Origin of the sequence: Paraburkholderia sediminicola (genome assembly GCF_046027825.1) — a bacterium.
GTDB lineage: Bacteria > Pseudomonadota > Gammaproteobacteria > Burkholderiales > Burkholderiaceae > Paraburkholderia > Paraburkholderia sediminicola_D.
Genome location: NZ_JAQQDU010000078.1, coordinates 1 through 41,973, shown reverse-complemented (window position 1 = coordinate 41,973; position 41,973 = coordinate 1). Strand labels below are relative to the sequence as shown.

Genomic DNA, 41,973 nt, shown 5'->3' with positions numbered 1-41,973 from the left:
CTCGTTCATGGCTCTTTATCCGTCCACCCACCGGCGCTACGCACAAGGTCCTCTGTGCGTGCGTCTCATACAACATGGCGTTCCTGGTACCGCAAAACCTGCCTATGCAAGGGCTCTGCGGCGAACGACGGATGGAGCGTAGCATCGCGCATTTATTGAATAAAAATAGTTTTCCTACCTTATGGATAGTTTTTTAAGATGCAAAAACGGCTCACTCCTTCGCGCCTATTAGTACCCGATTCACAATCGCTTCCGGGATTCAAGCAACGAAACCGTGAAAGAGATCAGAAAGAAATGCAACTCTGAAAATGGATAGGAAAAACAGATGCAATGAAGAGCAAATTTGTTCTTTCCCGTCCCTTTTTGTTAATCGACAGTAGGGCGCTAGAGCAGCAGCCATCTCGATCATCGATACACGAGATGGGCGGGTAGGCCTGCCCATCGCCAGACCGGAGTTATTCCTTGAGTCATTCTTCAGCTGATATCCACACCCATGCGGACTGGCGGCGACTGGCCGCAGAAGTTCTCCCGCGCGCGCAGGCCCACATTGACGGTCGCTTCACGGACGCGCAAGACGGCAAGACCTTCCAGGCGATCAATCCGGCGACCGAGACGGTGATTGCCAACGTTGCATCCTGTGGCACGGCCGAGGTTAACGAGGCTGTTCGCGCGGCCCGTGCTTCATTCGATGCGGGGCACTGGTCGCGTTGTCCGCCGGCGGAACGCAAGCGTGTCTTGTGCCGGTTAGGTGCATTGATTGCGTCCCACGGTGCGGAACTCGCCCTGCTCGATTCGCTCAACATGGGCAAACGCGTGGCCGACGCCTTCGATATCGACGTGCCGGCCGCAAGCAGCCTGTTCTGCTGGTATGGCGAGGCGATCGATAAAGTGAACGGCGAGGTCGCGTCGACCGATCCCGGCAATCTCGCCGTTGTCACACGCGAACCGCTAGGCGTGGTCGGCGCGGTCGTGCCGTGGAATTTCCCGCTCGATATGGTGGCCTGGAAAATTGCCCCAGCGCTGGCGGCAGGCAATAGCGTCGTGCTGAAACCCGCGGAGCAATCGCCGCTGTCCGCCCTGCGTCTTGCTGAACTCGCGCTCGAAGCTGGACTGCCGCCGGGCGTGCTGAACGTCGTACCCGGCTTCGGCGAGACCGCAGGACGCGCGCTCGGATTGCATCCGGACGTTGACGTCCTGGCGTTTACGGGATCGACGGCCGTCGGCAAGAAGTTTCTCGAATACGCCGCGCAATCGAATATGAAGCAGGTCTGGCTCGAATGCGGCGGCAAGAGTCCGAATCTGGTCTTCGAAGACGCGGACGATCTCGATCTTGCGGCGCGCAAAGCATGCTTCGGCATCTTCTTCAATCAAGGCGAAGTGTGCTCGGCGAATTCACGATTGCTGGTGCATCGCTCGATCCATGATGAATTTGTCGATCGCCTGATCGCCCATTCGCGCGACTTCATGCCGGGCGACCCGCTTGATCCTGCTAGCGGCATGGGCGCAATCGTCGACCGTACGCAGTTTGAGCGGGTAAAAGAATGGATCGCGCGAGGGCGCACCACTTCGACCCTGGCGACCGGCGGCGGAACACGGCTTGTCGACGGCAAAGGGTATTTCATCGAGCCGACCATCTTCGTCGATGTGAACGCAAGCGATCCGATTGCGCGAGAGGAAATTTTTGGGCCTGTGCTGTCGGTTCTCACATTCGACACCGAGGACGAGGCAATCGCGCTCGCCAATGATTCGATTTATGGACTCGCCGCATCGGTCTGGACGGGCGGCCTGGCACGCGCGCATCGCGTGGCGTCACGCTTGCGTGCCGGCACGGTTTCCGTCAACACCGTCGACGCACTTAGCGCGCAAACCCCGTTTGGCGGTTTCCGTCAATCGGGGTTCGGCCGCGATCTGTCGTTACACGCACTCGACAAATACACGGGTCTAAAGACGACGTGGATCAGCTACTGATCCGGCGATCCAACGCCTGAAATCAATCTGCAATGAGCCTGAGAGTACAGCCTGGGTGCGTGCGACTCGCCGCACCGGGACGTGAAAGGCCAAATCCGTCCGTTACACAACTGGAACCTTGAACATGAATGCTCCTAACTTCCCGCACCGCGCCACCCGCGACTACCAACAAAGCGATGCAGCCCATCACCTGCATGCCTTCGTCGATCAGAAAGCCCTGAACAACGAAGGGCCGCGCGTGATGGTGCGAGGCGAAGGTGTCTATCTCTGGGATAACGACGGCAACCGTTATATCGACGGCATGTCTGGCCTCTGGTGCACCAACGTCGGTTATGGCCGCCAGGAACTGATCGACGCAGCGTCACGGCAAATGAAGGAACTGTCGTACTACAACATGTTCTTTCACACCACGCATCCCGCCGTGATCGAATTGTCGGAACGACTGTTCTCGCTACTGGGCGATCGCTTTAGTCACGTCGTGTACACGAACTCGGGCTCTGAGGCGAATGAAGTGCTCATTCGTACGGTCAGGCGTTACTGGGACATCATGGGTAAGCCCGGCAAGAAGGTATTGATCGGGCGAATCAATGGTTATCACGGGTCGACCGTCGGCAGCGCGTCGCTGGGCGGCATGGCGTTCATGCATGAGATGGGCGACCTTCCGATTCCGAATGTGACGCACGTTGACGAACCCTACTGGTACGCGAACGGCGGCGATCTGAGCCCCGAAGCATTCGGCAAGCAGGCCGCGTTGTCGCTCGAAAAGAAGATTCTCGAACTGGGCGCGGACCGGGTCGGCGCCTTTGTCGCCGAGCCATTCCAGGGGGCAGGCGGCATGATCTTCCCGCCGGACGGCTACTGGCAGGAGATCCAGCGCATTTGCCGTCAGTACGACGTGCTGTTATGCGCGGACGAAGTGATTGGCGGTTTCGGGCGAACCGGAGAGTGGTTCGCGCATCGGCATTTCGGCTTCGAGCCCGATCTGATCTGTATTGCGAAGGGTTTGACGTCGGGCTACGTGCCGATGGGCGGTCTGGTGATGAGCCGGCAGATAGGCGAGGCACTGGTCGAGCAAGGCGGTGTCTACGCGCACGGACTGACCTACTCAGGTCACCCGGTCGCGGCGGCGGTCGCGCTGGCCAACCTCGATGTGCTCCAAAAAGAGCGTCTTGTCGAGCGCACGAAGAACGATACCGGTCCGTATCTGCAGAGGGCATTGCGCGACGCCTTCGCCGATCACCCGTTGATCGGCGAGATCCAGGGCGTGGGCGCCGTGGCCGCGATACAGTTCGCGAAGAATAAGGCCACGCGCGAGCGCTTTAGCGACGAAGCCGAGTTGACCTGGCATAGCCGGACGGTCGGCTTCGAGCTGGGCGCCATCGTGCGCTCGACGAACGGCCGGCTGATCGTCGCCCCGCCGCTTGTGATCGACCACGCGCAGATCGACGAACTGGTCGACAAGATGCGGCAGGCCGTCGATGCGACCGCACAGAAGGTACTCGGCAATACGCGTTGATCCTGCTTTGACGATTGTGCCGCTTCAGCCCGGCGCCGGTGGCGGCGGCTGAACGGCACGCGCCTCATATCAAAGCGGACACACGCTTCCCGCCCACCCGCTTCTCCCGATCACCTTCGAATTGCACACGGCAATATGTATCCGCCGTTACGTTTTGTCACCAGAGCACCGTCAACTGCTGTCCTCCGACCAACGTTAAACCGGCAGCGCTGAAACATTTCAGCCGCGACACAAGAAACAACCGGTTTAACCTGGAGTTACATCATGAAGACGCTTTTCGCTGCTCTCGCTTCCGCTCTCGTCGTGTCGACCGCATTTGCACAAACCGCAGCGCCGTCCGTCGCGCAACCCGCGCAAACGCAGGCCGCCGGCCAAGCCAATCTGAAGGCAAGCACCGCCGTGCAGACCGGCGCCACGGACGAAGGCGCCGCCACGACGAAAGCGCCGACCAAGGCCGCGACGAAGAAGGCGCATGTGAAAAAGGCTTCCGCCGCTCACACGGCGAAGATCCATAAGGCCACCAAGAAGACCGCTGTCGAAGCAAGCGCAGGCAAGACCAAGACGGAGAGCGCGAAAGAGGCCAGCAATGCCCCGGCAAAAGCCGACGGCGCAAAGACCGACACGACGAAAACGCAATAACACGTGATCGGTTTTCGGCACACACCGGCCACGCATGCGTAGTTAATCGAAGCCGAACGCTGCCGTTCAGGGAGGGCGAGTCTCACGACTCGCCTTTTTTATGGGCGCGTCGCATGATCCTGGTTGAAGCTCACGCAAAGATTATTTGCGAGCGCGCCGGCTGATTCAATTCGAGCGACTCGTCGAACCCGCATCATTTTTTCAGTGGATACCTCAATTTTTGCACTGCGTTTACCCGTAGACGTCTAATCTCGAACTGTCTTGATCAACCATGGCGTCAACGAACGCCGCATTAAATGGCACTCACGCAATCAATCGACAGCTTCGAAATGCAGCCGCTCAGCGCGCCGCCGGTCCCGCTCCAACGCAACAATGTCATTCCCTTCCGCGCGGCCCGCGCCCGCTTGCAGGTGACCCTGCCCCACCCTCCGCACGATCTTCCTGGCACCCAACTGCGCACACTGCTTCCTTCCCCACTTGGCGTGTATGTCGTCAGCACGGAGGCCGTACGCGAAGAAGTCCGCGTGCAACTCGACATTGCGCTCGACGACCTCGATTTCACCTTGCATACGCTCATCTCGACACTCCCCGCCGCACTGATCGGACCACTGCAGCGCCGCCATGCCGTCGCAAAGGCGCACTAATCATGTTTTCAGGTATCTGGTTGCCCATCGTCACCCCGCTGCGTCATGGTGAAGTCGACGTCGACGCGTTGCAGCGCCTCGCTGACTACTACCTGAGCACGGAGATCAGCGGTTTTGTCGCCTTGAGCACAACGGGCGAAGCCGCTTTGTTACAGGAATCCGAGCGCCTCACTGTGTTGCAGGCGCTGACCGACGTGATCGGCTCCCGTCTGCCGATGCTGATCGGCGTCGGCGGCGCCAATACACGCGACGTCCTGCACGACATTCAGCGCTATGAGCGCTGGGACTGCGCGGGTTATCTGGTGTCGCCACCATCGTACGTCTGTCCGGATCAAGCCGGCGTGCAGTGGCATTTCGAACAAGCCGCACTCGCCACCGAGCGGCCGATCGTTTTGTACAACGTGCCACATCGAACCGGCGTGACGATCGCGCCGGAGACGGTCGCGCGCCTGGTCGAGTGCGGCAACATCGTCGCGATCAAGGAATGCGTGAAGGAACACTTCAGCACGCTGCGCGACCTGCCGATCAACGTGCTATGTGGCACCGATGAAGCCTTGGACGACTGTCTGAACAACGGTGGCACAGGGGGCATTCTGGCCAGCGCACATGTTTGCGCGGACCTTCTGGTTGCGGTACAGGAATTGATCCGGAGCGATCGCGACCACGACGCGCGCAATCTGTTCGCCAGCTTGTTGCCGGTGTTGCGTCTGCTGTTCGCCGCGCCCAATCCGTCCGCGATCAAGGCGATGCTGTCATTCGATCATCCCATGACCGACGAAACGCGTATGCCGATCACGCGTGCCTCGGCACAACTCGTCGAACGCCTGAGTACCGCACGCGACAGGTTGCAGGACCTGCGCGCCGAGTTTGCCGGCGCGATGAGCTAACGAGTAAGAGGTTGCATTTCGATGTGGAGGTCAATGTGCACTTCGATACGCCCATTGACCTCCACCATAACGTACACATCAACGCGCCGCGAATCGGTTCATCATTCGTGGCGCAAACTTGCGTCCAGGTGCTGCATCCGCAGCACGACCCGCTGCGCATAGCCGCGGCCGCCGCCGCTGTAGCGAACGAGTGCGGCGTCGAGATCGCCGCCGCTCTCATCGAGGTAGCCGCGCAAAATGGTCGAGCCGATCCGCACGTTGATTGCCGGATCGGATAAGTCGGTTGTGCCCGCAATCAATTGCGGATGCGCAGCCGGCAAGACCTGCATCAGCCCTCGCGCGCCTGCGATGCTGACCGCGTGGCGATCGAAACTCGACTCGACCGACATCACGGCAAGCAGCAATACCGGCGAGATGGCTTGACGCTCGGCTTCGATCAATACCGCGCGTGCGATCTTCATCGATTCCGATGGTGCAACGCGAAACTGCGCGCGCAACATGGCGGTGATATCGCTGAGCGCCGGCAAGCCGGGCTCAGGTGTTGCGTCGCTCGTGGCAATGGGAGCGGTCAACGCCGACTGCGCGTCAGCGGCCTGCGATGCCGCGGCAAGCGAGAAGACGATCGCCGCGAGCATGACTTTCAGGCTGAATTTCGGGTGAGGTTCTCTTCGTGTTTGCACACCATCCAGAGCGCTATTTCCATGCATATTTTCGCTTCCTGACCGGGGTGCCTCGACCTTACCGGGGTTGGTGTAGCGAATCGCCTAAGAAATAGGGCTGTGCCGTAAAATGCATATAAAAATGCCGCATCGCGCGGCACGTGAGTGAGGCGTATATGCATCTTTTGCGCTTGTTGACGCGTTATTAAGGTGTTCGATATGTCAGGAATGGCAGACTTTAGTGACCGATCAACGAGACGTCACCATGTCCAGCCTGAACATCCGTCAGTACGCCGTCACATCCCCGGACGACCGCGGCGACACATCGCATCGCGCCACCCTTACCGGCCGGCAAGCCGTTCGGCGACGCACGCTTGCCTTGACGGTCGTGAGCGCCGCGGTTGCGGCCATCGCCATTGCGGCGGGATTGCCTTCGATGGGTATCGCAGTCTACCTGGCCGCCACATTGCCCTTTGCGTTCTTTTCGTAGGTGAGCGGGAGGCCGCGCCGCGCTTTGCGGGTAGATTTACGGGTAGATCGAGGCTATCAATCCGCTGCCGGATTCAGCTCGGCTAGCGCGCTGAGCTTTTGTACATCGGCAATTTCGATTTCCGCATAGCCCAGCTTCAATGCGCCCTGCGCTTCGAACTGCTTGAGCACCTGATTGATTGTCTGCCGCGACAAAGCCAGCATCATCGCCAGGTCCTCCTGCGGCACCTTGAGTACGCGCCGCAATGCACCCGGTTCGCCGTAACCGCCAGCCATTAGCAACAAGCGGCGCGCCACGCGCGGCGCGGCGGGAAGCAACGCGGCTTCTTCAATGGCATCGAAAGCGAGGCGCAGCTTCTGTGTCAACAGCAAACCGAAGGCATGCCAGTACGCAGGCGTGCGTTCGAGCAACGCGGCAAGCGCGGCGCGCGGCACATGAAACAGTTCGGAATCGCGTTCGGCATACGCGTCATGGGTTCGCGGGCGGTTATCGAACAGCGCGATCTCGCCGAACCAGTTGGCCGGTTCGATGATCGCGAGCAACGCTTCCTTGCCGCCCGAGCTCGCCGCACCGATTCGCACTAGACCGTCGAGCACACAATAGAGGCCATCGTCAGAATCGCCGCGCGTGAAGAGCCGCTCACCGGCCGCCAGGCGCTCGACGCGCCCCGCTTCGATCAGTTTCGCCTGCATGGCAGCAGGCGCCGAGCGAAACCACGCGCTGCGCTCCAGCAGCGTGGCAAGCTCATTTGATGAAAAACTCGCTGTCATAAGACGGCATCCGTGCCCGATTGTCGGCTACCCGATGGTTTCAAATTCCGCTGCCCGCGATTATGCTGACTTTGATCGAGGAGCGGCATCCATGAGAACGCTGACGCAACAGCTTACGCAATATGCGGCCTACCACCGTGACCGGCGCAATATCGCCACCCATTTCATCGGCATTCCGATGATCGTGCTGGCGCTGGCGGTATTGTTGAGCCGGCCCGTTTTCAGCGTCGGCGCGCTGCCCTTTGCGTTGCCGCTTACCGTATCGCCCGCGTGGCTGTTGTTCGCCGCGGCGACCGTCTATTACCTCGTGCTCGACGTACCGCTCGGTGTGATGATGGCCGTGGTATCGGTGTTGTGCGTCGCATGCGGGCAGTGGCTCGCCGCGCAAGCCACGCTCACCTGGCTCGCCTCGGGTATTGGACTCTTCGTCGTCGGCTGGGTGTTTCAGTTCATCGGCCACGTGGCATACGAACATCGCAAGCCGGCGTTTGTCGACGATGTGATCGGTCTGCTGATCGGGCCGCTATTCGTGCTCGCTGAAGCGTTGTTCGGTTTCGGCTGGCGGCCCGCACTGCGCGAAGCCATCGCGGCGCAGGTCGGCGCGACGCGTATCAATGCGGATCGCGCGGCGGCGCATCGCTGAACCGCGCCACCTGATTCAGCGGCCTAAGCGCAATGCTGCGCACTGTCCCAACTCAATCACCCGCCGCGACTCAACCAACGCGGCTCAGCGCGTCGCAAAGCGAACCAGTCGCACGCTATGCAATGCTGTCAGCGCAACCGCAATCCAGATCGGAATATACGTGGCTAACTGCGCGGCGCTCAGCACCTCGCCGAGCAACGTGATCGAGACAAACACCAGCAACACCGGCTCGACGTAGCCGAGGATGCCAAACAACGCGACTGGCAACAATCGGCTTGCCTTCAGGTACGACGCCAGCGCAATGGTGCTGAGCGCGCCGAGCCCTGGCAACAGCAAACACCACATGTCGATACGGCCGCCGATCATCGCCAGCGAACCGCCGATGACGATGAACACGGCTGCCGCCGGCAGCAGCAACGCCATTTCCACCGTGAACATGGCCAGCGAATCCTGATTGATCTTGCGGCGCAGCACGAAATACGGCGGATAGCCGAGCGCGACCAGCAAGGTCGGCCACGAAAAGGCGCCGGTCATCCACAGTTCATGCCCAACGCCCAAAGCGGCACAGATAACCGCTAGCCACTGCAATGCGTCGAGGCGTTCGTGATAGTAGAAGCGCCCCACCAGCACCATCACGAGCGGCAACAGAAAATAGCCGAGTGAGACTTCAAGCATGCGTCCATGCAGCGGCGCCCATAGAAACACCCACAGTTGCGCGCCCAACAAAGCTGCACTCACAACCATCGCCACGCCGAGCTTCGGCTGCATCACCATGCGGTAAAGAAGTTGCCGGAGAATCGGCAGGCGTTTGCGCAACACAATCAACAGTAGCGCCCCGGGCACGGTCCACACGACACGCCACGCGAAAATGTCGAGACCGCTCAGCGGCGCAAGCAGCTTGGCGTAAGCGGACAGTAAAGCGAACATCGCCGACGCGCCGACCGACAACGCGATTCCGCGCTTTGGGTCATACTGGTTCATCGCGCGCCCCGTAGCGCAATTGCCTTGGCATGCAGTGCAGGTTTGCGAGCGGGTGCGGAGTCAAGTATGTGCGGCGCAGCATACGGCCGCGCGCCTCGAGTTGTTGTCATTGGAAGTGAAGTCTCACAAGCGGGCAGCGCGGCTGACGGTGCGTATCAAGCGCTGCATCTTTATCTTCGATATGCGATACAAGCGGGCATTCTAGACGGGTTCCCCGCCAGCGTGCCCGCTGTTCCTTGCAGTAAGTAGCAATTTTTCCCGTGCGCATCGCGCGACGATGCACTAGAACATAACTTCACGCGCGACCAAGCGGATCCGCAACTGCAACGCCGGCAACGTCCCCTGCTTTGCTCAAGCGCGAATCTTGCTACGAAATCTGGCGACACCGTTTGCAACGTCATCTGAGACATCCTGGATATCCGTCGCAACGGCCAAGCGTCATTTGAAACCGTCATCTGCAGCATCAATGAGCCGGGTCGGCACAGGCAGTCCACGCGGACCGAGCCAGCCCTACTTTCCCACGGCATGCATCAACTGCGTTTCACCGCGCATGCCGCCGCCCGGCCAGCAATCCCTCTCATCGAATGTGACTGAATGTGACTACTGGAGCCAGCATGACCCAGCCAGCCCTATCGCACGACGCATCGCCCGATCTATTCCGCGCCACCTTCGCCGCCGACGTACGCGCCGGACTCATGCACACGCCGCAGAAGGAGCTGCCGTCGAAGTATCTGTATGACGAAGTCGGTTCCGCGCTGTTCGAAGTGATCACCGTCCTGCCCGAATACGGCGTGACACGCGCCGAGGAACGCCTGCTCACGAAGCACGCGGCGGACATCGTCGCGCATCTGCCGCACGACGTGACCGTCGCCGAACTGGGCAGCGGCAGCGGCCGCAAAACGCGGCGCATTCTGGAAGCACTGTGTAAAAAGCGCCCCACTTCTTACTTCCCGATTGAAATTTCGCGCAGCGCGCTGCAGTTGTGCAGGCGTGAACTCGGCGATATCGAGCGGATCTCGATCGTCGGTTACGAACGCGATTACCTGGCCGGACTGGCCGAAGTGAGCAAGGACCGCGCGGCGGACGAACGGCTACTCGTTCTGTTTCTTGGCAGTACGATCGGTAATTTCGCCAGACTCGCGGCGACGCGTTTTCTGCGCGATATCCGCAACATGCTGGCGCCCGGCGACGCGTTGCTGCTCGGGACGGATCTGATTAAGCCGACACCGGTGCTCGTGGCCGCCTACGACGATTCGGTCGGCGTGACCGCATCGTTCAATCTGAATCTGCTGGCGCGCGTCAATCGAGAACTCGATGGCGATTTTCCGCTCGATGCATTCGAGCACGTCGCGCGCTTCAATCCGGACGCGCGCAGCATCGAGATGCATCTGCGTGCGAAGCGCGATGTCACCGCGCACGTGGGCGCCGCGCAACTGACGGTCTCGCTCAAAGCAGGCGAAACGATCTGGACCGAGAGCAGCCACAAGTATCGCGCGGACGAGATGCCCGCGATCGCCGACGACGCGGGCTTCGTGTGCAGCCATCAGTGGATCGAAGATGGCTGGGGGTTCGCGGAGAGCTTGCTGGTGGCGCGCTAAGCGCTATCGAGCCGCGAGCCCGACAAGGCCACACACAAACGACAAGGCGGCGCGCGATCGATCCGATGGCGCGCCGCCTTGGTTTTGCGCGAAGCTCACACGCTCAGTGCTGCTCAAACCGCTCGTAGCGCTTTTCCGTCACGCGCTCTTCGCCGGTCACTTCGATCACGCGCGCCGCCGGCGGCCCGTGACGCAGCCACGACAGCATCCGGTCGACCTGGTTGGCCGAGCCCTGCAACATGGCTTCGACGGAGCCGTCGTCGAGATTCGCCACCCATCCCTTGATACCGAGCGCGTGCGCCTGCCGCACGGTGGCGTGGCGAAAGCCCACGCCCTGCACGGTGCCGCGCACTCTCACGTAATACGTTTCGATCCGCTGATCCAGATCCGGGGCCATGCCGTCCTCTCCATACATTCTTTCAAGCCGGCATTCTAGTCGCGTCGCGGCGAGATTGCTCGGCCGCGTCTCAGTTCATCTGGGCGCCTGGCCCGCCTGGCGCGACACGCGGCACGCGCGACACGTACAATCCGTCGACTGTCACGCAGGGAATGAAAGAGAATGACCGAACAGAATCGCGATCTCGTGCTCGTGACCGGCGCATCCGGCTTCGTCGGCTCGTCGGTGGCGCGCATCGCGCAACAGAAGGGTTTCAAGGTGCGCGTGCTGGTGCGCGCCACCAGTCCGCGCAAAAACGTCGAGGCGCTGGATGCGGAAATCGTCGTCGGCGATATGCGCGACGAAGCGTCAATGCGCAACGCGCTGCGCGGCGTGCGCTATCTGCTGCACGTGGCGGCAGACTATCGCCTGTGGGCGCCGGACCCGAGCGAAATCGAGCGCTCGAATCTCGAAGGCACCGAGGCGACCATGCGCGCGGCGTTGAAGGAAGGCGTCGAACGCATCGTCTACACAAGCAGCGTGGCGACGCTGAAAGTCACCAGTTCCGGCCAGTCCGCCGATGAAACCTCGCCGCTCAAAGCCGACCAGGCGATCGGCGTGTACAAGCGCAGTAAAGTGCTGGCCGAACGCGCCGTGGAGCGCATGATCGCCGAAGATGGCCTGCCGGCCGTGATCGTCAATCCGTCCACGCCGATCGGTCCGCGCGACGTCAAGCCGACGCCGACCGGCCGCATCATCCTCGAAGCGGCGCTCGGCAAGATTCCCGCGTTCGTCGAGACGGGGCTGAACCTCGTGCACGTGGATGACGTGGCCGCCGGCCATTTTCTCGCGCTCGAACGCGGCAAAATCGGTGAGCGCTATATTCTCGGCGGCGAAAATCTGCCGCTGCAACAGATGCTCGCGGATATCGCCGCGCTGACCGGCCGCAAGGCGCCGACGCTGAGTTTGCCGCGCTGGCCGCTCTATCCGCTCGCCATGGGCGCCGAAGCGGTCGCCAAGATCACGAAGCGTGAACCGTTCCTCACCGTCGACGGTCTGAAGATGTCGAAGAACAAGATGTACTTCACGTCGGCGAAGGCGGAACGCGAGCTCGGCTATCGCGCGCGGCCCTATCGCGAGGGCTTAAGCGATGCGCTCGAATGGTTCCGCCAAGCCGGGTATTTGAAGCCCTGATTGAAGCCCTGATAGCGCGCAGACGCGAGCAGGCCAGTCAGCGCCGGGCCGCGTAGGCAGCATCATTCAGGTCGTGCAGGCCGCGCCGGGCGATCCGGCTTGGCCTACACGCACTTTGTTACAACGTCACTGTGTTTGCGACAGGTAAAAGCCTACGCGCAGCAGGTAAAATCGTGGGTCTTACCAGAGAAACCTCGCATGAATCTTCATGAACAGCTCGGCGCGCTGGAAATGGGCGTCGATCAGCTCATCCAGGCTGTCGTGGCCCCGCGGGCCGAAAACATCCCCGAGACAACCGCAGTAACCGCCGCGCAGGAAGCGCCGGTGGCGAATCACGTCCCGTCCGAATCGAAAGCGGACGACGTCGCGCCTGAAGCAGCGGCGGTAGTGGTAGACGAGGCGGAGGAGGAGGCACCTGCGTCCGGTGAAGAGCCGGCCGTCCAGTTGCAGCCCACGCTCGAAATCAACCGCCCTGCACAGAACGAGATCACGATGACGATCGGCGGCCAGACCGTCGCGCTACGTGCTGAGCAGATCGGGCAACTGATCGAGGAATTGTCGAACGCGCGCGCCTCGATGACGCCGGAACCGCCGCCGGGCATTCCGCCGGGTTGGCGCTTCGTATCGACGAAAAACCCGGTCATGGCGGTACAGAAACAGTCGAATGGCGACCGCCTGCTGGTCATGCGCCACACCGGTCACGGCTGGGTGCCGTTCACGTTTTCGCCCGACATGGTGATCCAGATGTACATGATGCTCACCAAGGGCTGATGCAAAGCACGATGTAAAAAAGCGGCGCCTGAGAGCGCCGCTTTTTTCGTCTGATGAATATCTGGGCAGACGCGTCTCAGCGCTCCTGCACCGGCGCCTGCACCCGCGCCTTCCATTGACCACCCTTGCCGCGCCAGTAGCGCACCGCCGACGTGAACGTCGCGCCGACATAGAACAACGCGATCAGCGGCAGAAACGGCGCCCACAGCGGCGAGCGGCGGTAATAGCTGAGCATCGGCGCATACGCGCAGCACATGAGCGCCCAGGCAAGCCACGCGGGCCAGCCCAGGGGGCCGAGCACCAGCGCCGCCACCGGCGGCATCAGGTAGATGATCGTCATGCCCAACAGCGTGCCCGCCAGCAGCAGCGGCGAGTAACGCAACTGGGTAAAGGCCGTGCGCGCGATCATGTTCCAGATCTCACGCCAGCTATCGTAAGGACGCAGCGACACGCTGCGTGCCGCCACATCCAGGCGGATCGGATGACGCCCCTTGCCGCGATGCTTGATCCGCGCGGCGAGGCTGCAATCGTCGATCAGCTCGGCGCGAATCGACTCGATGCCGCCCGCTTCTTCAAGCGCGCTGCGCCGGACCAGCATGCAGCCGCCCGCCGCCGCGGCCGTGCGGTTGCGCGGGTTGTTGACCCACGAGAATGGGTACAGCTTGGCGAAGAAGAACACGAAGGCTGGAATCAGCGCCTTCTCCCAGAACGAATCGCAGCGCAGACGGACCATCAGCGAGACGAGGTCGCGCTTTTCCGCATCCGCGCGGGCGACGAGTTGCGCGACAGCGTCGGCGGGATGGCCGATGTCGGCATCGGTCAGCAGCAGGAAATCGGCCGGCCGGCCGAGCGTGCGCACCGCCTCGATCCCTTGCGACTGCGCCCACACCTTGCCGGACCAGCCCGGCGGCAGCGGCTTCGCGCTCAGCACCGTCAGGCGATCCGGGCATTGCAGTTGCAAGGCGGCCGCGCGGGCGGCGTCGGCGGTGCCGTCGGTGCTGTGGTCGTCGACCACGATGACGTGAAATTCGCCCGGATAGTCCTGCTCGAGCAAGGTGGTCACCGCTTGAGCGATCACATCGACTTCATTGCGTGCCGGCACCACGGCGGCGACCGCCGGCCAGGTTTCACGCGGCTCGAGGGTGAGCGGCGTGGCGGGACGCGCCCGCCAGAAACCGCCGCGCGCGAACAGCAACACACACCAGATCAGCAGGGACAGGCACGACAGGAGAAACAGAACCACCACCATTAAGCATTACCCTCAAGTGAACCCGCTTGCACGCCGACGCGCCGCGACAGGCGCATCACCACAGTGCGTACCGCGACGACGCACCAGTCAAAAGTGTTGAGTACCGGCCGCTCGCGAAACACGTCGTAGCCGGCCTTTTCGATCCGCTCGAGGATGCGCAGGCCGCCGTGGATGGCGCCGCACAGCTCGATCCCCAAGCGCCCGGGGATACGCAACGCGAGCGGCGCGCCGCGCACCAGCGTGGCCCGGACAAACGAAACCTCGTAGGCCATCAGCTTCGCCCAGGCATCGTCGACAACGCCCTTGGCGATGTGCGCCTCGGTCACGTTGAAGCGCCGCAGATCCGCGAGCGGCAGATACACGCGGTTTTTGTTCCAGTCGGCGGCGACGTCCTGCCAGAAGCTGATCAGTTGCGAGGCCGTGCAGATCGCATCGGCATCGACGAGATTCTCCGGCGTGGCGGCGCCCACCAGATGCAGCATCAGATGCCCGATCGGGCTGGCCGAGTGGCGGCAGTAGTCGAGTAGCGCAGCCCGGTCTGCGTAACGGCTGGTGTCGATCTCCTGACCGCACGCGTGGAGCAGATCGTAGAACGGCGCGAGCGGCAGTTTATACTGCGCGACCACACCGGCCAGCTTGCCGAACAGGAGCGGGTGCACCGGCGCCGCGCGCCGCTGTGCTACTGCGTCGAGGCCGGCGCGGAAGTCGGCGAGGCGGGCATGCCGCTCGGCCGGGCTCCAGTCGCCTTCATCGGCGATGTCGGCGGCGGTACGGACAACCTGATAGATAATGCCGATCGGCGCGCGCAGCGCCTTTGGCAGCAGCACGCTCGCGACCGGAAAATTTTCGTATAGATCGACGTCCATCCAAGCGAGCCTCGAAACCTTTTTGTAATGTGGCGACAAACGTGCGCCGCAGGACCACGTAGTTTAAGGGTTCCGCCAAACCGGTGCAGCGCGTAATCCTTGCCATCAGCGCATCGCCGCCTGCACCAGAGATGCGGCGCCGGGCAGCGAACCCGCGGCGCGGTGGCGGCCCAACACCTTGGCGGGCCGCCAGAGCAAAGCCGGCCTGATAGCGTTAGAATGCGCGTTTGGTTTTGCTGTACCGGCTGCGCGCCGGGGCTCAAGACGTCAACTAAATAGATGATCGCGGCGATAAAGTCATTTTTACCGACTTCTTCGAAACCCGCGTCAGTCGGAGTTCGCCAATTTATGCGAGTCATCCTTGCTCAACCCCGCGGCTTTTGTGCGGGTGTTGTACGTGCAATTGAGATCGTCGATCGCGCGTTACAACAACACGGCGCGCCCGTGTATGTCCGCCATGAGATTGTTCACAATCGGCACGTGGTGGACAATTTGCGCCAGAAAGGCGCGCGCTTTGTCGAAGAACTCGATGAGGTGCCGCAAGGTGCCGTGGCGATTTTCAGCGCGCATGGTGTCGCGCAGACCGTCGAGCGCGACGCGGAACAGCGTGGCCTTGACGTGCTGGACGCGACCTGCCCGCTCGTGACCAAGGTTCACGTGCAGGGGCGCCAGTATGTGGCTGCGGGCCGTACCCTGATTCTGATCGGCCATGCGGGCCATCCGGAAGTGGAAGGCACGATCGGCCAGATCCCCGGCAAGGTGCTGCTGGTGCAGAGCGAGGCCGAAGTTGCGCATCTGGACCTGCCGCTCGATACGCCGCTCGCGTACGTCACGCAGACCACGCTGTCGGTCGACGACACCCGTGGCATTATCGACGCCTTGCTGCGCCGTTTCACCGACATCGTCGGTCCTGACACGCGCGACATCTGCTACGCCACGCAAAACCGCCAGGCGGCGGTGCGCGAACTGAGCAAAGAAATCGACGTGCTGCTGGTGGTAGGCGCAACCAACAGTTCGAACTCGAACCGGCTGCGCGAGATTGGCAGCGAAAGCGGCGTGGCGAGTTATCTCGTCGCCGACGGTTCGGAAGTGAAGCCGGAGTGGTTTGCGAACGTGCAGACTGTCGGCATCACGGCCGGTGCTTCGGCACCGGAAGAGATGGTGAAAAACGTAATCGATGCGCTGCGCGCATTGGGGCCTGTCGATGTCACGACGATGGCGGGCCGTGAAGAGAAAGTCGAATTCAAGTTGCCATCGAAATTGATGCAACCACTCGCTGCACGCGAAGTTTAAGGAGGACGTCTTGTCTATTCCGCTGCTACAGAAAGTCCGGGTCGGCGCTTACATCATGCGTCAGCACCTCTCTGGTAACAAACGCTACCCGCTCGCATTAATGCTGGAGCCGCTGTTCCGCTGCAATCTTGCCTGCAATGGCTGCGGCAAGATCGACTATCCGGATCCCATCCTGAATCAGCGTCTGTCGCTCGAAGAATGCCTTGGCGCAGTCGACGAATGCGGCGCACCGGTGGTTTCGATTGCAGGCGGCGAGCCGCTCCTGCACAAGGAAATGCCGCAGATCGTGAAGGGCATCATCGCGCGCAAGAAGTTCGTGTACCTGTGCACGAATGCGTTGCTGATGGAAAAGAAGATGGACGACTACGAGCCGAATCCGTACTTCGTCTGGTCGGTTCACCTGGACGGCGACCAGCAGGCGCACGATCACTCGGTGTCGCAGGAAGGCGTGTACGACAAGGCTGTCGCCGCGATCAAGGAAGCGAAGCGCCGCGGTTTCCGCGTGAACATCAACTGCACGTTGTTCAACGACGCCGTGCCGGAACGCGTCGCTGCGTTCTTCGACACGCTGGGCCCGATGGGCGTGGACGGCATCACCGTCTCGCCGGGTTATGCGTATGAACGCGCGCCGGATCAGCAGCACTTCCTGAACCGCGACAAGACCAAGCACCTGTTCCGCGAGATTTTCAAGCGTGGCAACAACGGCAAGAACTGGTCGTTCAGCCAGTCGGGCATGTTCCTCGACTTCCTGGCCGGCAATCAGACGTACGAGTGCACGCCCTGGGGCAACCCGGCGCGTACGGTGTTCGGCTGGCAGAAGCCGTGCTACCTGGTCGGCGAGGGCTACGTGAAGACCTTCAAGGAATTGATGGAGACCACGGAGTGGGAAAAGTACGGTACGGGCAACTATGAGAAGTGCGCGGATTGCATGGTGCACTGCGGCTTTGAAGCGACTGCCGTGATGGATACGGTGGCGCACCCGCTGAAGGCGTTGAAGGTTAGCCTGCGCGGCCCGAAGACGAGCGGTGCCTTCGTCAAGGACATTGCGTTGGATAAGCAGCGTCCGGCCGAGTACGTGTTCTCGCGCCACGTCGAGATCAAGCTCGAAGAAATTGGGCGTGCTGGAAAGGGTAAGAAGGTGCAGACAGCGACTTCCGCTTCTGCACACTAAGCTGTGCCTGGGGCGGCTTAGGGCGGCTTAGTGCCGTTTTGTCCGCCTCATGATGGGCATGGGTAGAAAAAAAAGTGCGGTGGCCTGATGGCCACCGCGCTTTTTCTTTTTGCGCGATGCGTTGCTTCAGCCTGCGCTGCGTGCGTTATGGGCAGTCAGGAACTTGATCAGCCCATCAATGCCGCCCTTGGAAATCTGATCGGCAAACTGCGTCTGATAAACCTGAATCAGCCAGGCACCCATCATGTTGATGTCGTAAATCCGCCAGCCCGACGCGTCTTTCGTCATCCGGTAGTCAATCGCATCGTCGCCGCCATTGCTGATCACGTGCGACTGCACGACCGCATCCTTGGCGCCGGCCGGCACGTTGACCGGTAGAAATTTGAATTTCACATCCTGATCCCGCAACTGCGACAGCGAGGCGGCGTACGTGCGCACCAGCAGCAGCGTAAACTGCTCGTAGAGTTGCTTCTGCTGCTCGGGCGTCGCCGTACTCCATGCCTTCCCTACCGCGATCCGCGTGGTCCGCTGAAAATCGGTAGCGGGCACAAACCGCGTTTGGACCAGATCGGTGATCTTCGCCATGTCGCCACCGCGGGCCTGCGGATCAGCCTTCATCGCGGCGACCGTGCCTTCGACGGCACTCTTCACCACCGCATCAGGCGCGCTTTGCGCATAGGCCGCAGTGGACACCACGGCCGCAGTCAGAAAAGCAGACAGATAACGTTTCATACGCTCGCCAAAACCCAAAGAAGTAAGCGCCGGCAGGCTCAAGAGCCCACAGCGAAAGCAGGATAGACCAGTATACCGATATTGCGTTCCCACCCCAATCACGTCGCCCGGGAGCCGGCCTTGCTACCGAAGTGGAGCCGAACCGCTCCGGCTCTGTATACTTGTGCACTTTCGTTAAAACCACCGTCTGCGATAAGGCCCCTCCGCCTACATGTTGAAGTCATCTATTGTCCGTCTCGTCGCCTATTCGGTGCGCCATCCGTCACGGATCATCGCGCTGTCGCTCGTGCTCGCCGTTTTGAGCAGCTTCTACGTCGCCCATAACTTCAAGATCAACACGGACATCAGCCGTCTCATCGAGACCGACAAGCAATGGGCGTCGCTCGAACATGCCATGGACAAGGCCTTCCCGGATCGCGGCGATACCGTGCTGGTGGTGGTCGAAGCCCGCGCCCCGGAGTTTGCGGATGCGGCCGCCAATGCCCTGACGGCCGCGCTGAAAGCCGATCCGAAGGAGTTCACCACGGTCTCGCAGCCCGCCGGGGGCCCGTTCTTCGAACATAATGGTCTGCTGTTTCCGTCCACCGATGAAGTCCTGTCGACCACCTCGCAACTCGTCCAGTCCCGCCCGCTCGTCAATGCGCTCGCGCACGATCCGAGCCTGACCGGCCTCGCGGGCACGCTGACCACCAGCCTGTTGCTGCCGCTGCAACTGGGTCAGGTGAAGCTGGCCGATATGAGCCATTTGCTGTCGCAAAGCGCCACCACGCTCGATCGCGTGCTGGCCGGCCAGCCGGCGGCGTTCTCGTGGCGCGCGCTGGTCGACAAGAGCGCCGCCACGGATCCGGCGCGCGCCTTCGTCACCGTGCAGCCGGTTGTGGACTATGACGCGCTGGAGCCGGGCGCGACCGCGTCGAAAGCGATCCGCGACACCGCGGCCTCGCTGCACCTCGATGCGCGCTTTGGCGCCACGGTCCGTCTGACGGGCGAACAGCCTCTCGCGGACGAAGAATTCGCATCGGTCAAGGACGGCGCCGTGCTCAACGGCATCGGCACCTTCATCGTCGTACTGGTCATTCTATGGCTGGCCCTGCGTTCGGGCCGCATGATCGTCGCCGTGTTCATCACGCTGTTCGTCGGACTCGCGATCACCGCAGCGCTCGGCCTGTTGCTGGTGGGCGCGCTCAACATGATCTCGGTCGCCTTCATGGTGCTGTTCGTCGGGCTCGGGGTCGATTTCGGTGTGCAGTTCGGCGTCAAATATCGCGAGGAGCGTAATCGCGACGACCGTCTTTCCGCCGCCCTCATGCATACCGCACACAGCATCGGCGTGCCGCTGACGCTCGCTGCCGTGGCAGTCGCGCTGAGCTTCTTCTCGTTCCTGCCGACGGCCTATCGCGGCGTGTCGGAATTGGGCGAGATCGCCGGCGTCGGCATGTTCGTCGCGTACTTCACCAACATGACGCTGCTGCCGGCGCTGCTGAAAGTCTTCAACCCGCCGGTTGAAGCCGTTTCGCCCGGCTTCAAGCAACTCGCCCCGGTCGACGATTTCCTCGATCATCACCGCAAGCCGGTGCTGATCGGCACGCTGATCGTCGTCATCGGCGCCTCGCCGTTGCTCACGCATTTGCGCTTCGACTTCAACCCGCTGCATCTGAAGGACCCGCATACAGAATCGATGGCGACGCTGTTGTCGCTGAAGGATTCGCCAGAAGCGGCGGTCAACAATGTGCATGTGCTGGCGCCCACGCTTGCCGATGCGGACCAGAAGGCCGCGCGCCTGCGCGCACTGCCGGAAGTGGGCCGCGTGACCACGCTGGACACCTTCATTCCGGGCGAGCAGCAGCAAAAGATGATGCTGATTGCCAGCGCCGCGCAGCAACTCTTGCCCGCGCTGCAGCAACAGCCCGCACCCCAGGCCACGGACGCGGTACGCGTCGCCACGTTAAAGCGCGCGTCAAACCAGCTCTCACTCGCCGCCGACGACCACCCGGGCCCGGGCGCCGCCGAAGCCAAACACCTGTCCGAGACGCTGCAAAAGCTGGCTGCTGCCGACGCCGCCACGCGCGACCGTGCCGAAACCGCGATGTCCGAGCCGCTGCGCATTGCGCTGAAGCAACTGGCGGATCTGCTGCAACCGACCGAGATTACGCGCGACAACCTGCCCAAGGAAATCTCCACGAGCTGGGTTTCGAAGGACGGCCACGCGCTCGTCGACATTGCGCCGAGGATACAACCCGGCACCGATCCGAACGACGACGCGATGCTCGCCCGCTTCGTCCGCGCGGTGAAGAAAGCGGAGCCGGACGCGATCGGCGGCCCGATTTCGATCCTGAATTCCGCCGACACGATCATCAAGGCGTTCCTGCAGGCCGCCGGCTATGCGTTGCTGTCGATTGCCATTCTGCTGTGGATTGCGCTGCGACGGCTTAGCGATATGCTGCGCACCCTGGTGCCGCTGCTGGTGTCGGCGCTCGTGACGTTGGAGTTGTGTGTGGTGTTTGGTATGCCACTGAACTTTGCGAACATCATTGCGTTGCCCCTGATGCTGGGTGTCGGCGTAGCATTCAAGATCTACTTCGTGATGGCGTGGCGTAACGGGCAGACGGGTCTTTTGCAGTCGAGCCTTACGCATGCCGTGTTGTTCAGCGCAGCGACGACGGCGACGGCGTTCGGCAGCCTCTGGCTGTCGCACCATCCGGGGACGTCGAGTATGGGACGCTTGCTGGCGCTCTCGTTGTTTTGCACGCTGATTGGCGCAGTGGTGTTCCAACCGGTACTGATGGGCAAACCGCGACGTCGCGCGAAGCGCAAAGGAATATAAGTATGAAGCTGCGAACCACCGTGCTGGCGCTGGCCGCCACCGGGCTGATCTCTGGCTGCGCGACCGGCCCCGACCGCAAACCGGGCGACCCATTCGAACCCGCGAACCGCGTGATTTTCAAGTTCAACGACGGCATTGACCGCTTCGTCGCCGTCCCGGTCGCCAAGGGTTACCAGAAGGTGACACCACAGCCGTTGCGTACGGCGGTGAGCAACTTCTTTTCGAACCTGGGTGACCTGACTAACGCCGCCAACAACCTGTTGCAACTGAAGATCACGGACGCGACCGAAGACTTCGTGCGTTTCGCGTTCAACTCGACCTTTGGACTGGGCGGCCTGCTCGACTGGGCAACACCGGCCGGCCTGCCGAAGCACCACCAGGATTTTGGGTTGACGCTGGGCCACTGGGGCATCCCGTCGGGCCCGTACCTTGTTCTACCGCTATTCGGCCCGAGCACGGTACGTGACAGCATGGGTCTGATCGTGGACGTGAAGTTCAACCCGCTGAACTACATTGAGCCGGCGGTGCGCAATCCGCTGTACGTGTTGCAGTTCGTGAGCGTGCGCTCCGACCTGCTGGGAGCATCCAGCCTGCTGGAACAGGCCGCACTGGACAAGTACTCATTCGTTCGCGACGCCTATACACAGCAGCGCCAGGCGCGCCTGCGCGGCACGGGCGAGAACGCCGCCCCGCTCCCGAACTACGACGACCAGGACAACTCCGGCGCCGCCGCGCCTGCCAAGGGCGCTGCGGGAGGCTTACCGAACTACGCGGACCCAGGCGACGCAGCCGAAGCCCCCAACGCCGCATCCGGAAGCGCCACAGGCGCCCCGGCGGGCGTACCGAACTACAGCGACCCGGGCGAGACACCAAACGCCCCAGCGGCAGCGCCTGCTGCGCCGTCGGGTGCAGTGACACCGGCACCGACCCAGCAAAGCGCGCCGACGGGCAAGAAACCGCCGGAAGTAGTCCCGGCACCCCAATAAGTGGTTTGAGTCAGACGCCCCGGCGCGCAAAGCGTGCCGGGCATGTGCTTCGGCGCGCGAAGCGCCGCCGGAGGTATGACTGCATTGTCACTCGCGCCGAATGTGCGAGAACACAGATTCCAGATGCACCACTACCGCGACTGTGCGGGGGACCCGCTTAGCAGGGGGTTCGAGCCGCTTTCTTTGCTTATCTTTCTTTGCGGCGGCAAAGAAAGTAAGTGCCGCCCCGCACAGGGGCAACGCTAATAAACCAATAACAAATCAAGAAAAAGCCAACGCCGCAGGCAAACAGAAACAAGCGCCGCGCAGGCAAAAACCCAAAGCTTAATGCAAACTCTCAACCTCACCACGCGCAGCGCCAACCTCCTCATCCACGCCAGCGCCCCCCTGCGGCAAAGCCCGCGAATCCTGCCGATATCGTTCAAACGCCTCATCCGCATATAGAATCTGCGTCCGCCCATGCGGCATGGGCTCGCCCTTCTCATCGAGATTAACAAACACCATCTTCTCGACAGTCAAAATACTCTTACGGGTAATCTTGTTCCGCACTTCACAGCGAAGCGTAATCGACGTACGTCCAAAATGCGTAGCCGTCATCCCGAGTTCAATAATGTCCCCCTGCCTCGCAGAGCTCACAAAATTAATTTCGGACATGAACTTGGTCACGACCCGCTGGTTATCGAGCTGACAGATGGCGTAGATAGCGGCTTCTTCGTCGATCCAGCGCAGGAGGCTACCGCCGAACAGGGTCCCGTTCGGGTTGAGATCTTCGGGCTTGACCCACTTTCTGGTATGAAAATTCATCTGGTACTCCGTGTTCGATAGCACCGAGGGTAAGGGCTGGGCGCCACAAACCTAGGGTTAACACTGACATCGTACCAAATATAAGGGTTTTCCCTAGTTTTTCAATATGCGCTGAATTGTGACCGACGAGTGCCGGCCACGGGAAGCAAAACACAGGCGGCGAGCAGCCGCCGTCAAGCAACAGCCATCCGCAAAACCCCAGCCTCGCCCATCGCATGCCGCGCCTGAACCAGCGTGGTCCGCGCCGCCCGCGCATCGGCGGCAACCTGAATCAGCGCCCCGAGCTGCGACGGCTGCCGCAACAGCTCCCTCAAAATGGGCCCCAACGCCGTCGTGCCATCGTCCCGCAAGCCAGCGGTCGCGGCAGAAGGCAACGTCCGCCAGGCCGGATCGACAATCGCGCGGCACACGGCAAACGGCAGGCCATGCGCGGCGGCCGTCGCACCGGCAATATGCGATTCCATATCGACGGCCAAAGCGCCCGTGGAGCGATGCAGCGCGCGCTTATCGTCAGCGGTGACCAAAGGCGCGGTCACAGCCGCCACGACCCCACGCCTCAGGCGGACCGCCAGCGGCCCGATCGACAGCGCGGCGGCGAGCCTGTCAGCCCATGGCCGATCCGTCTCGAGCCGCCCAAACGGCCCCTCGACGGCCTCCCCCACGATCAGCGTGCCCGGCTCCAGATCGGGCGCCAAACCACCCGCCGTCCCGAAACTGACGATTCCCGAGCAGCCGCGCGCGACCGCCGCGCTCAACGCCCGCTCCAGCAAATCGGCGCGTGCCGCGTAGACCACCTCGACACCCTTGCCGCGCGCGATGCGCGCTTCGAACGCCATCCCCGTCACCACGATCACCGGCAAGGTGCTGCGGCCGGCGTCGGCTGACGGCGTTGTCGACAGCGCCATCCGTTACATCCCGACCGTGACGCGCGTCAGGCCGTTGCGCGTCAGATGACGGAAGCGCGCCAACGCCCACAAAGGGAAGAACTTGCGATAGCCGTGGTAACGCAGATAGAACACCCGCGGGAAACCGGTCGCCGTGAAGCGCGTTTCGTCCCACAGGCCGTGCTCGCGCTGTTCGCGCTGCAAATACTCGACGCCGCGCGCGACCGCCTCGCGATTCACCTCGCCCGCGGCCATCAGGCCCATCAGCGCCCAAGCGGTTTGCGACGCCGTGCTCGGCGCGCGCTCGTAGCCGCGATAGTCGAGCTTGTAGCTCTCGCCGCCCTCGCCCCAGCCGCCGTCTTCGTTCTGGATCGACAGGAGCCACTGTGCGCCGCGCTTCATGCGCGGGTCGTCGTGCGGCAGACCGGCGGCGTTCAGCGAACACAGCGCGGTCCACGTGCCGTAGATGTAGTTCAGGCCCCAGCGGCCGTACCAGCTACCGTCCGATTCCTGTTCCTTCAGCATGTAATCGAACGCGCGTTGCGCCGGTTCACTGCCCTGCGGGAATTCGCCGAGTTGCGCGAGCATCGACAGGCAGCGGCCCGACACATCCGCCGTCGGCGGATCGAGCAATGCGGCGTGATCGGAGAACGGAATGTTGTTCAGGTAGTACTGGGTGTTTTCGGGTTCGAACGCACCCCAGCCGCCATCGCTGCTTTGCATGCCGACCACCCATTCGCGCGCCCGCGCAATGGCTTCGCGATCGGCATCCGAGTGCGTCAGCGCCGCCGAGCGATGCATCGCCATCGCCACCACCGCCGTATCGTCGACGTCCGGATAGTGCGCGTTGTTGTACTGGAACGCCCAGCCGCCAGGACGCACGTTCGGACGGCGCGAGATCCAGTCGCCGCGCACGTCGAGAATCTGCAGCGGACGCAGCCATGCAAGCCCGCGTTCAGCCGCCTGTTCCGCATGCGCTTCGCCAGTTTCAAGCAGCGCGTGCGCCGCGAGCGAGGTATCCCACACCGGCGACAGACACGGCTGGCAATAAGCTTCGTCATCCTTGATGACGAGCAGCTTTTCGATCGACTGACGGGCGATTGCGCGATTCGGATGATCGGCCGGATAGCCGAGCACGTCGTACATCATCACCGAGTTAGCCATCGCCGGGAAAATCGCGCCGAGGCCGTCTTCGCCATTCAGCCGCTCGTCGACAAAGCGCACGGCCTCGCGCACCGAGCGGTCGCGCGTCGCCTTGGGAAACAGGCCGTCGACCATGCGCAACATCACGTCCACGCCGCTGAAGAAGCGGAACCAGCCCTGATGCTGATGCGGCGCCCGCTCGCGCATGCCGGTATTCACCGGTGCGCCGCGGAACAGTTCGTCGATACGCACTCGACGGGGATTGCGCGCCACCGGCCGCTTCGCGTTCAGCACCAGCAACGGCACGATCACCGTGCGCGCCCAGTACGACACCTTCGACAGATGGAACGGGAACCATTGGGGCAACAGCATGATTTCCACGGGCATCATCGGCACGGCACGCCACGACACCACCCCGAACAGCGCGAGCAGAATCCGCGTGAACACGTTCACCGTTTCCGCGCCGCCGTTCGCGAGAATCGCCTCACGCGCGCGGACCATGTGCTCGGCATCCGGCGAGTCGCCGATCATCTTCAGTGCGAAGTACGCCTTCACGCTGGCGCTGATGTCGAGCGCGCCGTCGGTGAAGAGCGGCCAGCCGCCGTCCGCCATCTGGATGCGGCGGAGATAGCGGCCAATCTTCTGCTCCAGTTCCACGTTCGGCGTTTCGCCGAGATAGTGGACCAGCAGCACGTATTCCGCGGGAATCGTCGCGTCGGCTTCGAGCTCGTAGACCCAGTGGCCGTCCGGATTCTGCGCGGCGAGGATCGCGTCGGTGGCGCGCGTGATCGCGGCGTCGAGCGGCCCGGCGGACGCTTGCGGCGCAACTTGCGACGCAACAACCGGCGCAGCGGCCGACACAGTCGGCGCCGCATCGGCGAATTCAGGCAGGACGGCGTCCAGCGGCTGGGCTTGAGATAAATCGTTCATCGGCGTTCCATCGGTTGATTCAGCAGCGTGTCCGCGGCCTTCTGGCCGGAGCGGATCGCCCCTTCAATCGTCGCGGGCAGACCGGTGGCCGTCCAGTCGCCCGCGAGCATCAAGTTGTTCCAGCGAGTGCGCGTGCCGGGGCGCAGCGTTTCCTGATCCGGCAGCGGGGCAAACGTCGCGCGCTTTTCCATCACGACCTGCCAGGCCGGCATCGGCTCAGCGGGCAAATTGGCGGCCTGAGCCACTTCGGCCCAGACGGTTTTCGCGAGCGCTTCATGCGGTGTGTCGAGCAGGCGCTCAGCGGCGTTGACCGTGACCGACACGCGGCCCTCGAAGGCGAACAGCCAATCGGCCGTCGCATTGAGCAGCCCTGTGATCGGCGCCATACCGAACGGCGGCTCGACCGCGAAATGCACGTTGAGGATCGCGGCGAAGCGATTCGGCGAGCGCAAACCCGGCACAAGCGTCTGTGCGATGTCCGGCGGTACCGCGAGCACGACGGCCTGGTTCGCTTCGATCGCGATGCGCTCGTCGGCAAAATTCAGTGCTGATATACGACCGGGGCCGGTGTCGGCAAACTCGATGTCCGTCAGGCGCGCCCCGAGCCGGATTGCCGCGCCGCCATGCTGCAACAGACGCAGCGCCGGATCGACAAAGGCGCTGCCCAGCCCGTTCTTCGCCACCAGAGGCCGGCACGCCAGACCACCGGCGACCAGCGTCTCCCTGACCATCGCGGCCGTCAGCTCGGCCGACGCTTCACGCGGCTCGACATTGAGCATCGCGAGAAACAGCGGCCGCAGCAGGCGATCCCACAGCGGGCCGTTGCAGCGCATGGTCTGCGCCACACTGCGCCCGGGCTTGGCGAACAGCAGCGGCACCAGCGCCAGATAGTCGCTCGGGCCGGTATTCGGCACGCGCGCGTTCGAGTCAAAGATCCACCCAGGCAGACGGCCCGGCGACATGCGCACGGTCCAGCGCGCCCGCGTCGCCAGATCCACGAACGGATACTCGGGCTGAGCAGGGCCGACCAGCTCGTCGGCGGCACCGATCGCGCGCACATAGTTGAGCGTAGCGACATTTCCGGACTGCACCATGTGATTGCCGCTGTCGATGGTGGCGCCCAGCTTGGCGTCGTAATACGAACGGCAACGGCCACCTGCCTGGGGTGCGGCCTCATGCAACACGACATGCGCGCCGCGCCGCTGCAATTGCACCGCAGCGGCCAGGCCGGCGAGCCCGGCGCCGATCACATGGATGAGCTTCGGCATCAGCTCAGAAGAGCGCGTAACGCGCGACGATCAACAGCAGGCGCAGTTTCGGCTTGCTGACCTTCGTCCGCGGAATGTCGAATCCGCGCTCGAGCGTGCGGTCGAGCAACACCCGATAGACGCCCGACATGATGCGCGGCGCACGCACGTGGTTGCGCGGCTCGCGATCCATGATCGCGTCGGAGGCAGCGAAATGCGCCTTGGCGCGCTCGGCGAGCGTCGCGCAGACGCGCGGCAGCGACGGATCGTCGGCGATCTGCGTCGGGCTCGTCACCGCGATGCCTTCGCGCGCCAGCAATTCGTGCGGCAAGTAGCAGCGGTTGATACCGGCGTCTTCGTCGATATCGCGCAGGATGTTGGTCAGTTGCAGCGCGCGGCCCAGATGGTGCGCGAGCAGGCGGCCAGGCTCCTCCTGCATCCCGAATATCCTCACCGATAGGCGGCCCGCCGCGCTGGCGACACGATCGCAGTACAGATCGAGCGTGGCCTCGTCGGGCGCGCAGATGTCGGCGGCGGCGTCCATCGCCATGCCGTCGATCATCGCGTGAAAATCTTCGCGTTGCAGGTGAAACGTATGAATGTGCCGCGTCAGCGCGCGCAAGGAAGCGCGCGGTGCGCCGGCGTAGCACGCGTCGATGTCGGCGCGCCAGCACTCGAGTGCGGCGGCGCGTTCGGCGCGCGGCATATCGCTGTCGGCAATGTCGTCGACAGCGCGGCAGAAGGCGTAGACCTGATACATCGCGTCGCGCTGCGCGGCCGGCAGGATGCGCATCGCGAGATAGAACGAGCTGCCGGATGTGGCGGCAGCGGCGTCGATTTCTGTATCGTCCACGACAAGATTGGAAACAGCCAAGACGATCTCCGCTGGAGGCGCCCGCTGAAAGGCGTTCAAGAAGTTTTAATACCTACCCGCAGGGTAAGCGGCCCGCGCGCGCGGACACGCGCGAAACACCCGGCTGGGATGCCGGAAACGGCGAAAAGTATAACAACCTTTGTGAGATGCCGCAGTTTTGAGGGGCAAATAAGGGACGGAAGACGGGCCGAAGCGGACATGTGCCGACCATCGGCCTGGCGGGAAAGGCTCAGGAAAAAGCCACCGAGCGGTTGCGTCCTTGCCGTTTCGCGCTATACAGCGCCGCGTCGGCCTCATTGATGAGCACATCATAGGTCGGCACGCCCACGCGCGCCGCCGCGCCGCCGACGCTGGCCGTCACCGGCACGCTCGTGCCCTGCACTTCAACCGGCGTGTCGGCGATCGTGCAACGAATCTTTTCCGCGACCTTCATCGCGTCCTCAAGCGGCGTGCACGGCAACAGCAAGGCAAACTCCTCGCCCCCGAAACGCCCGAAGGTGTCCTGCACCCGCACCACCCCGGCGACCCGCTGCGCCATCACGCGCAAGACCGTATCGCCGACGCCGTGGCCGAACTGGTCGTTGATTTTCTTGAAGTGATCGAGATCGAACAGCAGCACGGACATCTCGCCGCCGTAGCGCTGCCAGCGCGTGTACTCGTCGCGCAGGCGCGCTTCGAAGAAACGGCGATTGGCGATACCCGTGAGGCCGTCGCGGTCCGCGTATTCCTGCAGCTTGGCGACCGCCTCTTCACGCTCGCGCTGCACGATGCTGACATGCGTGACGTCGGAGATGGTCACGCACACCGCCACCACTTCGCGGTCGCGCATCAGCGGCATGAACGTGCAGTCCTGCTGCATGAAATCGACGCCGCCGGTAATCGGCCGGTCGTGATCGAACTTGAAGAGATACGGGCGCTGCTCCCACGAACTGAACGCGAAACTGCCGAGCTGAAACACGCTTTCGATCTTGCGCGCCAGCCACACGCGTGGCAGTTCAGGAAAGTGCGTGAAGAGCGATTTGCCGACCATCTGTTCGGGCGACAACCCGCTGTGATCCTGCATGAACCGGTTCCACATGAGCACGTTCATGTCGCGATCGAGCACGAAAATGCCGAAACCGACCCGTTCGACCACCAGATCGCTCAACGAGTCCACAGGCACATTCATAGACTGGACAACAGCGCGTCGAGCGCCTCGTTCATATGCCGGATCGATTCTTCGGCCATCAGCATCACGAGGTGCGCGCGGAAGCTTTGATCCTCGAGCGCGAAATTGACTTCGACCAGCAGCGCGACTTCCCATTGCAGCACACCGGGCTGGAACACTTCGTCGAGCGTCATCGCTTCGCCGAGCAGGCCCGGCGCGGAGAAAACCGGCATGCGGCCGAGCTGGTCGAGAATGCACGAGACACACGCGCCCGTCAGCACGTTCGCGACGTCGAACACGAGTTCTTTCTGGCTCACCGCCTCGTAGCTCGAGCGCGAATACGGATCGCTCACGAGCGAACACAACTGGTCGATGCTGTCGCTGCGGCAGATCACCAGCGCTTCGCCCTTGATGTCGGAGCGAAAGCCCTGGCGCACCGCGCTCACCGTGTCCTCGATGCCGGTCATCTCGCGCAGCGCCTGGGCCGCTTCGTGCACCGCCACCACCTTCACGCGCGGCACCGACAATTCGATGAACGCATCGAGCAGGTGCGCGAGGCGCGTCGCGGCCTGGCCCATCGCCAGATTGGCGACCTCCTGCAGCGCGTCGCGCTGGTCTTCGTTGAGGACTGGCTCAGACATACAACCCGTACTCCTTGAGGATGGGCAGTACCGCCTCGGGCGTCACGGGCTTGGCGATGAATGCAGCGGCGCCCAGTGCGCGCACGCGCGATTGGGCCATCGGCTGGACATCGGCGGAGACGACGATGACGAAAGTGTTCAGATCCTCATGCTGCAACGCTTCCAGCACCTGATAGCCGGTCATGTCCGGCATCGTCAGGTCGAGGAACATCACCGACGCCTTGCCTTCGCGATACAGGCCAAGCGCTTCGCGCCCGTTCGTCGCGTAGGACACGTCGACATCCCAGTCCGGCGGCAATGCCTTGGTGAGCACCTTGCGGGCAAGCAATGAATCGTCGGCGATCACAATGGGCAAAGGCATGGGCGGGTCGGTAAGCGGGATGAGCTCTTGCGCGTTAACGGCGGGTAGAGGCAATTTCTTTAGCGCGCGGTCTGTCGACCAGCCGCAAAACGGACTGAGACTTGCGAGAATACGGCTTGCAGACGAGCGGGGAGAACGCGCGGCGAGGCGCTTTGGACGGAACCGTTGAGCACGAATGGATGCGTGCGAGCACGGTGGACGACGGCTATGACCGGCATGTTCGAAGCCTACCCCGTAGATGATTCCGCGCGGCTTCACGGATCGGATGGTCCCCTTGCCGCGCGCGTGATTCCGCGAGCGCCTTCCGTCACGCGTTGTGCGCGTTGTCTGGCGGCCCTCGCGGCAGATGCGTCCGGGCATGGCGGACACATTATTTGTAATGACGCCGATTTTCGAAGTAAAACGGCGGAAAGGCAATACACCAATATCGCGCTGATTAAAGAGATCTTCCTGATAGGGACTATTTTGGAAAATATTTTGGTAGATATGGAAGGTTTTCTTTTACATTTATACTTTTGTGTACGTTTGCGCTTCTCGATTCGTCACTGATTCAAACAGCAGACAAATGAGGCGCCGACCATGTGTGACGGTAACCAGTACCGCTGCGACATGTCTATGCTTTTCGTATGAGGCCGACTCCTGGCCCTTTCGCCCTGAACGACCTTAGCGTTATCGACCATGACACAAGACCGGTTCGACCCGTCCGAAGCGAGCCGACTTTCCGCCAACCACCAGCCCGAGGCGCGGTTCCCGGCCGTGCCGGAACAGAATTTCCACGTCCGGCGCATGACGCTGATCGCGCTGCTGATTGCAGCGATCGTGTTGCCATGCGTGTACGTCGCCGCGATGGCCTTCAGCGATCTGCGCGGGCGCATGGCCGACGCGACCGACGTGACGCAGCGCACCGTGCGCGTGGCGGAAGAGCACGCACTGAAAGTGTTCGACATGAACGAGACGCTCGACTCGCGCATCGTCGATCTGACACAAGGTCTGGACGACGACGGGATCCGCGCGAAAGAAGCCGATATCCACGAGAAACTGCGCACCATGGGTGGCGGCTACCCGCAGGTGGCGGGCGTGTCGATTTTCGGCCGTGAGGGTGATCTGCTCGCCACCAGCCGTTTCTATCCCGCGCCGGTGCTGTCGATTGCCGATCGCGAAGATTTCATCGGCATTCGTGACGGCAAAGGCCTCGAGCATGTCTCCAAGGTGATGGCGGGACATGTTGTGGGCGAGCAGGTATTCAACACCGGTGTGGAGCGTCCCGCTGCCGACGGCTCGTTTGCCGGGGTCGTCTCGGTGGCCCTGCGGCCCAGCTATTTCGATGCGTTCTACCGGGAACTGCTCGGTGGCAGCGACAGCACGCCGATGACCATGAGCCTGATACGCACCGACGGCGCGATCCTCGCGCACTATCCGCGCCGCCCCCACGAGCCGGCGGCGATGGCGCCAGGTTCGCCTTTGGCCCAAGCGCTCGCGCAAGGGCGGCGAGCCGGTGTCGTACGGATGCATTCCGACATCGACGACGACAACGTGATCCTCGCGTTCCGGCGCATCGGCGCCTACCCGGTCTACGTGTCGTGCAGCTATCGCACCTCGGCGATCTGGGCCACCTGGTACCGGCATCTGAGCGTGCTGATCCTGTCGATGTTCACGCCGTCCATCGTGCTGTGGTGCGTGATCTGGCTGTCGCTGCGGCGCCTCGGCGCCGAAGAGGAAGCATGGGAGCGCTGGCAGGCCGAAGCCTCGATGCGCCGCTCGATCGAATCCGCGTATCGCCAGTCGCGCAAGATGGAGGCGCTCGGCAATCTGGTCGGCAGCGTCGCGCATGATTTCAACAACCTGCTGATGATCGTCTCAGCCAACCTGCAAATCGCCCGGCGGCGTGGTGCGCCAGGGCTCGACCGGGAACTGTCGGCGATGGAGCGGGCGCTCAAGAGCGGTCAGTCGCTCACCCGGCAATTGCTCGGCGTCGCGCGCAAGCAGCCGTTGCGCAACGAAACCCTGGCGCTCGAACGCTGGCTGCCGGCGTGCCGCGAACTGCTGCGCGCCTCGCTCGGCGCGAAGATTTCGCTGGTGATGGACATCGGCGTCAATATCTGGCCGATGCGTGTCGACGTCGCCGAGCTGGAACTGGCGCTGATCAACGTCGCCGTGAACGCGCGCGACGCCATGCCCAACGGCGGGCGCTTCACCGTGCGGGCCGCCAATATCAATTTCCGCCACGAGGACGGCTTTCCGTTGATCGGCGACTTCGTGCAACTGTCGCTTGAAGACACCGGCGGCGGCATGCCGCCCGACGTGCTCGCGCGCGCCTTCGAACCGCTGTTCACGACGAAGCCGAAGGGCATGGGCACCGGTCTCGGGCTGCCGCAGGTTTTCGCCTTCTGCGAGCGCTCCGGCGGACTCGCCGCGATCGACAGTGCGATCGGCGCGGGCACCTCGGTGCGCCTCTATCTGCCGCGCGCCACGGCCGCGCCCGAGGCCGAAGTGCCGGCCGAACCGGGCGTTGAGGAAAGCAGCGCGCCGCACGGTTTGCGCATCCTGCTGGTCGAGGACAACGACGAAGTCGCCGCCGGCACCGAGGCCCTGTTGCAGATGATGGGCCACCAGGTCACGTGCGTGTTCAACGCCGACAACGCGCTGCGCCTGTTCGACGACGCGCACGCGAGGCAGGCTCGCACCGGCGAGCCGCTGCCGTTCGATCTGGTGCTGTCGGACATCCATATGCCCGGCACGATGAACGGCATCGATCTCGCCGAAGCTGTGCTGGCTTTCGACACCAGGCTGCCGGTCATTCTGGTCACCGGTTACGCGGAAGAACTCGACCGTGCGCGGCACGTGAACGTGCGGGTGCTATCCAAACCTTTCGATATCGCATTGCTGGAAAAACTCCTGCAAGCGATCCAGCGCGACCTCGCGCAGACGGACGCCGATCCGGCTGCGGCGGCGCATCCGGCAGGCTGACGCCTGCCTTCTCAGCGTCGCCGCCAATTACCGGCAGTTGTAAAAGCGCGGCAGCGGGATGCCGTGGTTTCTGCGTGACCCAGTCGGCGCAGGCAGGCAGCAGCGGGCGTGCAGTGACATCGTGCGCGCCCGGCATGATCGTTGCGGCGTTGTTTCAGGGAAGGAGGTCGACGCGGTTTGCGCCGTCCATTCGACTCAGATACGCCGGGAGGCAGCCATGCGACACACCGTGATTGGTTTATTCGACACCTATTCTCGAGCAGAAGCCGCGCGCGACACGCTCGTACAGACCGGTTTCGCACGCGAAACGATCGAGTTGCAGGCGAATCCGGAACCCTCCGTTGGCTCAGCCACTGATGAGGTTGCCAGTTCCGGCGTCCTGGCCAATATCGAGCGCTTTCTTTCGAGCCTGTTTGCGTCCGGCCCCCGCGCGTCGGAAGCGGCTCGCTACACGGAAGCCGTGCGCCGCGGCGCCGTGCTGGTCTGTGTGAACGCGGCAAGCGAATCGCACGCGGAACTCGCTCGCAATACCTTGACGAGGCTGGGCGCGACCGACATCGGCGAGCGCTCGCCCGATTGGGACATGCAGCCGGAATCGAGCCGCGACCATTCGATACTCGACGAGCTCGGCATCGGCGCAGTGATGCCCGGCACGCCGCACACATCGAGCGTCGCGACGCCCGGCGTGGCGCCTGCCGGGGAAACGACGGCGGGTTCAACCAGTCCGCCTGCCGCTACGCCCGATCCGCTCTATCCGCCGCCGCTGATGGGCAGCGACGCCGAGCCGTTCGTCCCGCCGCCGCTCGCTGAGCGGCCGGTGCTCCGCCCGGTCGACGAGCCGGTTACCGACCCACTGGCCAGCGATGCGGCACGAAGCGCGATCGCCGCCGGTTCGGTGCCGGGCTCGGGCGCAATCATGCAGCCATCGGAAGTGATCCCCGCAGCGGGGCAACCGGCTGCGGGTTCAGGCGACCCGATTCCAAACGAGTATCTGGAATACGAAGAGGATTTCCGCACGCACTACGACGAGCAGTACGGGACCGGCACCGGGAACGCGCGCTATGAAGACTACGTGCCGGCCTACCGCTACGGCGCGGAGATCGGTCAGGACGCGCGTTATCGCGACAGACCGTGGGACGACGTCGAGCCGGAAGCGCGGCGCCATTGGGAAACCACTTCGCCGGACAGCACATGGGAGCGCTTCAAGCTCGCCGTGCGTCATGGTTGGGAACGGGTGACGGGGCACCACCACGTCTAAGCGGGGGAGCCCGTAGCGCCGACGTGCCGTGGCGTTGCGGCAACGTCGGCGCTTTCAGTCTGAACAGACCTTCGCAAGGCCGTCCGGATTGACCCGGTGTGACCCGGCTTGATCCGAATTGGCCGTCAGTCAGCGGCCTGACGTTTGACCCACGCGACGTAGCGGTCGACGAAAGTCTGCAAGAACTTGCGCGTGCCGTCGTTCACGATCTCGCCTTTCTCGTTGATGGCCGCCGCGTCGTGCTTGATGAACATTTCAGGTTGGCCAAGCGTGGGCACATCGAGGTAGGCGAGCACATTGCGCAGATGCTGTTGGGCCAGCGCCGTGCCGGTTGCGCCGACTGAGGTCCCGAGCACCGCGCCCGGCTTGTTGCGCCACGAATTGGTGCCCCACGGCCGCGAACCCCAGTCGAGGGCGTTCTTCAGGACACCCGGCATGGAGCGGTTGTACTCGGGGGTGACGAATAGCAGGCCGTCGGCAGCTTCGACGCGCTGCTTCAGTTGTTTGGCGACTTCGGGATAGTCGGCGTCGTAGTCCTGGCTGTAGAGCGGCAAGGAGCCGATGTCGATGAACTCGAAAGTGAAGTCCGCGGGCGCGAGTGAAATCACGGCGTGCGCCAATTGGCGGTTGAACGACTCGCGACGCAAGCTGCCGACGACGACTGCGATGTGATAGGCCATGGTTCGCTTCCTTAAGGTGAGGCGCTTGACGCGCAAAAGGGTACGAACTGTCCATCATAGGCAAAAGCCTCGCGGCATGGCGACGGCGAATACAAAAACACCTTCTTCTGGCTGCGCGGGTCCCGACCTTGAAAGTGGCGACCGGTGGATAACCCGGTAGCACCCAAAGTTATCCACAGATTTACTGAATAACCTTGTGGATAACTGGTACTTTTGCCTTGTCAATCAAGCATGCTTTCGGTCTAGGAAGATTTGAGGCAAATGGGGATACTTTGCTGTCCGGCCGGATGAAAATCCGCTCGGGCAGCATAAGTCTGATGATTCATTCCGGGACGGCGATGTCGCCATCCACAAGCTGCCAGCCGTACGTCTCGGCAAACAGTTGCGCCGCATCGGCATTTTCAAAGAACGGCATGTCCGCGTGGCCCTGAAAGGGGTAGATCACGCGCTCGTCGCTCAACCGGATCACTTTCAGCGTCGGCACCGTACCGCTGGAAGTACGACGCGACGACGCAGCAACCTGATAGTTCGCGCGACCCGTCAGCGGTGTGGAATTCGCGCCCTGCGAGCGCCTGGAGACGTGGCTTGCCATCGGTGCGCGCATCAAAGCCCAGCGATCGTCTGGCCGGCAACCATGCCGTCGATCACCCGTTCCGCGTAACTCGCTGAGGCAATTCGCGCGTCGCCGGCTGCGCCGAACGGGGAACGGCTCGGCACGCGAAAGACGCGGCTGCTGGTCAGGGTGTCGTCGGTGCCGCGCCGGCAGATTCGCACGGCAGCGTCGAAGCCCGCATCGTAGTGGCGTGCGCCGTCGGGAGAGCGCGGCTGGTGCGGATAAACCAGCGGATAAATCTCGAGGCCCCGGTAGCTTCTGATCGTATTGCTCATGGTGGTCGTCTCCGGTGAGGGATCTCGCTTGCAACGCGTCGCTGTGTGTTCGGCGCGACGCGGGACGAGTCACGGCGTTTCAGCGGAAAACAAGGCGTTGATCGACGATGTGCGTCAAGAGCGGCCGATTGTGTCAGGCCATGCCAACGACACCGCCAAGCTGAGTAGAAGAAAGGGACCCCGTTCGATTCAGGGCGCTGTAATGAGAGGCTGATGCCTGAGGGACTGCGTAAGACGCGCAGGAGAACTGCAAGCTGTTGGCCTACTGTAACACGTTAGAAGAGCGAGCATTAGGCGCATTTGCGCGCCGGGCGCGGGTGTTGCTTCGGAGTGCCGGGTATTGTGTACCGCTTTCTGTTTCGTGACACTCGCACGCCGCTGGAATGGGCCTGCGGCCAATTCTGCGGATGCCTTGCACGCGCGTCAAACGTGTTGGATTAAATGCAAAAAGGGCGCCTTTATCGGCACCCTTTTTTGACTTCGAGAACCCGCCTCGTCAGCAGACTTGCTCCGGACATCTGTCCGGCAGACGATTAGTTGCCAAAGAACACGTTGCAGTACGATGCCGGGCCGTTGCATTGGGCCGGTGCGGCAGCTTGGGCTACGCCCGAAGCAGCAGCAAACAGGGCGGCGGAAGCGATCAGGGCGGTAAGAATGCGTTTCATGGTGCGACTCCTCTTCAGCGTTTGGTTCGCGATCGGATACGATCGATGGACTGAAGAATAGCGATTCAGTGTCCGCTTAAAAATACCGAAGACAAGAAGACTTTTTTTCAAATAGTGAAATAATCCGGGCACGCATTTGTGGCGAGTTTGGGGCGTGCCCGACTGCACGTCTCACCCATACGCTTGCCGTTAAGGCTCGCTACCGCGGCCTTGATTTCATTTTCCGCAATAATGTTTTTTGCTGTCATAAAACCCGTTGCGGCGCGACTAAGCTCATCAGGGTCATCGCTTGCTGGCGGACACATGTTCAATACCAATTCGCTTGTGCAGGAACGTGCGGGAGAATGGCGCACACGTCCGGGAACTGCGCGAGGAGAACCACCCGCCTATGAACCACAACGATTCAAGAGAAAACGTGCGGCAAACGCGGGCGCAGCGACGGAGCTTGCCATGGCGCAAGTAAGCGGGCCGGCGCTCGACGATCCCGTCTATCTGACGCAACTGCGGCGCGACCTGTTGCGCTTCGCCCGTTTGCAACTGCGCGATGCCGCGGCCGCTGAAGACGCCGTCCAGGAGGCCCTGGCCGCCGCCTGGACGCAGGCCGACCGGTTTGCCGCGCAATCGGAGCACAAGACGTGGGTGTTCGGCATCCTGCGGCACAAGCTCGTCGACACCTTGCGCGCCCGGCAGCGCACGGTGAACCTGTCGGCGCTCGAATCCGAAATCGATGGCGAAGCGCTACTCGATCGCGAGCTCTTCAAGGACAACGGCCACTGGTCGCGCGAGAGCAAGCCGCAACCATGGCCGGCGCCGGAAACCGCGCTGCGTCAGCAGCAATTCTGGACCTTGTTCGAGATGTGTCTGGAACACCTGCCCGAGCAAATCGGGCGCGTGTTCATGATGCGCGAATTCCTCGATCTCGAAACTGAAGCGATCTGCGCCGAACTGCAGATGACCGCCAATCACTGCAGCGTGCTGATCTACCGCGCGCGGCTGCGCTTGCGCACTTGCCTGAGCGAAAAGGGCCTATCCAGAGAGGATGCGAATGGGGAAGTGTAAGCACATCACGCGCCTGTTGTCGGACGCGCTCGACCGCCGTTTGACGACCGGCGAATGGGTCGCGATCAGGCTGCATCTGCCGACTTGCAGCGGCTGCCGCAATTACCGTAAACAGATCCGTCTGCTGCGCGTGGCGGCGCGCACGGTGAGCGGGATTGCGACGCCGGGGGCGGGCGGCGGCGAGGATTGAAGTGACGTATTTGAAACGCGGCATCTGGGCTTGAGCGGTGCCTTGAGCGGTGCCTTGAGCGGTGCCTTGAGCGGTGCATCAAGCGGTCGCATCGAGGACGGCGAAGCGAACGGCGACCATATTGAACGCCGCCGTCAACTGTTGCCTTGTTTAGCGTTCGCCAGGCGGCGTGTTCCGGTAGCGCTCGAAGAAGCTTGCGTGCGACGCTTCATCGATGGAGACGGGATGCGCTTCGGCGCCGGCCGGATGCTTGGCCAACTGCGCGCGCGTGCGGATCGGCCGATGCTGGAAATTGCCGCCGCAGTTCGGACACACATTGCGCAGCGTGCCAAGCGCACACACTTCGCAGAACGTGCATTCGTATGTGCAGATCATCGCGTCGGGTGCGTTCGGCGGCAATGATTTGCCGCATCCTTCGCAGGACGGTCTCAGTTCAAGCATGGTGGCTCCGCGTTGAGAGGGGAGCGAGGTGCGGGACTACACCTCGCCAGCGTCCAGGCAGTGTAAGCGGAGAGGGCGATGCGGAATTGACAGCTCAGCGTCAATTCCTGCCACCGTTCGTAATCGCGATGCCTGGCTCAGGTCAGCAGGGTCCACAACGCAAACGTCAAGGCGAGGCCGACGACGGATACGATCGTCTGCAGCACCGACCAGACCATAACCGTCTGCTTCAATTGCAGCCCGAAGTACTCGCGCACCATCCAGAAGCCCGCATCGTTCACGTGGCAGAAGAACACGGAACCGGCACCGATCGCGAGCGCCATCAGCGAATTGTGCGTGGCGCTAAGGCCCACGACGACCGGCGCGACGATACCCGCGGTCGTCGTGGTCGCAACCGTCGCGGAACCGGTGGCCTGCCGCAGCGCGACGGCAATCAACCACGCCAGCAGAATCAGCGGCATGTGTGCGCCAACTGCGATCTTGCCGATCGTTGTGCTGATGCCCGCCACCACGAGCGCCTGCTTGAGTCCACCGCCTGCGCCAATGGTCAGCAGCAGCGCGGCAATCGGCGGCAGGCTCTTGCGCAGAATGCCGCCGACCCGGTCGCGCGCCATGCCACGCGACCAGCCCAGCGCCACCACGGCGAACAGCACGGTGAGGCCCAGCGCGACCAACGGCTCACCCAGAAAATTGAGCGCGTTGAACAGGAAGGTGTCGGGTTGAAGCAGAAGTTTGGCGACCGTGCGGCCCAGCATCAGCACAACGGGCAGCAGGATCGTGATGAGCGAGATCGCGAAACTCGGCGGCTCACCGGCATTTTGTGGCGCGGTGAAAAGCTTGCCCATCTCTTCCGGTTCGACCACGTGCATCCGTTTCGACAACCAGATGCCGTAGACCGGGCCCGCGAGAATGACCGCCGGAATCGCGACGATCAGTCCGAAGCCTAGCGTCAGGCCGAGATCGGCATGCAATGCGCTTACCGCGATCAGCGGACCCGGATGCGGCGGCAGCAGCGCGTGCAGCGTGGTCATGCCCGCGAGGGCGGGAATCGCAATCCGCAGGATCGGCTGCTGCGAGCGGCGCGCCATCACGAAGATGATCGGCACCATCATCACCAGTCCGACCTCGAAGAACAGCGGCAAACCAACGATGATCGCCACCAGCGCCATCAGCCACGGCAGCGTGCGTGGCGTGGAATGTTTGAGGATGGTCGAGACGAGCCGGTCGGCCGCGCCCGATTCGGCCATCAGCGCACCGAGCATCGCACCGAGCGCGATGATGATGCCGACGTCCCCGAGCAACGCGCCGGCGCCTTTGCTGAAGGCGCTGGCCACCGCTTCCAGCGGCAGACCGGCCGAAAAGCCCGCTGCGAATGTGCCGACCAGAATCGACAGAAACGGCGCGAGCTTCAGCACGCTGATGAAAATGATGATCAGTGCGAGCCCGAGCAAGCACGACAAGATCAGTTGCGTGTCGTGGGGTGACCACGGCGCGAGTGTTGTCGTCAGATTCACGATGTCCCTTTTTCGATTGACGCAGCCGCGACTGCGCGCGGATGACGGATTGTAGCGGGGCGCGGCGACTTGACGCAGCGTGACACGCAGATAAGGACCGCGGGTGAATCCGGGTCCTCTGCCGTGATTTGCTTATGCGAATTTATCGGTTTGTCCAGGCTTGCAGACGAATTATCGTCAGAGCCAATCGGTCCGTTTCGCGGCCGTCTTCTTAACGAGCACTTTTATGTCCCGTCATCCGCTGCTCAACCGCCGCGCGTTTATCGCCGGCGTGGGCGCCTCGCTGGCCGTTGCGGCCTTACCCGTTGTCGCCACGTCTGTCTTCGCCGCGGATGCTCAAGCGAAAGAATTTCGTATCGGTTATCAGAAAGCAGCCAGTACGCTCGTGTTGCTGAAGGCGCATGGCACGCTCGAAAAGCGGCTCGCCCCGCTTGGCATCACGGTGAAGTGGACCGAGTTTCCCGCCGGGCCCCAGTTACTCGAAGGATTGAATGTCGGCGCGATCGACTTCGGCTATGTCGGCGAGGCGCCCCCGGTGTTCGCGCAAGCGGCCGGCGCAAACTTCGTCTACACCGCTTATGAAATCCCGACGCCGCATGCCGAAGGCATCCTCGTCCATCAGGACGCGCCGATCAAAACGCTCGCCGATCTGAAGGGCAAAAAGATCGCGCTCAATAAAGGCTCGGACGTTCACTGGTTTCTGGTCGCAGCCTTGCAGAAGAGCGGCGTGAAGTACAGCGACATCCAACCCATCTTTCTGGCACCCGCCGATGCGCGCGCGGCGTTCGAGCGCGGTGCGATCGACGCATGGGCGATCTGGGACCCGTTCCTCGAGGCGGCAAAACGCCAGTCGAATGCCCGCTTGCTCGCGGACGCCGAAGGTATTGTGAGTCACCACCAGTTCTTCCTGAGCGCGCGGCCGTTTGCGCAGCAAAACGGTGACGTGCTCGCGATAGTGATGGATGAGGTGGGTAAAGAGGGCGCGTGGGTACGCGGCCACTACAGCGAAGCGGCCGCTCAGCTCGCGCCGATTCAGGGGCTCGGCGCAGGCGTGATCGAAGCGGGTTTGCGGCACTACGCGCATATCTACAAACCCGTCGACGCAAACGTACTTGCAGAACAACAACGTATTGCCGACGCATTCAGCGAACTGCGCATCATCCCGACCAGGATCGTGACGAAGGACGCTGCATTGCCTGCCAAGGCCTAGGTCACCTGGGCCGTGATGTTTCGACGCCTAGGCGAATAACGCTTCGACATTTTCCGGCGGGCGGCCAATCACGGCTCGCCCGTTCCGCACGACGATCGGTCGTTGCAGAAGGATAGGGTGCGTGGCCAATGCTTCGTATAACTGAGCGTCGCTCAGCGTGGCGTTGGCGAGTTCGAGTGTTTTGTATTCCGCTTCGGTGTCGCGCATCATTTCGCGGACGGTGCAGCCTAGCTGCGCGTTAAGTTGCTTTAACTGTGCGACCGTCAGCGGCTGCTTCAAGTATTCGACAATTTCTGTTGCTTCGTTTGCGCTGTTGTAGGTGCTGGCGATCAGGTCGCACGTGGCTCGCGATTTTGAACAGCGGGGGTTGTGGTAGATGGTAATCATGGTTGTCTGGATAGGGTGGCGTGGATTGGGTTGAGGGCGGCTTTTGCAAGGGATTTTAGCGGGTGCTGGCACTCGGGTGCGTGGGCCGTAGGGCGGGGGGCGATCGGGTTTCGCGTGGGTGGAGCGGGGCTTTGTCGGTCGGTGAAGGTGTCGGTCGGTTTATGCGCATAAAGTGCGTGCAGGAAGGTTGCCGTCACGTGCTTCAGGACAGCGCGCGACGCTCGGCGGAACACTTCGACTCATCGTGCGAGGGCCTGCCTCTGTATGGATGAAGACAGACCCACTCCCATCCGAGTCCCGAGTCCCGAGTCCCGAGTCCCGAGTCCCGAGTCCCGAGTCCCGAGTCCCGAGTCCCGAGTCCCGAATGCCGTGCCGTGCCGTGCCGTGCCGTGCCGTGCCGTGCCGTGCCGTGCCGTGCCGTGCCGT

42 protein-coding genes are annotated in these 41,973 nt (G+C 62.6%); 20 read left to right on the top strand and 22 right to left on the bottom strand.

From position 1 onward, the window contains the following. Positions 1-462 precede the first annotated feature (462 nt). The 5 genes from PQQ96_RS31705 to PQQ96_RS31685 all read left to right on the top strand — a co-directional run bounded on the left by PQQ96_RS31705 (position 463) and on the right by PQQ96_RS31685 (position 5,654). Positions 463-1,968 carry an aldehyde dehydrogenase gene (locus PQQ96_RS31705; RefSeq protein WP_408299870.1) on the top strand — a complete coding sequence of 502 codons (1,506 nt, stop codon included), beginning with the start codon at positions 463-465 and terminating at the stop codon, positions 1,966-1,968. 124 nt (positions 1,969-2,092) lie between these two features. Further along, positions 2,093-3,484: an aspartate aminotransferase family protein gene (locus PQQ96_RS31700; RefSeq protein ID WP_408299868.1), complete on the top strand. Its 1,392-nt coding sequence runs from the start codon at positions 2,093-2,095 to the stop codon at positions 3,482-3,484. A 264-nt stretch (positions 3,485-3,748) separates the two neighbouring features. Then, entirely contained in the window at positions 3,749-4,123 is a 375-nt protein-coding gene (locus tag PQQ96_RS31695; RefSeq protein WP_408299866.1) for a hypothetical protein, read from the top strand. A 296-nt stretch (positions 4,124-4,419) separates the two neighbouring features. Continuing rightward, positions 4,420-4,767 carry a hypothetical protein gene (locus tag PQQ96_RS31690; protein WP_408299865.1) on the top strand — a complete coding sequence of 116 codons (348 nt, stop codon included), beginning with the start codon at positions 4,420-4,422 and terminating at the stop codon, positions 4,765-4,767. A gap of 2 nt (positions 4,768-4,769) precedes the next feature. After that, positions 4,770-5,654 carry a 4-hydroxy-tetrahydrodipicolinate synthase family protein gene (locus PQQ96_RS31685; protein WP_408299863.1) on the top strand — a complete coding sequence of 295 codons (885 nt, stop codon included), beginning with the start codon at positions 4,770-4,772 and terminating at the stop codon, positions 5,652-5,654. A 101-nt stretch (positions 5,655-5,755) separates the two neighbouring features. Here PQQ96_RS31685 and PQQ96_RS31680 read toward each other — a convergent pair whose 3' ends face one another. After that, positions 5,756-6,361 carry a lytic transglycosylase domain-containing protein gene (locus PQQ96_RS31680; RefSeq protein WP_408299861.1) on the bottom strand — a complete coding sequence of 202 codons (606 nt, stop codon included), beginning with the start codon at positions 6,359-6,361 and terminating at the stop codon, positions 5,756-5,758. A gap of 217 nt (positions 6,362-6,578) precedes the next feature. Between PQQ96_RS31680 and PQQ96_RS31675 the strand changes: the two genes are divergently transcribed. Beyond that, the gene (locus PQQ96_RS31675; protein ID WP_408299860.1) at positions 6,579-6,803 is read left to right on the top strand and encodes a hypothetical protein; all 225 of its coding nucleotides are present in this window, start codon (positions 6,579-6,581) and stop codon (positions 6,801-6,803) included. Positions 6,804-6,859: 56 nt separating this feature from the next. Here the strand turns inward: PQQ96_RS31675 and PQQ96_RS31670 are convergent, their stop codons facing one another. After that, positions 6,860-7,573 (bottom strand): Crp/Fnr family transcriptional regulator, encoded by a 714-nt coding sequence (locus PQQ96_RS31670; RefSeq protein WP_408299858.1) that lies wholly within the window; start codon positions 7,571-7,573, stop codon positions 6,860-6,862. 91 nt (positions 7,574-7,664) lie between these two features. On the opposite strand from PQQ96_RS31670, the gene PQQ96_RS31665 reads away from it, so the two are divergent. Further along, positions 7,665-8,216, top strand: coding sequence for an Mpo1 family 2-hydroxy fatty acid dioxygenase (locus tag PQQ96_RS31665; RefSeq protein WP_408299856.1), 552 nt, complete (start codon positions 7,665-7,667; stop codon positions 8,214-8,216). An 84-nt stretch (positions 8,217-8,300) separates the two neighbouring features. Here the strand turns inward: PQQ96_RS31665 and rarD are convergent, their stop codons facing one another. After that, positions 8,301-9,197, bottom strand: coding sequence for an EamA family transporter RarD (rarD, locus tag PQQ96_RS31660; protein WP_408299855.1), 897 nt, complete (start codon positions 9,195-9,197; stop codon positions 8,301-8,303). A 614-nt stretch (positions 9,198-9,811) separates the two neighbouring features. On the opposite strand from rarD, the gene egtD reads away from it, so the two are divergent. After that, positions 9,812-10,795 carry an L-histidine N(alpha)-methyltransferase gene (gene egtD, locus PQQ96_RS31655; RefSeq protein WP_408299853.1) on the top strand — a complete coding sequence of 328 codons (984 nt, stop codon included), beginning with the start codon at positions 9,812-9,814 and terminating at the stop codon, positions 10,793-10,795. A 103-nt stretch (positions 10,796-10,898) separates the two neighbouring features. Here egtD and PQQ96_RS31650 read toward each other — a convergent pair whose 3' ends face one another. Then, positions 10,899-11,192 carry an acylphosphatase gene (locus PQQ96_RS31650; protein WP_408299852.1) on the bottom strand — a complete coding sequence of 98 codons (294 nt, stop codon included), beginning with the start codon at positions 11,190-11,192 and terminating at the stop codon, positions 10,899-10,901. A gap of 162 nt (positions 11,193-11,354) precedes the next feature. On the opposite strand from PQQ96_RS31650, the gene hpnA reads away from it, so the two are divergent. Beyond that, a complete protein-coding gene (gene hpnA, locus PQQ96_RS31645) occupies positions 11,355-12,365 on the top strand; it encodes a hopanoid-associated sugar epimerase (protein ID WP_408299850.1) in 1,011 nt (336 codons plus the stop codon). Between the two features lie 198 nt (positions 12,366-12,563). Beyond that, positions 12,564-13,136 carry a hypothetical protein gene (locus PQQ96_RS31640; protein ID WP_408299848.1) on the top strand — a complete coding sequence of 191 codons (573 nt, stop codon included), beginning with the start codon at positions 12,564-12,566 and terminating at the stop codon, positions 13,134-13,136. Between the two features lie 76 nt (positions 13,137-13,212). Here the strand turns inward: PQQ96_RS31640 and PQQ96_RS31635 are convergent, their stop codons facing one another. Beyond that, a complete protein-coding gene (locus PQQ96_RS31635; protein ID WP_408299846.1) occupies positions 13,213-14,385 on the bottom strand; it encodes a glycosyltransferase in 1,173 nt (390 codons plus the stop codon). After that, positions 14,385-15,251 carry a squalene synthase HpnC gene (gene hpnC / locus PQQ96_RS31630; RefSeq protein WP_408299844.1) on the bottom strand — a complete coding sequence of 289 codons (867 nt, stop codon included), beginning with the start codon at positions 15,249-15,251 and terminating at the stop codon, positions 14,385-14,387. The genes PQQ96_RS31635 and hpnC overlap by 1 nt, the downstream gene beginning before the upstream one ends. A 348-nt stretch (positions 15,252-15,599) precedes the next feature. On the opposite strand from hpnC, the gene ispH reads away from it, so the two are divergent. Next, on the top strand, positions 15,600-16,544 hold the full coding sequence (gene ispH, locus PQQ96_RS31625; RefSeq protein ID WP_074289181.1) for a 4-hydroxy-3-methylbut-2-enyl diphosphate reductase: 945 nt from the start codon (positions 15,600-15,602) through the stop codon (positions 16,542-16,544). A gap of 10 nt (positions 16,545-16,554) precedes the next feature. Continuing rightward, complete coding sequence (hpnH, locus tag PQQ96_RS31620; RefSeq protein WP_408299843.1) at positions 16,555-17,715, top strand: adenosyl-hopene transferase HpnH; 1,161 nt, start codon at positions 16,555-16,557, stop codon at positions 17,713-17,715. 126 nt (positions 17,716-17,841) lie between these two features. Here the strand turns inward: hpnH and PQQ96_RS31615 are convergent, their stop codons facing one another. Next, positions 17,842-18,447: an MlaC/ttg2D family ABC transporter substrate-binding protein gene (locus PQQ96_RS31615; RefSeq protein ID WP_408299841.1), complete on the bottom strand. Its 606-nt coding sequence runs from the start codon at positions 18,445-18,447 to the stop codon at positions 17,842-17,844. A gap of 211 nt (positions 18,448-18,658) precedes the next feature. Here PQQ96_RS31615 and hpnN point away from each other — a divergent pair, with 211 nt between their 5' ends. Together hpnN and PQQ96_RS31605 are read left to right on the top strand one after the other, a co-directional pair. Further along, entirely contained in the window at positions 18,659-21,271 is a 2,613-nt protein-coding gene (gene hpnN / locus PQQ96_RS31610) for a hopanoid transporter HpnN (protein WP_408299839.1), read from the top strand. A gap of 2 nt (positions 21,272-21,273) precedes the next feature. After that, positions 21,274-22,257, top strand: a complete 984-nt coding sequence (locus PQQ96_RS31605; protein ID WP_408299838.1) for an MlaA family lipoprotein — start codon at positions 21,274-21,276, stop codon at positions 22,255-22,257. Positions 22,258-22,581: 324 nt separating this feature from the next. Here the strand turns inward: PQQ96_RS31605 and PQQ96_RS31600 are convergent, their stop codons facing one another. The 8 genes from PQQ96_RS31600 to PQQ96_RS31565 form a co-directional block, all read right to left on the bottom strand. Then, entirely contained in the window at positions 22,582-23,061 is a 480-nt protein-coding gene (locus PQQ96_RS31600; protein ID WP_408299837.1) for an acyl-CoA thioesterase, read from the bottom strand. A 173-nt stretch (positions 23,062-23,234) separates the two neighbouring features. Then, positions 23,235-23,966 carry a phosphorylase gene (locus PQQ96_RS31595; RefSeq protein ID WP_408299835.1) on the bottom strand — a complete coding sequence of 244 codons (732 nt, stop codon included), beginning with the start codon at positions 23,964-23,966 and terminating at the stop codon, positions 23,235-23,237. A gap of 3 nt (positions 23,967-23,969) precedes the next feature. Further along, on the bottom strand, positions 23,970-26,018 hold the full coding sequence (gene shc / locus PQQ96_RS31590) for a squalene--hopene cyclase (RefSeq protein WP_408299833.1): 2,049 nt from the start codon (positions 26,016-26,018) through the stop codon (positions 23,970-23,972). Next, the gene (gene hpnE / locus PQQ96_RS31585) at positions 26,015-27,286 is read right to left on the bottom strand and encodes a hydroxysqualene dehydroxylase HpnE (RefSeq protein ID WP_408299831.1); all 1,272 of its coding nucleotides are present in this window, start codon (positions 27,284-27,286) and stop codon (positions 26,015-26,017) included. The genes shc and hpnE overlap by 4 nt, the downstream gene beginning before the upstream one ends. A 4-nt stretch (positions 27,287-27,290) precedes the next feature. Next, entirely contained in the window at positions 27,291-28,139 is an 849-nt protein-coding gene (gene hpnD, locus PQQ96_RS31580) for a presqualene diphosphate synthase HpnD (protein ID WP_408299829.1), read from the bottom strand. A gap of 229 nt (positions 28,140-28,368) precedes the next feature. Then, positions 28,369-29,307 (bottom strand): sensor domain-containing diguanylate cyclase, encoded by a 939-nt coding sequence (locus PQQ96_RS31575; RefSeq protein WP_408299828.1) that lies wholly within the window; start codon positions 29,305-29,307, stop codon positions 28,369-28,371. Further along, entirely contained in the window at positions 29,304-29,927 is a 624-nt protein-coding gene (locus PQQ96_RS31570; RefSeq protein WP_408299826.1) for a chemotaxis protein CheC, read from the bottom strand. The genes PQQ96_RS31575 and PQQ96_RS31570 overlap by 4 nt, the downstream gene beginning before the upstream one ends. After that, positions 29,920-30,288, bottom strand: a complete 369-nt coding sequence (locus PQQ96_RS31565) for a response regulator (RefSeq protein ID WP_028195969.1) — start codon at positions 30,286-30,288, stop codon at positions 29,920-29,922. Before PQQ96_RS31565 ends, PQQ96_RS31570 begins: the two co-directional genes overlap by 8 nt. Before the next feature lie 207 nt (positions 30,289-30,495). On the opposite strand from PQQ96_RS31565, the gene PQQ96_RS31560 reads away from it, so the two are divergent. From PQQ96_RS31560 to PQQ96_RS31550, 3 genes are all read left to right on the top strand, one after another. Further along, positions 30,496-30,837 (top strand): hypothetical protein, encoded by a 342-nt coding sequence (locus PQQ96_RS31560; protein WP_408299825.1) that lies wholly within the window; start codon positions 30,496-30,498, stop codon positions 30,835-30,837. Between the two features lie 129 nt (positions 30,838-30,966). Continuing rightward, positions 30,967-33,255 carry a hybrid sensor histidine kinase/response regulator family protein gene (locus tag PQQ96_RS31555; protein ID WP_408299823.1) on the top strand — a complete coding sequence of 763 codons (2,289 nt, stop codon included), beginning with the start codon at positions 30,967-30,969 and terminating at the stop codon, positions 33,253-33,255. 217 nt (positions 33,256-33,472) lie between these two features. Then, on the top strand, positions 33,473-34,513 hold the full coding sequence (locus PQQ96_RS31550; protein WP_408299822.1) for a hypothetical protein: 1,041 nt from the start codon (positions 33,473-33,475) through the stop codon (positions 34,511-34,513). 125 nt (positions 34,514-34,638) lie between these two features. On the opposite strand, the gene PQQ96_RS31545 is transcribed toward PQQ96_RS31550, so the two are convergent. The 4 genes from PQQ96_RS31545 to PQQ96_RS31530 form a co-directional block, all read right to left on the bottom strand. After that, positions 34,639-35,193, bottom strand: coding sequence for an NADPH-dependent FMN reductase (locus PQQ96_RS31545; RefSeq protein WP_408299820.1), 555 nt, complete (start codon positions 35,191-35,193; stop codon positions 34,639-34,641). Positions 35,194-35,515: 322 nt separating this feature from the next. Further along, positions 35,516-35,785 carry a DUF6723 family protein gene (locus PQQ96_RS31540; protein ID WP_408299818.1) on the bottom strand — a complete coding sequence of 90 codons (270 nt, stop codon included), beginning with the start codon at positions 35,783-35,785 and terminating at the stop codon, positions 35,516-35,518. Between the two features lie 11 nt (positions 35,786-35,796). Then, positions 35,797-36,081 (bottom strand): hypothetical protein, encoded by a 285-nt coding sequence (locus PQQ96_RS31535; protein ID WP_408299816.1) that lies wholly within the window; start codon positions 36,079-36,081, stop codon positions 35,797-35,799. Between the two features lie 533 nt (positions 36,082-36,614). Then, the gene (locus PQQ96_RS31530) at positions 36,615-36,746 is read right to left on the bottom strand and encodes a hypothetical protein (RefSeq protein WP_408299815.1); all 132 of its coding nucleotides are present in this window, start codon (positions 36,744-36,746) and stop codon (positions 36,615-36,617) included. A gap of 450 nt (positions 36,747-37,196) precedes the next feature. On the opposite strand from PQQ96_RS31530, the gene PQQ96_RS31525 reads away from it, so the two are divergent. Together PQQ96_RS31525 and PQQ96_RS31520 are read left to right on the top strand one after the other, a co-directional pair. Beyond that, the gene (locus PQQ96_RS31525) at positions 37,197-37,805 is read left to right on the top strand and encodes an RNA polymerase factor sigma-70 (protein ID WP_172317077.1); all 609 of its coding nucleotides are present in this window, start codon (positions 37,197-37,199) and stop codon (positions 37,803-37,805) included. Then, positions 37,792-37,995, top strand: a complete 204-nt coding sequence (locus PQQ96_RS31520; RefSeq protein ID WP_093634333.1) for a zf-HC2 domain-containing protein — start codon at positions 37,792-37,794, stop codon at positions 37,993-37,995. The genes PQQ96_RS31525 and PQQ96_RS31520 overlap by 14 nt, the downstream gene beginning before the upstream one ends. A 150-nt stretch (positions 37,996-38,145) precedes the next feature. On the opposite strand, the gene PQQ96_RS31515 is transcribed toward PQQ96_RS31520, so the two are convergent. Next, positions 38,146-38,436 carry a DUF1272 domain-containing protein gene (locus PQQ96_RS31515; RefSeq protein ID WP_408299812.1) on the bottom strand — a complete coding sequence of 97 codons (291 nt, stop codon included), beginning with the start codon at positions 38,434-38,436 and terminating at the stop codon, positions 38,146-38,148. Positions 38,437-38,573: 137 nt separating this feature from the next. Then, complete coding sequence (locus tag PQQ96_RS31510; RefSeq protein WP_408299810.1) at positions 38,574-39,950, bottom strand: GntT/GntP/DsdX family permease; 1,377 nt, start codon at positions 39,948-39,950, stop codon at positions 38,574-38,576. A 226-nt stretch (positions 39,951-40,176) separates the two neighbouring features. Here PQQ96_RS31510 and PQQ96_RS31505 point away from each other — a divergent pair, with 226 nt between their 5' ends. Beyond that, the gene (locus PQQ96_RS31505; protein ID WP_408299809.1) at positions 40,177-41,160 is read left to right on the top strand and encodes a sulfonate ABC transporter substrate-binding protein; all 984 of its coding nucleotides are present in this window, start codon (positions 40,177-40,179) and stop codon (positions 41,158-41,160) included. A 27-nt stretch (positions 41,161-41,187) separates the two neighbouring features. Here PQQ96_RS31505 and arsC read toward each other — a convergent pair whose 3' ends face one another. Next, positions 41,188-41,547, bottom strand: a complete 360-nt coding sequence (gene arsC / locus PQQ96_RS31500) for an arsenate reductase (glutaredoxin) (RefSeq protein ID WP_408299807.1) — start codon at positions 41,545-41,547, stop codon at positions 41,188-41,190. Positions 41,548-41,973 lie beyond the last annotated feature (426 nt).

Excerpts from the sequence above, each read along its gene's own strand:
- PQQ96_RS31700 (WP_408299868.1), top strand. The coding sequence starts at position 2,093 with ATGAATGCTCCTAACTTCCCGCACCGCGCCACCCGCGACTACCAACAA.
- PQQ96_RS31695 (WP_408299866.1), top strand. The coding sequence starts at position 3,749 with ATGAAGACGCTTTTCGCTGCTCTCGCTTCCGCTCTCGTCGTGTCGACC.
- PQQ96_RS31690 (WP_408299865.1), top strand. The coding sequence starts at position 4,420 with ATGGCACTCACGCAATCAATCGACAGCTTCGAAATGCAGCCGCTCAGC.
- PQQ96_RS31685 (WP_408299863.1), top strand. The coding sequence starts at position 4,770 with ATGTTTTCAGGTATCTGGTTGCCCATCGTCACCCCGCTGCGTCATGGT.
- PQQ96_RS31680 (WP_408299861.1), bottom strand. The coding sequence starts at position 6,361 with ATGCATGGAAATAGCGCTCTGGATGGTGTGCAAACACGAAGAGAACCT.
- PQQ96_RS31675 (WP_408299860.1), top strand. The coding sequence starts at position 6,579 with ATGTCCAGCCTGAACATCCGTCAGTACGCCGTCACATCCCCGGACGAC.
- PQQ96_RS31670 (WP_408299858.1), bottom strand. The coding sequence starts at position 7,573 with ATGACAGCGAGTTTTTCATCAAATGAGCTTGCCACGCTGCTGGAGCGC.
- PQQ96_RS31665 (WP_408299856.1), top strand. The coding sequence starts at position 7,665 with ATGAGAACGCTGACGCAACAGCTTACGCAATATGCGGCCTACCACCGT.
- rarD (WP_408299855.1), bottom strand. The coding sequence starts at position 9,197 with ATGAACCAGTATGACCCAAAGCGCGGAATCGCGTTGTCGGTCGGCGCG.
- egtD (WP_408299853.1), top strand. The coding sequence starts at position 9,812 with ATGACCCAGCCAGCCCTATCGCACGACGCATCGCCCGATCTATTCCGC.
- PQQ96_RS31650 (WP_408299852.1), bottom strand. The coding sequence starts at position 11,192 with ATGGCCCCGGATCTGGATCAGCGGATCGAAACGTATTACGTGAGAGTG.
- hpnA (WP_408299850.1), top strand. The coding sequence starts at position 11,355 with ATGACCGAACAGAATCGCGATCTCGTGCTCGTGACCGGCGCATCCGGC.
- PQQ96_RS31640 (WP_408299848.1), top strand. The coding sequence starts at position 12,564 with ATGAATCTTCATGAACAGCTCGGCGCGCTGGAAATGGGCGTCGATCAG.
- PQQ96_RS31635 (WP_408299846.1), bottom strand. The coding sequence starts at position 14,385 with ATGGTGGTGGTTCTGTTTCTCCTGTCGTGCCTGTCCCTGCTGATCTGG.
- hpnC (WP_408299844.1), bottom strand. The coding sequence starts at position 15,251 with ATGGACGTCGATCTATACGAAAATTTTCCGGTCGCGAGCGTGCTGCTG.
- ispH (WP_074289181.1), top strand. The coding sequence starts at position 15,600 with ATGCGAGTCATCCTTGCTCAACCCCGCGGCTTTTGTGCGGGTGTTGTA.
- PQQ96_RS31615 (WP_408299841.1), bottom strand. The coding sequence starts at position 18,447 with ATGAAACGTTATCTGTCTGCTTTTCTGACTGCGGCCGTGGTGTCCACT.
- hpnN (WP_408299839.1), top strand. The coding sequence starts at position 18,659 with ATGTTGAAGTCATCTATTGTCCGTCTCGTCGCCTATTCGGTGCGCCAT.
- PQQ96_RS31605 (WP_408299838.1), top strand. The coding sequence starts at position 21,274 with ATGAAGCTGCGAACCACCGTGCTGGCGCTGGCCGCCACCGGGCTGATC.
- PQQ96_RS31600 (WP_408299837.1), bottom strand. The coding sequence starts at position 23,061 with ATGAATTTTCATACCAGAAAGTGGGTCAAGCCCGAAGATCTCAACCCG.
- PQQ96_RS31595 (WP_408299835.1), bottom strand. The coding sequence starts at position 23,966 with ATGGCGCTGTCGACAACGCCGTCAGCCGACGCCGGCCGCAGCACCTTG.
- shc (WP_408299833.1), bottom strand. The coding sequence starts at position 26,018 with ATGAACGATTTATCTCAAGCCCAGCCGCTGGACGCCGTCCTGCCTGAA.
- hpnE (WP_408299831.1), bottom strand. The coding sequence starts at position 27,286 with ATGCCGAAGCTCATCCATGTGATCGGCGCCGGGCTCGCCGGCCTGGCC.
- PQQ96_RS31575 (WP_408299828.1), bottom strand. The coding sequence starts at position 29,307 with ATGAATGTGCCTGTGGACTCGTTGAGCGATCTGGTGGTCGAACGGGTC.
- PQQ96_RS31570 (WP_408299826.1), bottom strand. The coding sequence starts at position 29,927 with ATGTCTGAGCCAGTCCTCAACGAAGACCAGCGCGACGCGCTGCAGGAG.
- PQQ96_RS31565 (WP_028195969.1), bottom strand. The coding sequence starts at position 30,288 with ATGCCTTTGCCCATTGTGATCGCCGACGATTCATTGCTTGCCCGCAAG.
- PQQ96_RS31560 (WP_408299825.1), top strand. The coding sequence starts at position 30,496 with ATGACCGGCATGTTCGAAGCCTACCCCGTAGATGATTCCGCGCGGCTT.
- PQQ96_RS31555 (WP_408299823.1), top strand. The coding sequence starts at position 30,967 with ATGACACAAGACCGGTTCGACCCGTCCGAAGCGAGCCGACTTTCCGCC.
- PQQ96_RS31550 (WP_408299822.1), top strand. The coding sequence starts at position 33,473 with ATGCGACACACCGTGATTGGTTTATTCGACACCTATTCTCGAGCAGAA.
- PQQ96_RS31545 (WP_408299820.1), bottom strand. The coding sequence starts at position 35,193 with ATGGCCTATCACATCGCAGTCGTCGTCGGCAGCTTGCGTCGCGAGTCG.
- PQQ96_RS31540 (WP_408299818.1), bottom strand. The coding sequence starts at position 35,785 with ATGGCAAGCCACGTCTCCAGGCGCTCGCAGGGCGCGAATTCCACACCG.
- PQQ96_RS31535 (WP_408299816.1), bottom strand. The coding sequence starts at position 36,081 with ATGAGCAATACGATCAGAAGCTACCGGGGCCTCGAGATTTATCCGCTG.
- PQQ96_RS31530 (WP_408299815.1), bottom strand. The coding sequence starts at position 36,746 with ATGAAACGCATTCTTACCGCCCTGATCGCTTCCGCCGCCCTGTTTGCT.
- PQQ96_RS31525 (WP_172317077.1), top strand. The coding sequence starts at position 37,197 with ATGGCGCAAGTAAGCGGGCCGGCGCTCGACGATCCCGTCTATCTGACG.
- PQQ96_RS31520 (WP_093634333.1), top strand. The coding sequence starts at position 37,792 with ATGGGGAAGTGTAAGCACATCACGCGCCTGTTGTCGGACGCGCTCGAC.
- PQQ96_RS31515 (WP_408299812.1), bottom strand. The coding sequence starts at position 38,436 with ATGCTTGAACTGAGACCGTCCTGCGAAGGATGCGGCAAATCATTGCCG.
- PQQ96_RS31505 (WP_408299809.1), top strand. The coding sequence starts at position 40,177 with ATGTCCCGTCATCCGCTGCTCAACCGCCGCGCGTTTATCGCCGGCGTG.
- arsC (WP_408299807.1), bottom strand. The coding sequence starts at position 41,547 with ATGATTACCATCTACCACAACCCCCGCTGTTCAAAATCGCGAGCCACG.